General features: G+C 68.5%; 26 protein-coding genes and 1 pseudogene (2 of these 27 cut by a window edge). 23 read left to right on the forward strand and 4 right to left on the reverse strand.

Annotated elements, in window-relative coordinates:
* The 4 genes from UAJ10_RS08650 to UAJ10_RS08665 all read right to left on the reverse strand — a co-directional run.
* Window positions 1-452: the start of a type VI secretion system Vgr family protein gene (locus tag UAJ10_RS08650; RefSeq protein WP_322914979.1), read on the reverse strand. The gene continues 1,267 nt to the left of window position 1, outside the view; the window shows 452 of its 1,719 coding nt (coding positions 1-452); it begins with the start codon at window positions 450-452; its stop codon lies beyond the left edge, outside the window.
* Window positions 453-460: 8 nt separating this feature from the next.
* Window positions 461-772, reverse strand: coding sequence for a hypothetical protein (locus UAJ10_RS08655; RefSeq protein ID WP_322914980.1), 312 nt, complete (start codon window positions 770-772; stop codon window positions 461-463).
* 164 nt (window positions 773-936) lie between these two features.
* On the reverse strand, window positions 937-1,968 hold the full coding sequence (locus UAJ10_RS08660) for a DcrB/PsbP domain-containing protein (RefSeq protein ID WP_322914981.1): 1,032 nt from the start codon (window positions 1,966-1,968) through the stop codon (window positions 937-939).
* A 116-nt stretch (window positions 1,969-2,084) separates the two neighbouring features.
* Window positions 2,085-4,535 (reverse strand): type VI secretion system Vgr family protein, encoded by a 2,451-nt coding sequence (locus UAJ10_RS08665; protein WP_322914982.1) that lies wholly within the window; start codon window positions 4,533-4,535, stop codon window positions 2,085-2,087.
* A gap of 973 nt (window positions 4,536-5,508) precedes the next feature.
* Between UAJ10_RS08665 and UAJ10_RS08670 the strand changes: the two genes are divergently transcribed.
* The 23 genes and pseudogenes from UAJ10_RS08670 to UAJ10_RS08780 all read left to right on the forward strand — a co-directional run.
* Window positions 5,509-6,480 (forward strand): FHA domain-containing protein, encoded by a 972-nt coding sequence (locus UAJ10_RS08670; RefSeq protein ID WP_322914983.1) that lies wholly within the window; start codon window positions 5,509-5,511, stop codon window positions 6,478-6,480.
* A gap of 242 nt (window positions 6,481-6,722) precedes the next feature.
* Window positions 6,723-7,192, forward strand: a pseudogene (gene tagH / locus UAJ10_RS08675) (type VI secretion system-associated FHA domain protein TagH).
* Window positions 7,193-7,311: 119 nt separating this feature from the next.
* On the forward strand, window positions 7,312-7,908 hold the full coding sequence (gene tssJ / locus UAJ10_RS08680) for a type VI secretion system lipoprotein TssJ (RefSeq protein ID WP_322914984.1): 597 nt from the start codon (window positions 7,312-7,314) through the stop codon (window positions 7,906-7,908).
* Window positions 7,909-7,918: 10 nt separating this feature from the next.
* Window positions 7,919-9,262 carry a type VI secretion system baseplate subunit TssK gene (gene tssK, locus UAJ10_RS08685; protein WP_322914985.1) on the forward strand — a complete coding sequence of 448 codons (1,344 nt, stop codon included), beginning with the start codon at window positions 7,919-7,921 and terminating at the stop codon, window positions 9,260-9,262.
* Entirely contained in the window at window positions 9,262-10,653 is a 1,392-nt protein-coding gene (gene icmH / locus UAJ10_RS08690; RefSeq protein WP_322914986.1) for a type IVB secretion system protein IcmH/DotU, read from the forward strand. Before tssK ends, icmH begins: the two co-directional genes overlap by 1 nt.
* A complete protein-coding gene (gene tssM / locus UAJ10_RS08695; RefSeq protein WP_322914987.1) occupies window positions 10,650-14,243 on the forward strand; it encodes a type VI secretion system membrane subunit TssM in 3,594 nt (1,197 codons plus the stop codon). The genes icmH and tssM overlap by 4 nt, the downstream gene beginning before the upstream one ends.
* Complete coding sequence (gene tagF / locus UAJ10_RS08700; RefSeq protein ID WP_322914988.1) at window positions 14,225-15,799, forward strand: type VI secretion system-associated protein TagF; 1,575 nt, start codon at window positions 14,225-14,227, stop codon at window positions 15,797-15,799. The genes tssM and tagF overlap by 19 nt, the downstream gene beginning before the upstream one ends.
* A complete protein-coding gene (locus UAJ10_RS08705) occupies window positions 15,796-17,082 on the forward strand; it encodes a serine/threonine-protein kinase (RefSeq protein ID WP_322914989.1) in 1,287 nt (428 codons plus the stop codon). The genes tagF and UAJ10_RS08705 overlap by 4 nt, the downstream gene beginning before the upstream one ends.
* A 17-nt stretch (window positions 17,083-17,099) precedes the next feature.
* Window positions 17,100-18,224, forward strand: a complete 1,125-nt coding sequence (gene tssA, locus UAJ10_RS08710; protein WP_322914990.1) for a type VI secretion system protein TssA — start codon at window positions 17,100-17,102, stop codon at window positions 18,222-18,224.
* Between the two features lie 75 nt (window positions 18,225-18,299).
* Window positions 18,300-18,809 (forward strand): type VI secretion system contractile sheath small subunit, encoded by a 510-nt coding sequence (gene tssB, locus UAJ10_RS08715; RefSeq protein ID WP_040845788.1) that lies wholly within the window; start codon window positions 18,300-18,302, stop codon window positions 18,807-18,809.
* Entirely contained in the window at window positions 18,809-20,302 is a 1,494-nt protein-coding gene (gene tssC / locus UAJ10_RS08720) for a type VI secretion system contractile sheath large subunit (RefSeq protein WP_322914991.1), read from the forward strand. Before tssB ends, tssC (UAJ10_RS08720) begins: the two co-directional genes overlap by 1 nt.
* Window positions 20,302-21,753 carry a type VI secretion system contractile sheath large subunit gene (tssC, locus tag UAJ10_RS08725; protein WP_322914992.1) on the forward strand — a complete coding sequence of 484 codons (1,452 nt, stop codon included), beginning with the start codon at window positions 20,302-20,304 and terminating at the stop codon, window positions 21,751-21,753. Before tssC (UAJ10_RS08720) ends, tssC (UAJ10_RS08725) begins: the two co-directional genes overlap by 1 nt.
* A gap of 14 nt (window positions 21,754-21,767) precedes the next feature.
* On the forward strand, window positions 21,768-22,592 hold the full coding sequence (locus tag UAJ10_RS08730; protein ID WP_322914993.1) for a type VI secretion system accessory protein TagJ: 825 nt from the start codon (window positions 21,768-21,770) through the stop codon (window positions 22,590-22,592).
* Between the two features lie 3 nt (window positions 22,593-22,595).
* The gene (tssE, locus tag UAJ10_RS08735; RefSeq protein WP_004273669.1) at window positions 22,596-23,087 is read left to right on the forward strand and encodes a type VI secretion system baseplate subunit TssE; all 492 of its coding nucleotides are present in this window, start codon (window positions 22,596-22,598) and stop codon (window positions 23,085-23,087) included.
* Window positions 23,080-24,912 carry a type VI secretion system baseplate subunit TssF gene (tssF, locus tag UAJ10_RS08740; protein ID WP_322914994.1) on the forward strand — a complete coding sequence of 611 codons (1,833 nt, stop codon included), beginning with the start codon at window positions 23,080-23,082 and terminating at the stop codon, window positions 24,910-24,912. The genes tssE and tssF overlap by 8 nt, the downstream gene beginning before the upstream one ends.
* Window positions 24,909-25,991, forward strand: coding sequence for a type VI secretion system baseplate subunit TssG (gene tssG, locus UAJ10_RS08745; RefSeq protein WP_322914995.1), 1,083 nt, complete (start codon window positions 24,909-24,911; stop codon window positions 25,989-25,991). The genes tssF and tssG overlap by 4 nt, the downstream gene beginning before the upstream one ends.
* Before the next feature lie 218 nt (window positions 25,992-26,209).
* Entirely contained in the window at window positions 26,210-28,882 is a 2,673-nt protein-coding gene (tssH, locus tag UAJ10_RS08750; protein WP_322914996.1) for a type VI secretion system ATPase TssH, read from the forward strand.
* Between the two features lie 147 nt (window positions 28,883-29,029).
* Window positions 29,030-29,506, forward strand: coding sequence for an Hcp family type VI secretion system effector (locus UAJ10_RS08755; protein WP_040848882.1), 477 nt, complete (start codon window positions 29,030-29,032; stop codon window positions 29,504-29,506).
* An 89-nt stretch (window positions 29,507-29,595) separates the two neighbouring features.
* Entirely contained in the window at window positions 29,596-30,081 is a 486-nt protein-coding gene (locus tag UAJ10_RS08760; RefSeq protein WP_322914997.1) for a hypothetical protein, read from the forward strand.
* 50 nt (window positions 30,082-30,131) lie between these two features.
* The gene (locus UAJ10_RS08765) at window positions 30,132-31,103 is read left to right on the forward strand and encodes a hypothetical protein (protein WP_322914998.1); all 972 of its coding nucleotides are present in this window, start codon (window positions 30,132-30,134) and stop codon (window positions 31,101-31,103) included.
* Window positions 31,100-31,549: a hypothetical protein gene (locus UAJ10_RS08770; RefSeq protein WP_322914999.1), complete on the forward strand. Its 450-nt coding sequence runs from the start codon at window positions 31,100-31,102 to the stop codon at window positions 31,547-31,549. Before UAJ10_RS08765 ends, UAJ10_RS08770 begins: the two co-directional genes overlap by 4 nt.
* A 10-nt stretch (window positions 31,550-31,559) precedes the next feature.
* Window positions 31,560-32,024, forward strand: a complete 465-nt coding sequence (locus UAJ10_RS08775; protein WP_322915000.1) for a hypothetical protein — start codon at window positions 31,560-31,562, stop codon at window positions 32,022-32,024.
* 782 nt (window positions 32,025-32,806) lie between these two features.
* Window positions 32,807-57,671, forward strand: partial view of a hypothetical protein gene (locus UAJ10_RS08780; protein WP_322915001.1) — the 5' portion only. Its footprint extends 6,404 nt past the window's final position; only the first 24,865 of its 31,269 coding nucleotides appear in the window; its start codon is at window positions 32,807-32,809; its stop codon lies beyond the right edge, outside the window.

Below are 57,671 nucleotides of genomic sequence, written 5' to 3' on the forward strand. Positions count from 1 at the left end.
TGCACGCAGTACTCGCGCGGGGGCGGGGCGCTGACGCCGGAGAAGTCGTACTGGGTGACGCCCAGCTCGCCGAAGATGGTCTCCAGGATGTCGAGGGTGGTCTTGTTCTGGAAGATGCGGCAGTCGCTGGTGCGGGTCAGGAACCAGAGGCGGGGGACGACGCGCAGGACGTAGTGGCGCTGCCCGCGCGAGGCGGCGTGGCCGCCGGTGAGCGAGGCGACGACGCCGTTGAAGACGCGGTAGGTGCCCTCGTCCAGGCGCAGCTTCAGGTCCACGCTCTGCGCCACCAGGGCGGCGGGATCGACGTTGTCGTCCATGGCGCGCACGGTCGCGCGGAACTCGAAGGGCGTGGACACGCCCTCCGTCCCCTCCAGCGCCTCCAGCAACAGCTGGTCGGGCCCCAAGGGGCTCTCGATCCCCAGCAACCGTTCCGCTTGCGTGTAACCGTCCATGGGTGCCCTCACATAGGCTGGGCGCCGGCCGGTCGAACGCCGACAAGGGCGGCGATCACCAGGCCGGACACGATGATCATGATCATGGAAAAGGCCATCAACTCGGGCAGGCGGCCGGTCGCCGCCATGTGGTCGACGTCCGCCTTGGGGTAGGGTGCCAGGAACAGGCGCCACAGGCCGGGCAACGCGCCGGTCCCCCCGGTCCTGGCCACCCAGGCCTTGATGGTCGCACGCCACTGCAGCAGGCCGACCATCAGGAACAGCGACAGCGCCGCCACGCCGGCGGCGGCCAGCAGGGGGGCCGCCATCACCATGGACATGGACTTGCCGCCAAGGGCCAGCAGGGCCAGGCAGGCGCCCAGCAGTCCGAACAGGGCCAGGAACGCCCTGGGCGTCCGCTCCCGATCCGGCAGGCGCGCGGCCAGGGAGGCCAGCAGGCCCAGGGTCGGCGGTGGGGTGATGGGGGGGACAGGGACATGGCGGATCAGCCTGCCGGTGCCAAGGCGGTCAACAGGCTGGTGATGGCGATGTCGAAGGCGCGTTTGTTGATGGCCGTCACCAGGTAGGGATCGGAAGGGCCGGCAGGCGTGACCAGGGTGAAGACCGCCCAGCCCTTGGCCGTGGCGATCACCGTCTGCCGCACCAGGGCGGAGCGCTGGCCCAGCGTCGCGGGGCTGTCCGCCGTCCAGAAGGTAACCCCGGCGGTGCCCGTGGGCACCTCGCGCAGCGTGCCGTCGGCGAAACTGGCGCCCAGCTGCCGCATCCCGTCCGCCACCAGGTGGGCGATCTGGTCGGGCGCGCGAAAGCGGCCGCGCGGGGCGGTGTAGACGTTGATCATGCCGGCCCGGTCCGCGCCCGTGCCATTGGACAAGCCCCAGGACTGGCAATCGGCATCGACGCTTTCGTCCGCCCGCACCGTCCAGGATGCCGGCACCTTGAAGCCCAGCTGGAAGACCTTGTTCAGGGCGACGTCCTGAAGGATTTCCATGTAGGGCTGGGGCTTGGCCTCCGTCAGCTTGAAGGAGGCGACCGCCACCAGGAAGGTGTCCTCCGCCGTGGTATAGCGGCGTTCGGGGGCGAAGCTGTGCAGCAGGTAGATGAACTTGCCGTTCTTGAAGGTGCGCAGCCGGTAGAGATAGGGCTGGCCTTGCACGGTGCGCGAGGCGAGCACGTCGGCGTTGCGCCCCGCGTCCGAGGGAATGCTGCGGCGGGCCACCACGGTGTAGTGGTTCGCCGCCATCCAGGGATCCAGCCAATCCTCCGGCGCCACCTCGCGTTCGATCTGCTGGGCGTAGACCTCGATGATGGCGTCCTGGCTTTGCCCGCCGTACCGGGCCAGCAGTTGCAGGCCGCCGTCCGCCTTGGCGGGCCGCCCGTCCTTTTCGAACCACTGCCAATTCTTGGGAATCATCACTTCAAAGGCGAAGGCCGGAACCGGGCTGGGGAAAGCCTGGTGCAGATAGTCGCGCTCCACCTCCGCGCGGGTGGCTTGAACGGTGGTTCGCAGGTCTGCCATGGGTCGTTCCTTCGCGGTGATGGTCTCCGCGGCGTGGGTACGCGGTGTAAGGGCGGCAAGCAGGCCAGCCGCCAGGATGAAGAATAGGACGCCTCGGTCCTGTCGGACATGGGGCGTCATGGGGCACCTCCCTTGGGGGCGGGGCCTATGCTGGCATCCAGGCCGGTCTTGATGCCCAGGCCGGCTTCGATATCGCCGAAGATGCCGGCATGCGTCCGCTGGTCCACCCGGTCGTAGTAGCCGTAGCCACCGGCGCCGATGCCGGCGCTGCCGGCGGAAACGCCCTGTTCGCCCTTCACGGCGATGGTCCAGTCATCGGGCACGCCGGGCAGCCAGCCGATGGGGATGGTCACGTTCTCTTCCGCGCTGGCCTGGGCCACGCGGGCCCCGGCCTTGCCGCCCAGCGCGGCGCCCACATAGCGGCCGTCGTCCCCCAGCAGGGCTTGGCCCTTGGCATCGGCGGAGAACAGCTCGCCCGTGCCCTTCACCCCAAGGCCGCCCTTGTTCAGGTCGCCCGCGATGCCTTCGCCGGTGACGCGCTGCATGGCCGCCTTGGCTTCACCCTGGGCGCCCAGGCCGTTGGTGGTGACGCCGGCGTGGCCCGTGCCCTCCACGGCGAAGATGTCCATGCCGCCGGAAACTTCGCCCCAGCTGTTCTTGCCCTTTGCGGAAATGCGGGCCATGGCGATTTCGCCCTTGGCGTCCACCGTCGCCTTGGTCGGGTCGGCGTGGGCGGTGATCGATCCCTCCGCGCCCAGAACCTTTGCGGTGACGGGGCCGGTGGTCTTGTTGGCCGCCCAGGCGGAGCCCTCGGCCTTGAAGTCCTGGTCCGGCGGCTTGGCCGGTGCCGGCTCCTTCATGTTCAGCCAGATCTTGCCGCCCTTGTGGCGGATGCCGTCCTTGTCCAGCACGGCGGTGCTGCCGTTGCTGGACAGGATGATGTTGTCCGGCGTGAACTGGATGGAACTGTTGCCCACCTTGAAGGCCAGCACCTGCCCCGCCTGGCGCACCGACGCCTTGGTCACCGTCTCGAAAGCGTTGTTCTGGACGACCATGGAGAGGTCTTTTTGTGAGTGGAAGGCGATTTCCTCGGCGCCGGCCTTGTCCTCGAGTGTGAAGAGGTTGAATCCGCCGCCGCCTGGGCTGCTGGCGGTTCGGAAGGTTGTCTGGGTCTTCTGGGCGGGCAGGCCCAGGGGGGCGGTGGTTTCGGAATTGGGGACGGAGCCCAGGATGACGGGTCGGTCGGGGTTGCCCTCCAGGAAGGCGACGACGACCTCCATGCCCATGCGGGGGATGGTCTGGGCGCCGAAGCCGCGGCCGGCCCAGCCTTGCGCCACGCGGACCCAGCAGGAGCTGGCCTCGTTGGACTGGCCGCGCCGGTCCCAGAAGAACTGCACCTTCACGCGGCCGTGCTTGTCGGTGTGGATCTCCTGGCCCTTGGGGCCGACCACGACGGCGGTCTGCAGGCCGGAGATGGTGGGGCGGGGCGTGACGCGCCGGGGGACGAAGGGGGTGGCGGCCGGCAGGCAGGTGAAGTGGTTGGCGTAGCCGGAGTGGCTGGCGCCGCCGCCCTCGTAGCTGAGGTCGCTGGCCCGGTGGCTGGCGGAGAGCACGACATAGGCGCCGTTCTCGGCGGCGACGGGATGGTCGGTCAGCTGGAAGCGGCCGCAGGGGGTCATGGAACGGCAGTCGCTGGCGCCCTGCACGGTCTCGCGCTCCACCTCCTCCGCCTGCATGGCCAGCTTGGCGCGGCGCTCGCCATCGCCGGCGCTGTCGTGCAGGCCGGGATAGTCGAAGTGCTCGTGCTGGGGGTCCTGGCTGTAGGTGGAGACGGTGGGGACGGTCCGCTTCAGGTCCAGCTTGCTGGTCTGGAAGTTGTAGTCGGTCATGGCCCAGGCGCTGGCCTGGTAGGCGTGGCTGCGGTGCCACTCGGTGATGTGGTTGGAGCGGGAGGAGGTGGCGCTGAAGGGGATCAGCGGCTCATCGCCCGTCTGGTAGGCGGAGGTCTGGGAGCCCAGGACCAGGGTGTGCTTCCCCGCCTCGTGCCGGAAGAAGTAGTAGAGGCCATCCTCCTCCATCAGGCGGGAGACGAAGGCGAAGTCGGTCTCGCGGTACTGCACGCAGTACTCGCGCGGGGGCGGGGCGCTGACGCCGGAGAAGTCGTACTGGGTGACGCCCAGTTCGCCGAAGATGGTCTCCAGGATGTCGAGGGTGGTCTTGTTCTGGAAGATGCGGCAGTCGCTGGTGCGGGTCAGGAACCAGAGGCGGGGGACGACGCGCAGGACGTAGTGGCGCTGCCCGCGCGAGGCGGCGTGGCCGCCGGTCAGGGAAGCGACGACGCCGTTGAAGACGCGGTAGCTGCCTTCGTCCAGGCGCAGCTTCAGGTCCACGCTCTGCGCCACCAGGGCGGCGGGGTCGACGTTGTCGTCCATGGCGCGCACGGTCGCGCGGAACTCGAAGGGCGTCGACACGCCCTCCGTCCCCTCCAGCGCCTCCAGCAACAGCTGGTCGGGCCCCAAGGGGCTCTCGATCCCCAGCAACCGTTCCGCTTGCGTGTAACCGTCCATCAAATCCTCGTCTGCCCGGCGGACGGGCGCGCGCCGAACGTGCTCAGTCACGGCGTGCTCAGTCGCGGCGGGCTGGCCGCCTGGCCGCTACTACCACCACTTGTTGATGCACCGTTCACACGGTGCGATTTCAAAACTTCCCGGCCACTCCTATGACTTGACGCGACACAGAACTATGGGCCGGCGGCGGGGCGTCAAGGGCCGCGCGCGCTGGGCGTGTTTCCTATGCCGTCATGAATACGGCAAGAAAGTGACGCATTTTATTCTTTAACGATGGATGAACGGGAGAGCCATCCATGTTGAAGTGGCTTTAAAAATCAACTGTTACTACAGAAATGAACGCGCATGCTTTCAATGCTGACTTGATAGCGGCCCCTTCGCCACTACACGAATGGTTTACGCCCGTCCGATATAGTGAAGGTGATGGCGCATATCCTGATGGCATGGCCAGCGGCCTGCTGAAATGCCGCCTTTCCCCTCAAGGCAGACGAAACTCCAAGGATTTCCGGGCGCTTAACGGGGATTGGCACCTTCGTATTAACGCGTTATTGGGCTGGACCCATGGATGGAAAGCTGGTTCCAAGGGGAGCCGCGCCTCCTGTTTTCCAGGTCATATTACCTAGGTTGCGCAGGTATATATCCGCTTGATCCCGCAGGTTATAGAACCGCTGGATAAGGAATAGGCTTCCGGGTTTTTCTCAGCAATTACAAGGGTCGTTGCTTAAAATATCGATTAAAATTTCGTTCAAAATATACTTTGAAGCTATGCCCTATGACTGGGGGCAGGCGCAACCCATCCACGTCTCTACCTCTATCTGGATACGCCACCGAGAACCGTTTCTGGGGGGTCGACGGAACTATCTTCCGAATTATATCAGCGTGCATTGCTTGGTAAATTTATCGTTAAAAGATTGGACACATTGTCGACCTCTCGGTGACGTCGCCAATGCCGTCCTTGCCCAGCGAGGATCAGATGGCCCTTGTCTTACGGGTTCTTTCGGCCGGGGATTGCTCCATATCCGAAGGCGAAACCCGCGTCTGCGATGGCGCGAGCTTCAGCATCGGCCGTGGCGCCGAAAACGACTGGGTGGTCAACGACCCCCAGCGCCACCTGTCGAAGCAGCACTGCCGGATAGAGCTGCGCGGCCAGACCTATTTCGTGACGGACACCAGCACCAATGGTGTCTATGTCGGCGGGGCGGCCGCCCCCTTGGGCCGGGGCAACAGCCAGCCGGTGAACGACGGCGATGTCATCAACCTGGGCCCTTGCACCCTGCGCCTGGAAATCAGCGAGCACGCGGCGGCCTCGGTGTCCCCCATGGCGATGATGAACGGCATCGGCATGAACGGTGCCGGCCGGGGCGCCGGTATCGGCCATCCCCTGTCCGGATCGGACATGCCCGGCGGCGCCATGACCGACCCGGACATGCACTACGGCCTGGAGGGGCTGAACAGCGGCCACACCGGCTACGCCCCGTCGCTGACCCAGGTGCTGGCCGGCGACCGCGTCGCGGAGATGCAACTGACCGACATGCTGGGGGAAGGGGAGGCGGAGGTGGAGGCGCCGTTCGGTGGCGCGCTGGCCCCGTCGCTGGCCGCCCATTCCGGTACCGGCGCCTATTTCGAGGCGCCTGAGGTCAAGCATCCCGTCATCCCCATGGACTGGCAGGCCGAAGGCGTCGATGGTGTCGGCGCGCAGGATGAGCTGGAGTCCGTCAGCGCCGCCGCCCAGGTGATGGCGGAGGCCTTCGCCGGGACCCGCAACGGCCAGGCCGCGGCCCGCATCGCCAACCCGGCCGTTTCCAGCCCCGCCCCCGCTGGCCCGGTCAATGGCGCCGGCGCCACCATTCTGCCCATCAATCCCGCCGCCGCCCCGGTGCGCCCCCAGCCGGTGGTCCCCCCGTTTCCCCCGCTGTCGCCCCTGTCGTGGGTCTGGGCACCCTGAGCCCGGCGGCGCTGGCCACGCCGGCCATGCCCCCGGTGGCGCAGCCCGTCCCGGTCGCCCCGCCGCCGCCGACGGCGCAGGCGGCGCCGGCCGCCTCGTCCGCCCAGGCCCAGCCGGCCCCCACGCAAGCCCCGAGCCCGGGCCCCCAGATCCCGAATGACGTGTTCGAGGCCTTCCTGGCTGGCGTCGGCCTGCCGCTTGACGCGGTGGACGCGTCCGACGCGCCGGCGTTGATGCACAAGATGGGCGTCGCCCTGCGTGAGGCGGTCAACGGCCTGCGTGAGCTGCTGGAGCTGCGCGCCTTCCTGAAATCGGAGTTCCGCATCGAGCACACGCTGCTGCGCGCCAAGGAAACAACCCCCTGAAGTTCTCCGCCAACCTGGATGGCACGCTGTCCGTGCTGATCGGCCGGCGGGTCATGGGCTTCATGGACGCGCCGGAGGCCATCCGCGAAAGCCTGCGCGACATCAAGGCCCACGAGGTGGCCCTGATCGCCGGCATGAAGACGGTGGTGGGCGACGTGCTGGAACAGCTGTCGCCCGACACCATCAAGAACGACGTCAGCGCCTCCATGCTGCCGCAGGTGCACAAGGCCCGCTGCTGGGAACGGTACGAGCAGGTCCACCAGCGCATGATGGGGGAACAGTCGTCGGGACCACCCCTCGGCAGCAAGTTCTCCTCCGCCTACACCCAGCAATTCAGAAGCCTCTGAACCGCCTGGAATCCGCTTTCGTCCCCGCCTGGCACCCGCCTCACCTCCACCCGTCCGCCAGCCGCCCTGGGGATAACCCCAGCCCCGAGACTGCCCAGACTAACAGGGTCCTCTAGACGATGCCTTTCGCCACGACCACCGCCCGCCGTCCCATCCGGCACCCCATGGGCCGCATGGCCCTCGCCACCGTGCTCGCCGGCGCCGTCCTGCAGCTGGCGGCCTGCTCGCACGAGCCGCCGCCCCCGCCGCCGGTGCGCACCACCGTGCCGGTGTCGATCAACGTCGGGCCCGACGCCAATCCCGACACGCTGGGTCGTCCGTCGCCCATCGTCACGCGCGTCTACCAGCTGGCGTCCAAGGACAAGTTCACCATCGCCGCCCCCATCCAGCTGATCCAGCACGACGCCCAGGCCCTGGGCGCCGACCAGCTGGGCCGGGACGAGTTCGTGCTACAGCCCGGCGACAAGAAGCAGATGGTCCTGCCGCAGAACGACAAGGTGCACTACGTCGGCATCGTCGCCGCCTACCGCGCCATCGACCAGGCCAATTGGCGCGAGGTCGTGGCCCTGCCGGACACGGGCCCGGTGACGCTGAACGTCACCGTCGGCGCCAACGGCCTGGTGGTGAAGCGCGACACGGCCGACGCCGGCACCCCGCCCGGCGCCGCCGGCACCGCGGCGGCGGCCGACGCGTCCAAGCGCACCCCCACCAAGTGAGGCCCCGGCCATGATGTCCGCCAACCGCGTGGTCTGGACCGAGGGCATGTTCCTGCGGGTCCAGCATTTCCAGCAAGCCGACCGCCATGTGGAACGGCTGCTGCACGCGCGCACCGAGCCGCTGACCCCCTTCGCCTGGGGCCTGAGCGAGCTGACCATCAACCGGGAACTGCTGGGGATCGGCAAGTTCGCCATCGTTTCCGCCAAGGGCATCCTGCCCGACGGCACGCCCTTCTCCATCCCGGACGAGGCCGACCATCCGCCGCCGTTGGAACTCTTCGACACCACCAAGAACTGCGTCATCTACCTGACGCTGCCCGTGCGCCAGCCGGGCGGGGCGGAGGTGGGGCTGGCGAATTCCGAGGATGCCATCACCCGTTTCGTCCCCGCGCGGTATGAGGCGGAGGATGCCAATCTGGGCAGCGACCAGGCGGCGGCCATGGACGTCGCCCGCCTGCGCCTGCGCCTGGCGCCGGAGACGCAACCGCTGGCGGGGTACGAGAAGGTCGCCATCGCCCGGGTGGTGGAGGTGCGGTCCGACCGCGCCATCATCCTGGATGAGCAGTTCATCGCCCCGGTCACCTCGGTCGCGGCCCAGGCGCCGCTGGCCGCTTTCCTGACCGAGCTGCAGGCCCTGATCCAGCATCGGGCCGAGGCCCTGGCCGGCCGTTTGTCCGGACCCTCGGCCAAGGGGGCGGCGGAGATCGCGGACTTCCTGCTGCTGCAGACCGTGAACCGGTATGAGCCGCTGCTGCGCCATTACGCCGCCACGGCGCCCATGCTGCATCCCGAGCGGTTCTACCGCCTGTGCGTCGAGGTGGCGGGGGAGCTGGCCACCTTCACCACCGAAGCCAAGCGCGCCGCCGTGTTCCCCGAATACCGGCACGAGGATCTGCAGAACACCTTCCGGCCCGTCTTCTCCGACCTGCGCTCCTCCTTGAGCGCCGTGCTGGAGCAGACCGCCGTCGCCATCCCGCTTCAGGCCCGCCGCCATGGCATCAAGGTCGGCGTCATCGTCGACCGGTCGCTGCTGTTCAACGCCACCTTCGTGCTGGCGGTGACCGCGGACATGCCGGTGGAGCACCTGCGCCGCGTCTTCCCCAACCAGGTGAAGATCGGCCCGGTGGAACAGATCGCCCAGCTGGTGAACGTGGCGCTGCCCGGCATCAATGTCCGGCCCCTGCCGGTGGCGCCCCGCCAGCTGCCATACCGCAGCGGCCAGGTCTTCTTCGAGCTGGACCGCAGCAGCCAGCATTTCAAGCAGCTTCAGAAGTCCGGCGGCATCGCCCTGCACCTGGCGGGTGATTTCGCGCAGATCGAAATGGAGCTTTGGGCCATCAAGGGGGGTGCGTGATGTCCTATCCCAGCTACGGCCAGACGGCCCATGAGCCGACCATCATCAAGCCGACGCCCGGCGGCCGCCGTTCGGCGCCGGTGCAACTGGTGGCGCCGCCCACCGATTACGCGCCGGAAGACACGGTCGACCTGACGCTGGGCGGCCTGAACCCGCTGGTGGCCGCCGCCGGCCCTATCCTGACGCTGGCCCGCCGCCTGCGCACGTCCGCCGCCCAGTCCAACATCGAGGAACTGCGCGAGCGCGTCGCCGACGAGATCAAGACCTTCGAGAAGCGGGCGCAGGGCACCGGCGTCACCAACGAGGCGGCGCGCGCCGCCCATTACGCCCTGTGCGCCACCATCGACGACATCGTCCTGAACACCCCGTGGGGCGCCAGCAGCACCTGGGCGCGGGCCGGCATGGTCATCACCTTCCACATCGACGTGACCGGGGGTGAGCGCTTCTACGACCTGCTGAACCACCTGCTGAAGGATCCGGCCGCCAACTTCCAGGTGCTGGAGCTGATGTACCTGTGCCTGTCGCTGGGGTTCGAGGGTCGGCTGCGCATCCTGCCGCAGGGCTCGCTGGAACACGCCCGCATCCGTGACAACCTCTACCGCGTCCTGACCCAGCGGCGCGGCGAGGCGGAGCGCGAGCTGTCGGTGCACTGGCGCGGGGTGGAGGCGCCCTTCCGCCCACTGCTGCCCAGCATCGAGTTCTGGACCGTCATGGCGGCCACCCTGATCATCATCACGGTGATGGCCACGGGCTTCAGCTTCGCCCTCAATGGCAGCTCCGACGCCACGCTGGAAAAGATGGCCACCCTGCCGCCGGTGGGCCAGCCCAGCGTCGCCCTGGCCCAGCCCACGGCCCCGGTGCAACCCAAGTCCAAGGACCTGGACCAGTTCCGCGCCTTCCTGGCGCCGGAGATCGCCCAGGGCCTGGTGACCGTCGTGCCCCAGGGCACCGACACCGTCGTGCGCATCCGCAACGCCGGCATGTTCGCGTCCGGCAGCAGCGAGGTGAACGAGAGCTACACCGCCCTGCTGAACCGTATCGGCGAGGCCCTGAACACCCGGCCCGGCGCTGTGCTGATCACGGGACATACCGATAATATTCCCATCCGCACCATCCGGTTCCCATCGAACTGGCATTTGTCGCAGGCCCGCGCCGACGCGGTCGCCGCCGTCATCGCCACCCACCTGACCGACAAGTCCCGTCTGAAGGCCCAGGGCATGGCCGACACCCAGCCCATCGCCACCAATGACCAGGACGCCGGCCGGGAAGCCAACCGTCGCATCGATGTGATCCTGAGCTCGCCCGCGGCCGCCCAGCCGGCGCCGTCGGCCGCCTCGGCGACCCCGACCGCGACGCCCGCCCCGACTGCCAACCAGGGAACGGCCCAATGAACGTCCCCAGCAGCGTTTACTTCGCGCAGCCCCTGATTTCCGCCCTGGCGCAGCCCTTCCGCGCCCGCTGGGCCTGGTCCCTGGTGTGGGCCATCGGTTTCGCCCTGGTCATCTGGTTCTTCGGCGCCTTGGTGGCGGTGGGCAACCACCGCCCGCTGGAAGGCGACCTGGTGCGCCTGATCGCCTGTTGCGCCGTGTTCGCCACCTGGGCCGCCTTCAACCTTCAGGTCAACCTCAAGGCCCGGCAGACCGACCGGCGCATGGTCCACGACCTGACCGACCCCAGCGAGGAGGAGAAGCGCCGCGGCGCCGACGCCGCCTCCGCCGAGGAACTGCGCCTGCTGCGCGACCGCCTGCAAGAGGCGCTGAGCCAGCTGCGCAAGAAGGCCGGCCGCAAGGGCATGGGCCGGGGCTATCTCTACCAGCTGCCCTGGTACATCATGGTCGGGCCGCCGGGCTCGGGCAAAACCTCGGCCCTGCTGACCTCGGGCCTGAATTTCCCGCTGTCCACCACCATCGGCCGCGACCCCCTGAAGGGCATCGGCGGCACCCGCAACTGCGACTGGTGGTTCACGGACGAGGCCATCCTGCTGGACACGGCCGGCCGCTACACCACGCAGGACAGCGACCCGCACCAGGACCAGGCCGCCTGGCTGGGCTTCCTGGACCTGTTGAAGAGCTACCGCCCGCGCCAGCCGGTGAATGGCGCCATCGTGGTGATGAGCCTGGCCGACCTGATGGCCCCCGATCCCACCGAGCGCCTGAACCACGCCCGCGCCATCCGCCTGCGCCTGAATGAGCTGTACGACCGCTTCGGCCTGCGCTTCCCGGTCTACATGCTGTTCACCAAGGTCGACCTGGTGCCCGGCTTCGTCGAGTACTTCGACAACCTGGGCAAGTCGGAGCGCGAGCAGGTCTGGGGCATGACCTTCCCCCTGGACGACGGCGCCGCCGACAGCCCGGGCGTGGTCGACCAGTTCCCGCAGGAGCTGGAGGGCCTGGTCCTGCGCCTGAACGAGCGTCTGTTGGAGCGGGTGCAGCAGGAAGCGGACATCGAGCGCCGCGGCCTGGTGTTCAACTTCCCCAACCAGGTGGCCAGCCTCAGCGACGCGCTGCTGGAGATCCTCACGGAAATCTTCCGCGCCAGCCCCTATGAGACACGGCCCCTGCTGCGTGGCAGCTACTTCACCAGCAGCGTGCAGGTGGGCATGCCCATCGACCGCACCATGGCCACCATCGCCGCCACCTTCGGCCTGGACCCGGTGCGCATGCCGGCCAACAACCGACAGGGCCGCAGCTATTTCCTGACCCGGCTGTTCAACGAGGTGATCTTCGCCGAGGCCGCCGTCGTCAGCCTGAATCCCAAGGTGGAACAGCGCCGCCGGCGCCTGCGCATCGCGACCTACGCCTCCGCGGCCGTCATCCTCGCCGTGCTGGCCTACGCCTGGAGCACCGGCTACCAGGAGAACAAGCGCCAGGTGGCCCTGATCGACGACGGCCTGCAGGCCTATGACAAGGCCGCCGCCGGCATCCCCAGCCAGGGGGTGACGGACGCCGACCTGGCCCGCGTGGTCAAGCCGCTGAACATCCTGCGCAACCTGCCCACGGGCCTGGAGAACAACGAGGGTGTGGCCAGCCAGTGGCTGACCTTCGGCCTCTACCAGGGCGACAAGCTGAAGACCGTGCACGCCGCCGTCTATCACCGGGCGCTGAACGGCCTGATGCTGCCCCGCCTGCTGGTGCGGCTGCAGGACCAGATCCGGGCGCACGAGGATGACGACGACTTCGTGGCCGGCGCGCTCAAGATCTACCTGATGCTGGGCAGCCGCGGTCCCCTGGACGCCAACGCCGTGCGCCAGTGGATGGTGGCCGACTGGGCCGCCACCTGGCCGGGCGAGGCCAACAAGGGCCTGCGCGACGATCTGGCGCGCCACCTGGACAGCCTGCTGACCCGGGGCAGCCTGACGCCCATCCCCTTGGACGCCAACCTGATCACCCAGTCTCGCCGCAGCCTGGAAAAGCTGGCCCCGGCCGAGCGGGTCTACGCCCTGGTGCGCCAGCACGAAGGCATCAGCCAGCTGCCGCAGTGGCGCCCCATCGACCATGCCGGGGCCACTGCCGACCATGTCTTCACCCGCGTTTCGGGCAAGCCGCTGACCGAGGGCATCCCCGGCCTGTACACGCCGGAAGGCTACAAGGCCTTCCAGCCGGCGCTTTCCGCCGTCATCGCCGAGGTGCAGGGGCAGAGCTGGGTGCTGGGCGACAAGCCTGCCGGGGCCAATGCCCAGGCGCAGCAGGCCGCCCAGGCCGATGACCTGCGTGAGCGGGTGACGCAGCTGTACTACGCCGACTACATCCAGCAGTGGGACACCATGCTGGGCGACCTGCGCATCGTGCCGCTGGCCGACATGCAGCAGACCATCGCCGTGCTGAACCTGGTGTCTAGCCCAGACATGCCGATGCTGAAGCTGCTGAAGGACATCGCGGCGGAGACGCAGATCGTTCCCCTGCCGGGCCTGCCCAAGGCCGTCCCGGCCCCGGGCGGCGCCGCCGCGCCGGCGGCGCTGCCCACGCCGGACGCGCCGGTGGGCGCCGTGGCCGTGGCCCAGCACTTCCAGCCCATCGTCGACTTCGTCACGCCCAGCAACGGCGCGCCGGCGCGGGCGGAGGATCTGGTGCGCCTGCTGGGCGAGGCCTATCAGGAGCTGAGCAACGTCGCCAGCGGGCCTGGCAACGGCCGCATGGCCATGTACACCCGCGCCTCCCATGGTGGTGCCGGCGGCCCCATCCAGATGCTGAACACCCAGGCGGCGCAGATGCCCCGCCCGGTCAACGGCTGGATCGCCACCATCACCGGCAGCGCGTCGGAACAGTCGGTGGGCGGGGCCCGGGCCCAGTTGAGCAACCTCTGGGGCGGCGAGGTCGGCGGCTTCTGCACCCGCGCCGTCAATGGCCGCTATCCCTTCGCCAAGGACAGCGCCAAGGAAATCTCGGTGGGTGATTTCACCCGGCTGTTCGCCCCCAACGGCATGTTGGACAACTTCTTCAACAACCATCTGAAAACGCTGGTCGACACCTCGGGCGCCAAGTGGCGCTGGACCAAGGTGGGCGACACCGGCCTGGGCATTCCCGACAGCGTGCTGGCCTCCTTCCAGTATGCCGCCCAGATCCGCGACGCCTTCTTCCCCGACGGCGGCCAGCAGCCCCGTGTCGCCCTGCAGGTGACGCCGGTGACCCTGGATCCGAAGTCTACCGGCGTGCTGTTCGCCAGCGGCGGCCAGCAGATCGAATACCAGCACGGGCCGCAGTGGCCGGCCTCGCTCCAGTGGCCGGACAACGACCCCAACGGCGTCAGCCGCGTGGTGTTCGAGGTGACCGACGGCCTGCCGCAGAGCGTGCTGAAAAGCGGTCCCTGGTCGCTGTTCCACCTGGTGGACCAGGGCACGGTCACCCCCCTGGGCAGTGACAACTTCCGCGTCAACTTCACGTCCGGCACCCACAACGCCGGTTTCGAGGTGAAGTCCAGCACCTCGCTCAACCCCTTCATCCTCAAAGAACTGAGGGCGTTCCGTTGTCCAGTCTCTTTCTGAATGGCGCCGTCTCGGCTCACGAGCCGGGTTTCTTCGGCAAGATCCCGGCGCGGGGGGACTTCGTCTCCCGGCGGCTGGATCCCGCGATCGTCCGCCCGCTGGATGAATGGTTGCAGGCGTCGCTCGCCACCAGCCAGCGGCAGATGGGCGAGGCGTGGCTGCCCAGCTACCTGGACACGCCGGTCTGGCGCTTCGTCCTGGGGCCGGGGGTCTGCGGCGACACGGCCATGGCCGGCGTGCTGATGCCCAGCGTTGACCGGGTGGGGCGGTACTTCCCCCTGGTGCTGGCGACGCCGCTGCCCGGCTGCGTCGCCCCCATCCGCCTGATCGAAAGCGGCCGCGCCTGGTTCGACAAGGTGGAGGATCTGGCGCTGACCTCGCTGGACGACGACTTCAACTTCGACAGCTTCGACCAGGCCGCCCGCGTGCTGGGCGCGCCGCCTTACGACACGACGCGCGGCCCGGCGGAAAGCAGCGCCTTCCGGGTCGGGCTGGCCAACAACGGCGGCGCCAACGGCCGGGGCGCCCTGGGCAGTGCCTATGCCGAACTGCTGGACCAGGTGCTGATCGGCTTCAACAACCGCTTCAGCCTGTGGTGGACCACCGGGTCGGACAAGGTGGCGTCCTCGCTGCTGATCTCGCCCGGCCTGCCGGCGCCGCAGAACTACGCCGCTTTCCTGGACGGCCGGTGGGAGCGCTGGGGCTGGGAACGCCCGGCCGATACGGCGCTGCACCTCGCGGACGAGGAACTGCCCATCCTGCTGCTGCGTCCGGTGGTGGCGCTGCCCAGCCATGGCCGCACCCATCCGGGCACCCGCCGCACCATCAACCAGGACGCCCTGCTGCTGCGTCCGGACCTTGGCCTGTGGTGCGTCGCCGACGGCCTGGGCGGCCATTCGGCGGGTGAGGTGGCCAGCGCCCTGACTGTGAAGGCGCTGGACGCGGTGATGCCACCCCTGTCCTACGGCGGCTTCGTGGAAGAGGTGCGCGAGGCCCTGGTCGAGGCCAACGACAAGCTGCGCGCCCAGGCCGCCACCCTGGGCGACCAGGCGCTGATCGCCTCCACCGCCGTGGTGCTGCTGATCTACGCCAACCGCTTCAACTGCCTGTGGGTGGGTGACAGCCGCATCTACCTGCTGCGCGACGGCCGGCTGCGCCAGCTGACCACCGACCACGTGGCCGCCGGCATCAACCAGCAGCAGCGCGCCACCATGCTGGTCACCCGCGCCGTGGGCGCCGCCGACACGCTGGAGATCGACATGGTGCAGGACGTCGTCCAGCCCGGCGACCGCTTCCTGCTGTGCAGCGACGGCGTCACCAAGGTGCTGAGTGAGACGGAGATCGCCACGCTGATGCGGGGCATGCCCCCGCGCGAGACGGTGGACGCCCTGGTGGAGAACATCCTGGTCAGCGGCGCGCCGGACAACCTGACGGCCATCATCGTCGACGTGCCGGAAAGCGACCATCCGGTGGCCGAGGCCGCCCTGCAGGCGACGGCCGTGCCGGTGCCCCAGCCGTCGGCGCTAGAGGACGTGCGCCAAGGGGGTGCGGAATGAGCCAGGCCGCCGTCCTGACCAACCCCGGCGCCGCCGTGGCGGGCGAGGAGCCGCGGCAGCCGGACGAGATGACCTCGCTGCTGCTGAGCCCCGAGGCGCCGGATGAATTGACCCGCTTCGCCCCGGCCGAACTGACCGAGGTGATGGTCGCGCCGGATGTCGCCGCGCCGAACGCCGCCCCGGTGGTGCCGACGCGCGAGGTGGTGGAAAGCCAGGTGGCCGGCTTCATCGCCGGGGTCCGGGCGCAGGCGCACCGCGCCGGCCTGGACGAGGTCGCCTCCCTGGACCTGCTGAGCGGCGCCCGCGCCGCGCTGGACCGCCACATCCAGGCCGCCCAGCGCCCGTGGGAGGATGGGCCGGAACCGGCCGCCAGCGCCACGCCGGGGGCGCCCAAGGCCGATCCCACCGGCTGGTCGGTGGCGCCGGGCAGCACCATGCTGAACACCTTCATCGTGCGCACCCTGCTGGCGCGCGGCGGCATGGGGGAGATCTACCGGGTGCGCCATCGCGACCTGAAGACCGACCAGGCCATCAAGGTCATCATTCCGGAATACCGCGACGACGCCAAGATCGTCGGCCTGTTCCACGAGGAAGGCCGCCTGCTGCAGCGCATCCGCCATGACGCCGTGGTGAGCTGCGCCGGCCTGTACCGCGATGGCGACGGCCGGTCCATGCTGGTGCTGGAATACATCGACGGCCAGTCGCTGTCCTATTTCCTGCGGCGGGGCCCCGTGGGCTTGACGGCGCTGGAGGCCCTGCTGCGCCGCCTGGCAGCCGGGCTGACAGCGGTGCACGCCGCCGGCATCGTCCATCGCGACGTCAGTCCCGACAACATCCTGCTGCCCGGCGATAATCCGGCGGCGGCCAAGCTGATCGACTTCGGCGTGGCGCGGGAGATGCGCAACGGCGTCACCCCGCGCGACGGGCTGGATTTCGCCGGCAAGTTCTCCTTCGCCTCGCCCGAGCAGCTGGGCATGCATGGCGGCGCCATCGGCGTCGCGTCCGACATCTACAGCCTGGGCCTGGTCATCGTCGCCGCTGCGCGGGGCGAGAAGCTGCCCATGGGCCAGACGGTGGAGGAGGCGACGGCGGCCCGCCGCCAGGTGCCCGACATCAGCGCCGTGCCCGACCGCCTGCGCGGCGTGGTCGCCACGATGTTGCAGCCCGATCCCAAGCGCCGGCCCACGGACTTGGCCGCCCTGTTGCGTGCGCTGGATGCCAGCGCCGCCGCCGGGGGCGGCGGCTTCTGGAGCCGGCTTTGGCCGTCGCGGAAAGGTGCATGATGGATAACGGCGCTATCATGTCCCCTGGCGTGTCCCCGGGCGTCCTGGACCTTCCCGCCCTGCTGGCCCCCATCCCGGGTGATCAGCCGTGTGGGCCGGACCTGCGTGTGCACAACGGCGGGGATGCCACCTATTTCCAGCTGAAGGATCTGCGCGCCACCGCCCGCGCCATCGAGCGGCGGGCGGATTCCGAGGATGAGGCCCAGACGTCGCTGGCGGAGTGGCAGCGCATCCAGGATTTGGCGCGCACTGTTCTGGCCCAGCGCACCAAGGACATCGAGGTCGCCGTCTGGCTGACCGAGGCCGCCGTGCGGCTGGAGGGCTTCGCCGGCCTGGCCGACGGCTTCCGCCTGCTGGCCGGCCTGGTGGAGCGGTATTGGGACGGCGTCCATCCCCAGCCGGACGAGGATGGTATCGCGGTCCGCCTGGCGCCCATCGGCGGCCTCAACGGCCATGGGGCGGAGGGCACGCTGATCCAGCCCATCCGCAAGGTGCCGCTGCTGCGCGAGGACCAGCCCATCGCCTATTGGCACTACGCCCTGGCCCAGCGCGCCAGCCAGACGCCGGACACGCGCAGCCGCCCCGGCCGCACCCCGCCGCCCACGCTGGATGCCCTGTCCCAGCGCATGAGCCAGGTGCCGGCGGCCCGCAACCGGGCGCTGCTGGCCGATATCCGCGCCTGCCGCCAGGCCTTCCGCGACCTGGACCGGCTGCTGACCGAACGGGCGGGCGCCGACGCCCCGCCCACCTCCACCATTACCCACATCCTGGAGGAGGTGGAGGACGCGGTGGTGTTCCTGACCGGCCTGTCGGCCAAGGAAGAGGTGGAGGAGGCCGCCGTGCCCGACGTCATCCTGCATTCCGCCACCGGCGCCCCCGTCGTGGACGAGGCGGTAGCACCCCAGCGCCCGGCCAAGGGCATCACCAGCCGGGAGGAGGCGCTGACCCTGCTGGCGGAGATCGGCCAGTACTTCCGCCGCACCGAACCGCATTCACCCCTGTCCTACACCATTGAGGACCTGGTCCGGCGCGGCCGCATGCCGCTGCCCGAACTGTTGGCCGAGCTGTTGGCGGACGCGGGTGCCCGCAACACCCTGCTGACCACCGCCGGCATCCGGCCGGTGCAGGGCAACGGACAATAACCCCTGATGACCAATCAATTCTGTTTCGGGGCAACCCTAGACGACATGCAGCAACCCATGGGTAGGAGAAGGTAGATGGCCAGCGTTCATGACAAGCTCGAGCGGGTTCGCAAGCCGCGCGTGCACATCAAATACGAGGTCGAAACCGATGGGGCGATGGTCGAGAAGGAGCTGCCCTTCGTGGTGGGCGTGCTCGGCGATTTCTCCGGCGACCCGACGGACGACCTGAAGCCGCTGAAGGACCGCAAGTTCATCCAGATCGATCGCGACAACTTCAACGAGATCCTGGCGCGCATGAAGCCGTCGCTGTCGTTGCGCGTGCGGAACGAGCTGGAGGACGACGGCAGCGAGATGGCCGTGGAGCTGAAGTTCTCCTCGCTGGAGGACATGGAGCCCGGGCAGATCGTCCGCCAGGTGCCGGCGCTGCGCAAGCTGCTGGAGACGCGCAACCAGCTGCGCGATCTGCTGACCAAGGCCGACCGTTCGACCCAGCTGGAAGACCTGCTGGAATCCATTCTTCAGGATGACACCCAGCTGCGCAAGCTGTCGCAGCAGCTGGGCGCCACCGCCGAGGAGGTGAAGTGATGACCGACACCCTGACCGTTTCCCGCGAAGAGGCCGCGGCCGGCACCGTCGACGGCTTGTCCCTGCTGGACCAGGCCATCGGCGCCACCAAGCAGACCGAGCCGGCGCGCGTGCAGGAACTGCTGCGCACCCTGACGGAAGAGGCGCTGGGCGGCACCGTCACCTACAGCCGCAACCTGACCCAGACGCTGACCGCGGCGGTGAAGGCCATCGACGCCAAGCTGTCCAAGCAGCTGGCCGCCATCATGCACCATCCGGAATTCCTGAAGCTGGAAGGCAGCTGGCGCGGCCTGCACCACCTGGTCATGAACACCGAGACCAGCGCCAACCTGAAGATCCGCGTGCTGAACGTGCGCAAGCGCGAGCTGGCGAAGGATCTGGCCAAGGCGGTGGAGTTCGACCAGAGCGAGCTGTTCAAGAAGCTCTACGAGAACGAGTTCGGCACGCCGGGCGGTGAGCCCTACGGCATGCTGATCGGCGACTATGAGTTCACCAACCACCCCGAGGATGTGCAGATGCTGTCCAGCATCTCCAGCATCGCGGCGGCGGCCTTCGCCCCTTTCATCTCCGCCGCCAGCCCCAAGCTGTTCGGCTTCCAGGATTACCAGGAGCTGGCGAAGCCCCGCGACCTGGAGAAGATCTTCGAGACGGCGGAATACGCGCAGTGGCGCAGCTTCCGCGACAGCGAGGACAGCCGCTTCACCACCCTGACCCTGCCGCGCGTGCTGGCGCGCCTGCCCTATGGCGCCGCCACCCTCAGCGTCGACGACTTCAATTTCGAGGAGGCGCCCCTGGACCCCTCGGGCAAGTCGCTGGCGCTGGAGCATAACGAGTATTGCTGGATGAACGCGGCCTACGTGCTGGGCTCGCGCGCCACCGAGGCCTTCGCCAAGTACGGCTGGTGCACGGCCATCCGCGGCGCCGAGGGCGGCGGCAAGGTGGAAACCCTGCCCACCCACGTCTTCGTCAGCGATGACGGCGACCCCGACCAGAAGTGCCCGACGGAAATCGGCATCACCGACCGCCGCGATGCCGAGCTGGGCAAGCTGGGCTTCCTGCCGCTCTGCCATTACAAGAACACCGACTATGCCGTGTTCTTCGGCGCCCAGACGGTGCAGAAGCCCAAGAAGTACGACCGCCCGGACGCCACGGCCAACGCCGCCATCTCCGCGCGCCTGCCGTACATGATGGCCACGTCCCGCTTCGCCCATTACCTGAAAGTGATGGCGCGCGACAAGATCGGCTCCTTCCTGGAGGTCGAGGACTGCGAGGCCTGGCTGAACCGCTGGATCAACAACTACGTCAACGCCAACGAGGGCGCCGGCCAGGAAATGAAGGCCGCCTATCCGCTGCGCGAGGCCAAGATCACGGTGAAGGAAATCCCGGGCAAGCCCGGGTCCTATAACGCCATCGCCTGGTTGCGGCCCTGGTTGCAGATGGAGGAGCTGACGACCTCGCTGCGCATGGTGGCACGGATACCGAGCAAGCTCTGATGCAACAGACCCTTGAGGCGGCAGCCCCGGGGGTGGAACGACGCATCGACACGACGGAAGGCCGGGCCCCCCGGCCCGACGCGCCCCCGGCTTGGCGGCTGGACCTCAGCCGCCATCCCGACAAGCGCCTGGTCATCGACCAGCTGATCGCGGCGATCGACGCTCTGCTCACGGCCCAGGTCAACGCCATCCTGCACAATCCCCGCTTCCAGCAGCTGGAGGCGTCGTGGCGCGGGCTGCTTCAGCTCGTGGAGGCCTCGGCCTCCACCCGCGCCATCAAGATCCGCGTGCTGGATGTGTCCTGGCGCGAACTGTGCCGCGATTTCGAACGCGCCATCGAGTTCGACCAGAGCCAGCTGTTCACCAAGGTGTACAGCGATGAGTTCGGCACGCCCGGTGGGGAGCCTTTCGGCCTGCTGATCGGCGACTACGCCGTGCAGCACCAGCGCGACGCCGACCACCCCACCGACGACGTGGGCACCCTGAAGGCCATCGCCGCCGTGGCGGCCGCGGCCTTCTGCCCCTTCGTCACCAGTTGCTCGCCGGCGCTGTTCGGGCTGGACAGCTTCGGCGACATGGCCAGCGACGTGGACCTCGCCCGCTCCTTCGAGGGGCATGAGTTCATCCGCTGGCGGGCCCTGCGCGAGGCGGATGACGCCCGCTTCATCGGCATCGCCCTGCCCAAGGTGATGATGCGGCCGCCCTATCGCCACGACCCCAACCGCATCGACGGCTTCCGCTTCATGGAACGCACGGGCCGGCCGGGGGCGGGGGATTATCTCTGGGGCAACGCCGCTTTCGCTTTCGCCACCGTGGTCATGCGCGCCTTCCACCAGTACGGCTGGTTCGCCGACATCCGGGGCGCGCCGGACGACCTGAACGGCGGCGGCCTGGTCGACGGTTTCCCGGGCCATACCTTCCCGACCCTGGGCGGGGCGGCGGCACCGGCGGCGCCTTTGGACGTCTACCTGTCCGACCGGCAGGAGAAGCAGCTGAGCGATCTGGGCATCGTGCCGCTGTCGCGGGTCAGCTACGTCGACGCCTGCGTCTTCTACAGCTGCCAGTCGCTGCACCAGCCCAAGGTCTATGATCGGGCGACGGCCACATCCAACGCCCGGCTGTCGGCCATGCTGCAGTACGTGCTCTGCGCCTCGCGCTTCGCGCATTACATCAAGATGATCGGCCGGGACAAGATCGGCTCCTTCGCCACCGCGCATGATTTCGAGGAACACTTGCGCGACTGGCTCAGGGGCTATTGCCTGGCCAACGACGACGCCAGCACCTCGTTCAAGGCCCGCTATCCCCTGCGTGAGGCCGAGGTGCAGGTCCGCGACATCGCAGGCCGGCCGGGCGCCTTCGGCTGCGTCATCCACTTGAAACCGCATTTCCAGCTCGACGACGTCCAGACCAGCTTCCGCCTGGTCACGGAACTCGTCGGCCCGCAGGCCTGACGGGAGAGGACCCCATGAGCCAGACCGCCATCACCAACGCCCTGGAGGCCGGCGACCTGTCCGGCGCCTTGTCCGCCGCTACCGCGCATGTGCAGAAGGCGCCCACCGACACCGGCGCCCGCTACCTGCTGGCGGAGATCCTGTGCGTGGCGGGACAGCTGGAGCGGGCGGACAACCAGCTGTCCGTCGTGCTGAACCAGGACCCCGGTTCCATGGTGCCGGTCTCGCTGCTGCGCCAGCTGATCCGGGCGGAGACGGCGCGCCAGGATTGGTACCGCGAGGGGCGCCCGCCGGAATTCCTGACCGACATCTCCGCCGCCGCCCGCCTGCACCTGGAGGCGGGCGTGAAGGCCCGCGCCGGGGACGGGCGGGGGGCCTCCGCCACGCTGGTGGAGGCGGAAACGCTGCGCCGCGTCGCCACGGGCCAGCACAAGGGCGCGGCCTTCAGCGACTTCCGCGACCTGGACGACGCCTGCGGCGGGTTGCTGGAGGTGCTGAGCGCCGACGGCAAGTACTTCTGGGTCGGCGTGGACGAGGTGCTGGGCCTGGACTTCGCGCCGGCGAAGCGGCTGTCCGACCTGATCTGGCGGCCCCTGCGCCTGACCCTGCGCGACGGCACGGCCGGCAGCCTGTACATGCCCATGATCTATGCCGGCGCTGGTGCCGACGGCCTGACCGACCAGCACCGCCTGGGCCGCCTGACCGACTGGACGGAACGCGACGGCGCCATCCTGGGCCGGGGCCAGCGCTGCTTCCTGGTCGGCGATGATGCCGTGGGTGCCGCCGATCTCACCACCCTGCGCTTCGATGAAACCCAGGCCGATGTGGAGGCGGCGTAAGCCATGCCCGCGCAACAGCCCGCCACCATCGTGCCCTCCGTTCTCGACCGGCTGATCCAGCCGGTGGAAGGGCCGGCGGTGCGCAGCCTCGGCTGGAACGCGGCGTTGTCGCAGCTGAAGAACTCCATCCGTCGGGATCTGGAGGCCATGCTGAATACGCGGCGGCGGCCGGGCAAGCTGGGCAATGATGTGGGCGAGTTGCACCGCTCCCCGCTGCAGTACGGCATCCCCGACTTCACGGCTATGAGCATGGCGGCGCCCGAGCGCCAAGCCGCCTTCGGCCGGGCGCTGGAAGTGGCCATCCGCGAGTTCGAGCCGCGCCTCTCCTCTGTGGCGGTCACCCTGCTGAATGGCGGCCGCAACCTGGACCGCACGCTGCGCTTCCGGGTGGAGGCGGTGATCCGCCTGGATCCTTCGCCGGAGCCCATCGTCTTCGAATCCGTGCTGGACCCCGTCAGCCAGACCTTTCTGATCAAGGGCGACCCCCATGCCTGACACCTTCCTGTCCTTCTACAACCAGGAACTGGCGGCCATCCGGCGGGCGGCGACCCGCTTCGCGGGTGAGCACCCCAAGGTGGCGGGCAATCTGCGCATCAGCCCGACCACGGTGGACGATCCGCATGTCGCCCGCCTGATCGAATCCTTCGCCTACCTGACGGCGCGGGTGCGGCAGAAGCTGGACGACGATTTTCCCGAGCTGACCGACGCCCTGCTGGGGGTGCTCTATCCCCACTACGTGACGCCGCTGCCTTCCATGGCCATCGTGCAGATGAAGGCGGCGCCGGAGCTGACGGGCAGTTTCACCGTGCCGCGCGGCGCGCAGGTGGAGACGGAGGCGGTGCGAGGCGAGGCCTGCCGCTTCCAGACCACCATGCCGGCCGAGATCTGGCCGGTGGAGGTGACGGCCGCCAGCCTGGCCGCGCTGCCGGCGGCGGCCCCCCTGGTGGCGGCGACCCGGCAGGCCAAGTCGGTGCTGCGGCTGAAGATCAGCTCCACCGCCCAGGGCCAAGGCCTGACCGACCTGGGCGTGGACCGCCTGCGCCTGTTCCTCTCCGGCCCGCCGGAGGTGGCGTTCACCCTGCACGAGCTGCTGCTGAACAACGTCGTCGGCATGGCGGTGGTGGAGGATGTGAACGATCCCAATCCCGTCGAGCTGGGCCCCGACCACCTGGCCCCGGTGGGTTTTGAGCCCGAGGACGGCATGGTGCCCTATGGCGCCCAGTCCTTCCTGGGCTACCGCCTGCTGAGCGAGCTGTTCGCCTTCCCGGAAAAGTTCCTGTTCGTCGATCTGCACGGCCTCAGCGCGCGGTCCCTGCGCGGCGTGGGCCAGCACATGGAGGTCTACCTCTACCTCGACCGCGTGTGGACCGAGGGGGAACGGCTGGTGCGGCCGCAGGTATTCGCCCTGGGCTGCGCCCCCGTGGTCAATCTGTTCCGGCAGTCGGCCGAGCCCATCATCCTGGGCCATGATGCCACCGAATACCTGGTGCAGGCCGACGCCCGCCGGCCGGAGGCGCGCGAGATCTACGCCATCGAACGGGTCCGGGCCTCTTCCCCCCGAGGGGAGAAGGCGGAGTTCCTGCCCCTCTACGGCAATCACCACGGCACCGACCCCTCGCGCCACCAGCATTTCTGGCACGCCATGCGCCGCCCCCGGGGCGGGCGCGATGCCAGCAGCGAGATGTATCTGTCGCTGGTCGACCTGGGCCTGAACCCCAACGCGCCGCCCGACTGGACGGTCAGCGTGGAGACCCTATGCTTCAACCGCGACCTGCCGGCGCAGCTGCCCTTCGGCGGCGGCCATCCGCGCATGCACCTGACGGAGGGCGGACCCATCGCCGGCGTCACCTGCCTGACGCCGCCCACGGCGGTGGTGCGGCCGCAAACGGGCGACGGCGCGCGCTGGCGCCTGATCTCCCACCTCAACCTCAACCATCTGTCGCTGATGGACGGCCAAAAGGGGGACGGCCAGGGCGGCGCGGCGGCGTTGCGGGAGCTGCTGAAGCTCTACGACCTCAAGGACACGCCGGAGACGCGGGCCATCATCGACAGCGTCACCGGCATCGGCTACCGCCGCGCCACGGCCCGGGCGCCGCACGCCGACTTCGCCGCCCTGTGCCGGGGCGTGGACATCGACCTGGTGATGGATCCGGAACGGGCGGGCGCCATGGGCATCTATCTGCCTTCGGCGGTGCTGGAGCGTTTCTTCGCCCTCTACACCTCCATCAACTCCTTCACCCGGCTGACGGTGCGGGCGAAGGGCCGGAAGGAGGCGCTGGTCCGCTGGGGCGCCCGCATCGGCGCCAAGGTGACGGCATGAACGCCATCGCGCCGCTGCCGACGCGCGCCTCATCGGGGGGCGGTTCGCCCGCCCTGCTGGACATGCTGCGGCATGAACCCTTCCGCTTCGACCTGTTCCGCGCCATCCAGCTGCTGGAACGGCAGTTCGGCGCCTCCGCCGAAGAGGATGAACTGCCCATCCGTTTCGCCGCGCACCAGTCGCTGTGCTTCCCGGCGCATGAGATCCAGCGCCTGCACCTGCCCCACCCGGCTGAAGGCGGGGAAGAGGGCGCGGCGGCGGAGCCCGCCCGGCTTGACCTGAACGTCATGACCCTGACGGGGCCCGTCTCGGCCCTGCCGCAGGCTTATACCGAGACGGCCATTCGCAGCCTGCGCGACCGCACGCCGGGCTTCGCCGCCTTCCTCGACCTGTTCAACGACCGTATCGCCACCCTGCTGTTCCGCGCCTGGCGGCGCTATCGCCTGCCGGCCTTGTACGAGCATCGCGGGCTGGAGGGCGGGGACGCCGCCACGGCCGCCCTGTTCGGCATCGCCGGTTTCGGCACCGGCCACCTGCGGGGCCGCCTGTCGGTGCGGGACGAGGTGGCGGTTTATTACGCCGGCCTGTTCAGCCAGCAGCCGCGCGCGGCCATTTCGCTGGAGCGCATGCTGGCCGACGCCTGCGGCCTGCCCGTCAAGGTGCGGCAGTTCGCCGGCCGCTGGATCGCCATCCCGGCGGAGGAGCAGACCTGCCTGCGCCTTGGTGGTAAGGCGCCTGCCTACAACCGCCTGGGCGTGGATGCCGTGGCCGGCGCCCGCATGTGGGATGTGCAGGGCCAGTTCCGCATCATCCTGGGCCCCCTGACGCGGCGCCAGTTCATGGAACACCTGCCGGGCCGGCCGGGGCTGACGCGCCTGGTGGAACTGGCGCGTCTTTATGCCGGGCCTGAGCTGGGCTTCGACGTGCAACTGGTGCTGCACCGGGAGGAGGTGCCGCCCTGCCAGCTGGACGGGCGGGACGGCACGGGTCCGCGCCTGGGCTACGACAGCTGGCTGGCGTCGCTGCCCATGCTGCACGACCCGGACGATGCAATCATCAGTATCAATGACACAGATTAGTATCACCTGAAGCATATATCGGAAGTAATGCCATTCTATTAATGTAATGTTACATGAACGGCATAATAACAGATGGAAAATTCGATACTATAACCATCGGGTAAGTTCCAATCGCCGTTCGAGTTTTATTTTTGCAGTCGTGCCATCGGCGGACCTGGGTCGGACGATGGGGGTAGGGGAATACGTCAACCAAAAGCGCGGGTCTTGAAATGGATTCGATGGATCTAAGGACGCTGGTCGATGGGCTGGATGCCACGGCCCGCCGGGCGCTTGAAGCCGCCGCGGGCGGCGCCATGGCCAAAACCCACTATGAGATTGAGATCGAGCATTGGCTGCACGCCTTGCTTGACCGGCCGGACACCGGCCTGCGCCAGGCGCTGCCCAAGATGGGCCTGGGGCCAGAGGCGCTGGAGCGCGCGCTGGACCGAGGGCTTGCCCGCTGCCGCACCGGCAGCAGCCGCGCCCCGGCCTTCTCGCCGCGCGTCGTGTCGCTGATGCGCGAGGCCTGGTTCCTGGCCACCTTGCGCTTCAAGGCCGGGGCGGTGTCGCCCCTGCACCTGCTGGCGGCCCTGGTGGCTGACGACAAGGGCGCCTTGGCTTTCGGTGACCTGGCCGCCGCGCTGGAGGCCATCGACCCGCAGGCGCTGGACGCCCTGATCGAGGCCGAGGTTCCCGAGGGCGCCGCCGCCGCTGACGGCCAGGCCGCGCGCAAGCCTGGCGGGCGTACCCCCAACCTGGACGCCTACACCATCGACCTGACGGCGGAGGCGGCCCAGGGCCGCATCGACCCCATCACCGGCCGCGATGCCGAGGTGCGGCAGGTGATCGACATCCTGACCCGCCGCCGCCAGAACAACCCCATCCTGGTGGGTGAGGCCGGCGTGGGCAAGACGGCGGTGGTCGAGAGCTTGGCCCTGCGCATCGCCGCGGGCGAGGTGCCGGCGGCCCTGCGCGAGGTCAGCATCCGCACCCTGGACCTCGGCCTGCTGCAGGCCGGCGCCGGTGTGAAGGGCGAGTTCGAGAACCGCCTGAAGGGCGTGATCGATGAGGTCAAGGGTTCGATCAAGCCCATCATCCTGTTCGTGGACGAGGCGCACACCCTGATCGGCGCCGGTGGCCAGGCGGGGCAGGGCGACGCCGCCAACCTGCTGAAGCCGGATCTGGCCCGTGGCGCGCTGCGCATGGTGGCCGCCACCACCTGGGCGGAATACAAGCGCTATATCGAGCGCGACGCCGCCTTGGTCCGCCGCTTCCAGCCGGTGAAGGTGGACGAACCGGATGAGGCGACCGCCATCGCCATGATGCGCGGCCTGGTCCCGACGCTGGAGAAGCACCATGGCGTGCGCATCCTGGACGCGGCGGTGCGGGCGGCGGTGCACCTGTCCCACCGCTACATCACCGGCCGGCAGCTTCCCGACAAGTGCGTCAGCGTGCTGGACACGGCGGCGGCCATGGTGGCCATGAGCCAGGCCGGCCGGCCCGAGGCGCTGGACGCCGTGGCCCGCGAGACCGAGGGGCTGGAGGTGGAAAAGGCCTCCCTGCTGCGCGAGATGGCGCTGGGCGCCGACCACGCCGCCGCCGTCGCCGCCCTGGATGAGCGGTTGGCCGCCGCCCAGATTCGGCAGGCGGACCTGCACCAGCGCTGGACGGAGGAACGCCGGCTGATCGACGAGATCATCGGCGTGCGCAGCGCCCTGGAAACCAAGCTGGGCGGGGCGGCCGAGGGCAGCGCCACCGGGGGCGAGGTCGACGTGGCCGCCCTGCGCGGCCGCCATGCCCGCCTGCATCAGGATCTGACCGACCATCAGGGCGAGCAGCCGCTGGTGCACCACGACGTCACCGCGCAGGCGGTGGCCGAGGTGGTGGCGCGCTGGACCGGCATCCCCGTGGGCCGCATGCTGTCCAGCGAGATCGAGACGGTGCTGGGCCTGGAAGGACGCCTGGGCCAGCGGGTGGTGGGCCAGGACGACGCGCTGCACCTGATCGCCGACGTGCTGCACACCGCCCGCGCCGGCATCGCCGACCCGCGCAAGCCGCCGGCCATCTTCCTGCTGGCCGGCCCCAGCGGCGTGGGCAAGACCGAGACCGCCCTGGCGCTGGCCGACATGATGTACGGCGGGGAGCAAAGCCTGACCGTCATCAACATGTCGGAGTTCAAGGAGGAGCATAAGGTCTCCCTCCTCATGGGGTCGCCGCCCGGCTACGTCGGCTATGGCGAGGGCGGGATCCTGACGGAGGCGGTGCGCCGCCGGCCCTACGGCGTGCTGCTGCTGGATGAGATGGAGAAGGCGCACCCCGGCGTGCAGGACATCTTCTACCAGGTGTTCGACAAGGGCGTGCTGCGCGACGGCGAAGGTCGCGACATCGACTTCCGCAACACCACCATCCTGATGGCCTCCAATGCCGGTTCCGACCTGCTGGCCGCGTTGGCGGCGGACCGCGAGACCCTGCCGGATCTGGCGGGGCTGACGGCCGCGCTGCACCCGGAACTGCTGAAGCACTACAAGGCGGCCTTCCTGGGCCGGGTCACGGTGGTGCCCTACCTGCCGCTGACGGCGGAGCGCCTGCGCGACATCGTCGGCCTGCAACTGGGCCGCCTGCGTCAGCGGGTGGAGCAGACCTATGGTGCCGCCCTGTCGGTGTCGCCCGCCGTGGTCGAACGGCTGGTGGCCCGCTGCGGCGAAAGCGACGTCGGGGCCCGCGCCATCGACCATGTGCTGTCGCGCAGCCTGATGCCGGCGCTGTCCAAGCGCCTTCTGGAAACCCTGGCCGCCCGGCGCACCGTCGCCGCCGCGACCGTGGATTGGGATGACGAGGCCGGGGATTTCCGGATCGACATCCAGACGGTGCCACTGGCCGAAAGGCCGATGGTGGAGTCCGCGGCGGAATAAGGGCCGCCAAGGCCCTGCCCGGACCCAAGCCGCTTGGGGTCACCCGGCGCACCGTACCTACCGCACCGGCCGCTGGCCGCCCGCCAGTCCGGTGCATCGACGCAAACCCGCGTTCAACCAAAGTCCATGAAGTGAGGAGAACTACGAATGCCCATTTACCTGCAGATCGACGGCATCTCCGGCGACGCCACCCAGCAGAACCATCAGCAGTGGACCGACATCAAGACCCTGCAGTGGGGTGTCACCCGGTCCATGAACACCCTGGCCGGCGCCACCGCCAATCGCGAAGGTTCCGAGCCGTCGGTGCGTGAAGTCGTGCTGACCAAGACCAGCGACAGCTCCTCCGTGAAGCTGTTCTCCCAGGCCTGCAGCGGCCGTTCGGGCGTGACCGCCAAGATCCACATCGTCACCAGCGGCAACCCGGGCGACACCTATATCGAGTTCACCCTGACCAACACCCTGATCTCGTCCTACAACATCTCGGCCTCCAGCGACCGGCCGGAAGAGCAGATCGTGCTGAACTTCACCAAGGTGGAGATGAAGTACACCCCCTACGACAGCCAGCACAACCCGCAGTCCCCGATCATCGCCTCCTACGACCTGGCCACCACCAAGTCGGCTTGATCGGTTTACGGCAGCCACGCGGGCGTTTTCACGCCCGCGTGGCTCACGCCGCGTTCGATGTTGCCTGGAGTTCGGCCAGGATGACGAACATGACTGCCGCGAATGTTGGCCTCATTGGACAAGGACACGACCGGCCGTCCTTGAATACCTGGTATTTTTATTTTTTCGACTTGCTGCTTATATTTTGCATCTGGCTGATCTGGGCGTCCTACCCCGACCTACTGGTGTTCGACACGCATCCGGATCACGTACTGTTCGACAGGTACGTGTTCTGCTTCTTCGCCGGACCTTTCCTATATGGACTACGGATCGCGATGTACGTCGCGATGGCCCGGAAATACCGAGAGCCGATGACCCTTGAGATCCGGATTATTCAGATTTCGGCCATCGCCTTCGTGGCCTCACTGCTTATCGGCATCTTCGCCGGCGATCTCTGGGCGTCGGCGCATGGGTATAAGCGCTGCTTCAAACCGGCGGATCGGTCCAACGACTATTTGTATGTGCTTAAGGACATCGACTGTCCGGCGCGCCCCACCCCGGAAGAATACCTGCATCCCCCGCCGCGCCAGCCCTAATAGATTTGTTAGATATTTAAATCCAAACAAGTAAGATCGGGAGAAATGCCATGGCAATCGTCCTGGATAATGACTGGGGTCCTTATAAGAATGCGAACGAGGCGTCCGCCTATTTGATCCCGTACGTCAATCGCGTTTGCGGTCCCGAAGTGGGAATTACCTGGGCGACTGGAGGTTTCGTCTATCCTCTGCGTGCGCCAATCTGGGATGGTGGCGGATTCGGCGATAACGTCGTTTTTCAATGGAATCATATTCCCGCCAGTGTCCCCAACCATCCTCCCCCCTCTGACTTTTGGCACCGGGTAAAGGCGTTCATCGATCGCTGCATGGAGGCCGAGGGGCAAGCAGCGCTGGCGGAAAGCCAGGCTAACTTGGCCATGGCGCAGGCTGTAACCAACATGTTCAACAGCATCGCCCATAAGGACGACGCTTTGGCCGTCGCGCTGGATGTGATTTGCGTCGCAGCATCCATAGCCCTGATCCCCACGGGCCTAGGGGCCTTGGGTGTTCTAGCATTCATGGGGGGAACTTTCCTGTTGGGGGCCGATGGCGCCATTTATGGCCTTGAACTAGCTGGCAAAGATGGTACAGCGAATAGCTTGAGGGAACGCACCGAGACGATGCGGATCATCGCCACCGTTATGACATTGCCGGATATAGCGGTGGGCGGGGCTCGGGCGCTTCGGGAATTGAAAGAGGCGCGCGAACTGCTCAGGGCGGATATTGTCACGGCGAACGCCGCTGAGAAGCTTGGCAGCCGAACGGCGAATATGGCGCGCGTGGATCGATATGCGCAGGTGGCCGAACGTGCGCACTTACGCTCGCAACTCCGCGCTCAACAGATACGGGCTGCTGTCACTCTTGATATTATTCCCCGTGTCGCCGGTTCAGGGTCTGGTGGTCTCATGGTCCGCGAACAACTCTCATCAAACGAGGCTCAGGGGAAAGAGGCGGATGCCGTTCTTGTTCACCAAGTAGCCGAGCGTCTGGAAGTCCATAGCGTGGCGGTGCAACGGAAATGAACGAGCTTTATCGACATGCGAATCTTCGGCAGCCATCGCCTGGCTATTTATATAGCCTAGCCTTGGCTGGTGTTGGTTTAGCATTTCTTTCTGTTGGTTTGGGCGGAACCCTGGCTATTCTTAAACATGCTGACGTCCTGGCTGTTTATGGTTCTGTTACGCCCTTCGTCTTTACGTTCGCATTGTCGCTCGGCTTTCTGTATCGGCTAATATTTTCGGCTCGCGTTTCTGCATCGTTGCAGGCGCTGGTGCGGCAATTCATAACGCTGATCTTTATATTGGAAGTTATTGGGGCTGTGGTTGCCCTTGTTCTATTCTATGTTCAGTGGTCGGTCTCGCCGCCACCCGACGATGGTGATCGCGCCATTGTGTCCATCTTCATGGTTTTTACCTGCCTTTGCCAGATTCCGACGGTCATCTGGCTGCTGCGCTACCGCAAGGAGTGAGAGGGCAGGCATGGACGCTTCGACAATGACGAGCGCCGCGTCGCGTCCAACTTGGCGCCGCCCCTCCACCGGCTATTATCTCACCCTGGGTTTGGCCCTGCCGGGGATCGTCTTCGCCGCCACCAGCATTGCCGCCTCCTTGCAAATCCGGGCTCATGCCGATCCTTTTGGCATCCTTGATCCGGTGGGGCTGCCGGCGATGCTGTTCGTCTGGTTCCTGCTGTACGCTTTCCGTCTGATCTTCTGGGGAAAAGTACCGCCCCGGACTCAGGATATCGTTCGCACGCTACTGACGTTGGTATTGTGCGCCGAGGTGCTGGCGGGTGCCGCAGCGCTTGCGCTGGCCTTGACTACGCCAACAGAAGAGCCGGTGAGGGGAGGGGCGGGTTTGATCATGGTGGGGTCGTTCACCACCCTCGCCGTTCTAAGCCAACTCTCCACCATCACGTGGCTGTTGCGCTACCGCAAGGAATAGCCGGTCACAGCGGTTGCTCTCGCGGAGGGGCCAGCCTCTCATGGCAGGCGCTTGCTGCCAGGGCTCCCGTCGTATTCGGCCGCCCCAATTGAATCAGCCCGATCGCCCGATCCGCCCTACTCTTTTGGGCAGGTCGGCCTCGGCATGGTTCTGCCACCAACGGTTCCGCCGTATGTAAAAGGAAAAGGCCGGACCCATCTTCCGGCGGGCTGACTCGTGAGCCCTCGCGGAGCAATGGCGGCGGGCCGGGCCGGCCAGCCAGGCGCTTGCATGGCGCCAGAAATCCCAGGTGCGGGGCCGATTTAAGGACAGCTTTGCGGGCGGCGCATGGCGAGAGATCCGCGCGCTGGCCGCACCTCCCTTCCTGTTTCAAAACCGGTGTCTCCGCTGTCGGGGTACAGGACAGGAAACGCATGCTCAGGCATTCCGAATAAATCACTCCGTTCATCTACAGAGATAAAGCCAGGATGTCTTGCTGTAATCTGCTGCACAGATGCCGGCAAACTGTGCATTTTATAAAAACAACCGAAGAATGATCATGTTTTACGTCGCCAGTGCAAGCATCATAACCACATTCAATTTTCCCATATTGGCTGTTTATGTGCCGTACATGACCCTCGCGAATATGCCTGACGATTATGCCTCTACTATCTTGATGCAAATCTCCATCGAAGGGGTTACTCGGGTACTCAGAGGTGCTGGGGCCGCTGTCCCCCGCGCGCGTTCCGGCGCGTGGGGGTGGCGCTGGCGAAGGTCGGGTTGCTGGTTGAGGGGGAATGGGCATGGGCAAGATGATGCTGGACGCGCGCAAGGACCTGAAAAGGACGGGCCAGGCGTCGCGCACGCTGCTGCTGACAGGCACATCCCTTCTGGCCATGGGCGCCGCCCTGACCGCCTCCCGCCCGGCGTCGGCGCAAAACGCCGTCACCATCATCGGCGGAACCACGTCGCTGCAGATGACGTCGGCCTACACTAACCTTACCCTCACCAACAGCGGCGCCATCTCCGGCGGTGCGACCGCCGTCACGTTCACCAACGGCAGCCACGACCTTCTTCTCAACCAGGGCCTGATCTCCGGCAGTATCCGTGGCCTCTACCTGGCCGGCACGGCCGGCGTCGGCTACAGCACCCTGACCACGCTGATGAACACGGGCACCATCGTGTCCAGCGGCGGCAACGCCATTGAAATCGCCGCCGGCAACGTCCTGGTCTCCATCGTCAACAGCGGCCTGATCTCCGGCAATCTGCTGCTGGACGGCGACAGCGCCGTCACGATCTTCGGCGGTGTCGGTGCGGCCGTCGGCAGCTTCACCGGCGTGTCGGGCAACCAGGGCACCATCACCAGCACGCTGGCCAACCTGACCCTGGGCGGCGGCAGCCTGCTGCTGAACGACGCCATCAACGTCGGCGCCAGCGGCACCCTCATCAACAGCGGCGCTTCCGTCACCCTGGCCAGCGTCGTCAGCGTCACCGGCAACTATGGCCAGTCCGATGGCACCCTGGCGCTGGGCGCCGGGGCGGAGCTGGTGGTCAGCGGCGACGCCAATGTGACGGGCGGCACCGTCAATGCCACGCTGTCCGGCATCACCAGCGGCAATACCTATCTGGTGGGGCAGACGCTGGCCACCCTGGTCGCCGCCAGCAGCGGCACCTACACCGGGCTGACCACCAGCTTCGCGGGCGGAATTGGCGGTCTTTCCATCGGCGCCGGCACTGCGGGCGGCAATCTGGTCGCCCAGGCCAGCAACGATTACGTCGGCGGCACGGCCGGCAGCCTGACGCTGACCGGCACGGTGCACACCGGCGGCACCAACGCCTATGTCGCCGGCAGCGCCAGTATCGGCACGCTGGTCAACGCCGGCAGCTTGTCCGGCGGCGAGGTCGGGCTCCATGTCCAGTCCGGCGCCCATATCGGCACCTTGGTCAACACCGGGCTGATCGACGTCTCGGCCGGCGGTGGTTTCACACAGCTTGGCATCCGCGTGGACGGCGGTTCCGTCGCCACCCTGTCCAACACCGGCACCATCATCGGCCAGTTCGGCATCTTCAGTCAGGCCGTGGTCGGGCTTATGTCCAACAGCGGCGTGATCACGGTCACCGGCGCCGGCGGCGGCCTCGTCAGCGCCAACCCCGCCAGCATCGTCGAGAACAGCGGCACTATCGTCATCGCGAACTCCGGCACCGCCATCCGCGGCTATGCCACCATCAGCACGCTGATCAACAGCGGCCTCATCACCGTGGGTTCCTCCTCCGGCATCGGCATGCGGTTGAGTGCGCGGCAGAACACCGTCGTCAACAGCGGCACCGTTGCCGCCTCCCGCGCCCTGGTGATCAGCAACGGTGGCGGCATCAGCTACTTCGTCAATTCCGGTCTTGTCGCCGGTGACGTGATCAACGGCGACAATTTCTCCGTCTACGAGGACCTGTCCATCGTGGGCGGCACGGGCGGGACGGTCGGCACCTTCACCGGCTTTGCCGCGAACAGCCAGGGCACCATCACCAGCACCTTCAGCAACCTGGTCTTCGCCGGCGGCGACCTGCTGCTGAACGATAGCATCAACGCCATCGGCCACACCGTGGTGAACAGCGGCGCAAACCTCACCCTGGTCAGCATCGTCAGCGTCACCGGCGATTTCAGCCAGAGCGCCGGCGCCCTGAATCTGGGCGCCAATGGATTGGTGGTCAGCGGAACGGCCAGTATCGGCGGCGGGGTGGTCACGGCCTCTCTCGCCAGCCTGACCGTGGGCGGCAACTATGTGGCGGGCGACGCCCTGGCCACCCTGGTCGCCGCCGGCAGCGGCACCTACGGGGGCATGGCCTTCGCCGTCAGCAGCGGCGTCAGCCCCCTGGTGATCGTGCAGGGGACGGACGCGGGCAACCTGCTGGCCCTGGCGGGCAACGACTACATCGGCGGCACGCTGGCCAGCGTGGTCAACACCGGCACCATCGACAACCTGTACGTGGCCGCGACGGGCAGCCTGGGCAGCTTCCGCAACGAGGCCACCGGCCTCCTGGCCAACGGCGCCACCAACCTGGGCAGCATCGGCACCCTGGACAACGCCGGCACCATCGGCAATTTGTCCGTGGCCGCGACGGGCAGCCTGGGCAGCTTCCACAACGAGACCACCGGCACCCTGGCCAACGGCGTCACCAACCTGGGTGCCATCGGCACGCTGGACAACGCCGGCCTGGTCCTGGTCAGCGGCAGCAGCGGCTTCAACGCCAACGGCACCATCGGCACGCTCAGCAACAGCGGCACCATCAGCAACGGCGGCGGCTTTGGCCTGGGCATGCTGGTGCGGGGCACGGTCGGCCTGCTGCAGAACCAGGTGGGCGGCAGCGTCGGCGGCCCCATAGCCATCGTGGTCGTCGGCCCCAGTTCCAACAACGGCACGGCCGCCACGGTCGGTACGCTCAGCAACGCCGGCACCATTGCTGGCGCCTATCTGGCGATCGAGACCGACGGCACCGTCGGCCTGCTGCAAAACCGGACCGGGGGCACCATCACCGGCGGGAACAGCGGCGTCATCAAGGTCTACGGCGGCATCAACACCCTCACGAACGGTGGTCTCATCCAGGGCGCCTACACCGGCGTCATCGTCGACAACGCCCAGTTCATCAACGGCACCATCGGCTTGCTGCAAAACCTGGCCGAAGGCAGCATCGTCGTGTCCAGCGGCACCAACCTGTTCAATGGTGCTGCCATCATCAACCACAGCCGCATCGACACCCTGTTGAACAGTGGCTACATCGGCGCCGTCGTCAGCGGCATCCTCAGCGATGGCACCATTGGCACCCTGGCCAACCAGGTGGGCGGCACCATAGCCGTGTCGGGTGCCTTCGGGGTGACCTGGGCGGGCGTCCAGGCCGGCGGCAGCATCGGCACCCTGAGCAACGCCGGCCTGATCACCATCGGCGCCTACGCGGGCAGCCACACCGGCGTGGGCGTCAACGCCACCGGCACCCTCGGCCAGTTGAGCAACAGCGGCACCATCCTGGGGCCGAACGGCATCTTCGTGCGGTCGGGCACCGTCGATACCCTGACCAACCAGGCGGGCGGCACCATAGCCGCCACCCGTAGGGGCATCACCAACGTCGGCATCATCGGCCGGCTGGACACCCAGACCCTCAGCACCATCACCGGCGGCACCACCGGCGTCTTCAACGCCCTGGGCGGCAGCATCGGCACCCTGGCCAACGCCGGCGTGATCGCCGGTGGCGCATCCAACGATGGGCTGGCGAACCAGGGCCAGATCGACCTGCTGGACAACAGCGGCACCATCACCGGCTCGATCGGCATCCACAACCTGGCCCAGAATTCCTCCGCCCTCAGCACCATCGGCACCCTGATCAACAGCGGCCTGATCCGGGGCGCCATCGGCATCTATGAGCAATTCGGCGGCGGCACGCTGGTCAGCAACAGCGGCACCATCCTGGGCGCCAACTATGGCATCGTGGCGAACGCAAGCACGCTGGGCACCATCGCGAACAGCGGCACCCTGGCCTCCAGCGGCACCGGCGCGGCTCTCGCTGGCATCTACAGCAACGCCAGCACCATCAGCCTGATCACCAACAGCGGCACCGTCACCGGCTGGGCGAACGGCATCTACGCCGACCAGGCGGGCGCCACCATCGGCGCCGTGGTCAACAGCGGCGTCATCGCCGCCACCGCGCGCGGCGTCCAGATCAGCGGCCAGGCCACCATCGGCACCCTGGAGAACCAGACCCTCGGCACCATCACCGCCGGCGCCACCGCCGTCCTCAACACCGTGGGCGCCAGCATCGGCACCCTGGCCAACGCCGGCCTGATCGCCGGTGGCGCATCCAGCGACGGGCTGCGGAACAAGGGCCAGATCGACCTGCTGGACAACAGTGGCACCATCACCGGCTCGATCGGCATCCACGACCAGAGTCAGAACTTCCCCACCCCTGGCACCATCGGAACCCTGGTCAACAGCGGCCTGATCAGGGGCACCATCGGTATCTATGAGGAGTTCGGCGGCGGCACGCAGATCAGCAACAGCGGCACCATCCTGGGCGGCGTCTATGGCATCGGGGCGTATTGGGGCACGCTGGGCACCATCGCCAACGGCGGCACCCTGGCCTTCGCCGGCGCCGGCACGCCTGTGGCCGGCATCTATGGCGCCTACAGCACCATCGGCCTGATCACCAACACCGGCACCATCACCGGCTGGGCGGCCGGCATCCGTGCCGACCAAGCGGGCGCCACCATCGGCACGGTGGTCAACAGCGGCGTCATCGCCGCCACCCGGGACGGCATCCAGGCCAACGGCGGGGCCACCATCGGCGCCCTGCTGAACAGCGGCACCATCACCGCCCCCACCGCCATCCAGCTGACCGGCGACGCGCGCATCGGCACCCTGGTCAACAGCGGGCTGATCGCCGGTACCGTCCAGAACGGCAATCCCTCCTTTGGCGACACCATCGCCGGCGACCTGACCATCGCGGGCGGCACCGGCGGCACGGTGGGCACCTTCACCGGCCAGACCCTGGCCAACAAGGGCCTGATCGACAATCGGCTGAGCAACCTGACCGTCACCGGCGGCAGCCTGCTGCTGAACGACGACATCGACGCCGGCAGCCATCTGGTCAGCAACCAGGCGGCCATCATCGCGCTGAACAGCATTGTCACCATCACCGGCGACTACAGCCAGTCGGCGGCTGGGACCCTGGTGCTGAACGGCGGCGGGCTGACGGTCAGTGGCGGCGCCACGGTGGCGGGCGTGATCCAGGCCACCGCCGGGGGGAGCGCCACCGCCAACTATCTGGCGGGGGACACCGTTGCCACCCTGCTGGCGGCCGGCACCCTCAGCGACACCGCCGACCTGACGCTGAACGCCGCCGCGCTGGGCGGCCATTTGGCCGTGACCAGCGGCACCGCCACCAACGCCCTGCTGGCGCTGGCCACCAGCGATTACATCGGCGCCAGCTTCGGCACGCTGAGCATCGGCAACGGCACGCTGCTGTCGGCGCCCACCGCCCTGTACATCGCCGGCAGCGGCAGCCTGGGCGCCCTGGCCAACAGCGGTACCATCGCCGGCAACGTCACCAACGCCAGCGCCAACGCCCTGACCATCCTGGGCGGCACCGGTGCCGCGACCGGCACCCTGACGGGCGGCAGCCTGACCAACCAGGGCACCCTCACCAGCACGCTCGCCAACGTCGTGCTTGGCGGCGGCAACCTGGCTTTGAACGACACCGTCAATGTCGGCACCGGCACGCTGGTCAACAGCGGCGCCAACCTGACGCTGGCCACCCTGGGCAACGTCACCGGCAACTACAGCCAGGTGACCGGCAGCCTGTACCTGGGCGGCGGCGGCACGCTGGCGGTCAGCGGCGCCGCCAGCCTCACCGGCGGCAACCTGGTGGCGGGGCGCACGCTGTCGGCCACCGGCAACTACCTGGCCGGCACCATCCTGGACACCCTGGTGACGGGCGGCGCCGGGTCCCGCTATGACGGCGTCACGGTCACCAACGACAGCGCGGTGATCGGGGGCGTTGGCGGCATCGTCGCCGGCGACGACCTGCTGCTGGGCGCCACCGGCAACTACATCGGCGGCACCTATGGCAGCCTGGCCAACACCGGCACCCTGACGGGCACCTTCGGTGTGCTGGTGGGCAGCCTCGGCACCCTGGACACCTTCAGCAACAGCGGGCTGATGTCCCTGACGGGCAGCACCCGCATCGGCGTCTACGACCGTAGCGGCACCATCGGCGTGGTGGACAACAGCGGCACCATCGTCGCCAGGAACGGCGTCCAGGTCGACACGGGCGGAACCGTGGGCACCATCGCCAACAGCGGCACCATCACCGCCTCCGTCTCAGGCATCGAGCTGTACAACGCCCAGGCTGGGCTGATCACCAACACCGGCACCATCGCCGGCACCGCCGTCTTCGGCGGGGGCATCAACTTGCTGCAAGGGGCCTCGGTAGCGACCATCAGCAACGCCGGCTTGATCACTGAAACCGCCTATGGCGGCGACGGTATCGTCAACAATTCGGCCAGCACCATCGGCACCCTGCTCAACAGCGGCACCATCACCGCTGGCGGCCTCGGGATCGGGAATTTCAGCAGCAGCGCCAGCATCGGCACCCTGGTCAACAGCGGCCTGATCAGCGGCGGCACGGGCGCCATCCTGAACGGGGACACCGCCACCATCGGCATGCTGATCAACACCGGCACCCTGCGCGCCGCCAACGGTGGCGGCTACGCGCTGGCCAGCCACAACGGCGCCGTCCTCGGCACCCTGGTCAACGCCGGAGTGATCGCGGGCATGGTATCAGGCGCCCTCTACAACAGCGATACCATCGGCGGCGACTTCACCATCCAGGGCGGCGACAGCGGCACGGTGGGCACCTTCACCGCCTGGGACATGTCCAGTAAGGGCATGATCTACAACCCGCTGGGCAACGTCACCTTCACCTCGGGCGCCCTGCTGCTGCACGACGACATCTACGTCCCCGGCTATTCCGTCACCAACATCGCCGCCGCCCTGACCTTGGATACCCTGGTCACCATCACCGGCACCTATAGCCAACTGGGCGGCACCCTGGCCATGGGCACGGCCGGCGGGCTGTCGGTCACCGGCAGCGCCGGGCTGGCGGGCCTGTACCAGGTCACACTCAGCGGCGATGTCGCCGCCAACTATGTGGTGGGCGACGCCGTCGGGACTGTGGTGCAGGCCGACGGCGGCGTGTCCTACAGCGGCAGCCTGACGGGCACCGCGCTGGACGGCCACATGGTCCTGACCAACGGCACCACCACCAACCAGTTGCTGGCCCTGGCGGTCAACGACTATATCGGCGCCAGCTATGGCACGATCAGCGTCACCGGCCTGCTGACCGGCCCCACCGCCCTATACATCGCCGGCACCGGCAGCCTGGGCGCCCTGGTCAACAGCGGCACCATCGCCGGCGACATCATCAATCTCGGCACCGCCGACCTCACCATCAGCGGCGGCACGGGCGGCGTGGTCGGCACCCTGACGGGCGCCAGCCTGACCAGCCAGGGCACCATCACCAGCACTCTCGCCAACGTCGTGCTGGCCGGCGGCAGCCTGCTGTTGAACGACGCCGTGAACGTCGGCACGGGTACGCTGGCCAACGCCGGGGCCGCCGTGTCCCTATCCACCATCGTCAACGTCACCGGCAACTACAGCCAGACGGGCGGCACGCTGGCCCTGGCCAGGGCGGCGGAACTGGTGATCAGTGGGACCGCCAGCATCAGCGGCGGCACCGTTTCCATCGCGCGCCAGTCCACCTTAGGCAACTATGTGGCCGGCGGCGTCTACGCCACCCTGGTGGCTGCCGGTACCGGGTCCAGCTACACCAACGTCGCCGTCACCACCGGCAGCCATGCCCTGGGCCTGGCCGGCACCGTGTCCAACAACGGCCTGCTGCTGGGCGCCACCGGCGACTATATCGGCGGCAGCCTGGGCAGCCTGGCCAACAGCGGCACGCTGGCGGGCCATGTCGGCCTCAGCATCGTCCAAGGTGGCCAGCTCGGCACCTTCGCCAACGACGGCCTGATCAGCATCGGCGGCGGCCGGGCCGCCGACAACCGCGGCAGCATCGGCCTGCTGGAAAACACCAGCATCGGCACCATCACCGGCACGATGGGCCTCTACAGCGGCAACAACAGCACCATCAGTACGCTGGCCAACGCCGGCCTGATCAGCGGCACCTACGGCGTCTACCTGGAATACGCCCAGGTCACGCTGCTGACCAACAGCGGCACGCTGGAGGCGCTGGCCGGCGCCGGCGTACCGGTGGCGCTGAACCTGTCGAACAGCACCATCAACACCCTGGTGAACAGCGGCCTGGTCAGCACCGACGGCTATGGCTATGGCGTCAATCTCCACTTCGCCACCATCAGCACGCTGGTCAACCAGGGCGCCATCGCCTCGGGTATCGGCATCAGGATGGCCTACGCCAGCATCGCCGCGCTGGAGAACAGCGGCACCCTCAGCGGTACGAGCGCCCTCCAGAACAGCTATGGCGCCGGCATCGGGACCCTGGTCAACAGCGGCACCATCATTGGCGTCAGGGCGTATATGGGCTTTGCGAACGCCAACCTGGGCACCCTGGTGAACAGCGGTCTGATCAGGGGTGGCATCTACAACGGCAGCACCGACTATGGCGACACCGTCGCCGGCGACCTGACCATCCAGGGCGGTACCGGCGGCGCGGTGGGCACCTTCACCGGCCAGGACGGCGTGTCCACGGGCGTGATCTACAACAGCCTGAGCAACCTGGTGTTCGCCAGCGGCGCCCTGCTGCTGAACGACGACGTCCGGGCCAACGCCCATACCGTGTCCAACACCGGCGCGGCCCTGACCCTGGTCAACACCATCAACCTCACCGGCGCCTACAACCAGTCCGCCGGCACCCTGGTGCTGGACGGCGCGGCGCAATTGAACGTCATCGGCGTGGCCAGCATCGCCGGCCAGGTGGCGGCTTCGGTCACAGGAGACAGCACCGCCAATTACCTGGTGGGCGACACGGTGGGCACCCTGGCGCAGGCCACGGGCGGCCTGATCTACGCCGGCACCTTCGTCAACGGCGGCGCGCTGGGTGGCCATGCGCAGCTGACCGTGGGCACCAGCGGCAGCGAACTGCTGGCGCTCGCCACCACCGATTACATCGGCGCCGGCTACGGCACCATCACCGTCGGCGACGGCACCCTGCTGTCCGGGCCCACGGCCCTGTACATCGCCGGCAGCGGCAGCCTGGGCGCCCTGGCCAACAGCGGCACCATCGCCGGCGCCATCACCAACCTCAGCGCCAACGCCCTGACCATCCTGGGCGGCACGGGCGGCGTGGTCGGCACCCTGACGGGCGCCAGCCTGAACAACCAGGGCACCATCATCAGCACTCTCGCCAACGTCGTGCTGGCCGGCGGCAGCCTGCTGTTGAACGACGCCGTGAATGTCGGCACGGGTACACTGGCCAACGCCGGGGCCGCCGTGTCCCTATCCACCATCGTCAATGTCACCGGCAATTACAGCCAGACAGGCGGCACGCTGGCCCTGGCCACGGGGGCGGAACTAGTGGTCGGCGGTGCCGCCACCATCAGCGGCGGCACCATCGCGGCGGCCGCCCTGTCCGACACCGGCAACTACCTGGCCGGCAGCGTCTACGGCACCTTGGTCGCGGGCGGCGCCGGGTCCGACTACACCGGCGCCCTGGTGACCGGCAGCGGCATCCCGGGCATGGGCAGCACGGCGACGGGCAACAACCTGGCCCTGTTCGCCACCGGAAACTACATCGGCGGCAACTACGGCAGCCTGTCCAACAGCGGTACGCTGGCGGGCGCCGTGGCCCTGCAGGTCGGGGGCACCGGCAGCCTGGGCACCTTCAGCAACAGCGGCGTGGTCACGGGCGCCTATCGCCCCATCATGAACTACAACACCCTGGGCTTGCTGGAGAACCAGGCCGGCGGCACCATCACCGTGACCGCCGCCGGCACCCTGCACCAGGACACGGCGGCCATCTACAACGGCCAGCTCGCCTCCATCGGCACCATCACCAACGCCGGGGTGATCGCCGTCGCCAACGACCCCGGTGATTTCAGCGTCTACGGCATCTACGCCATCGTCAACAATGGCGGCACCGTTGGCCAGATCACCAACACCGGCACCATAACCGGCCGCGCCGGTATCGTCAGCGCCAACAATGGCGCCACCTCGAACGTCATCGGCACTATCGACAACCAGGGGCTGATCGGCGGTAAAACCGACATCAGCCTGCTGTTCACGCGCGCCGCCCTGGTGACCAACAGCGGCACCCTCACCGGCGTGGGTACTGCCAGTGTCAGCCTGTTGACGGCCTACTTCGCCACCATCGGCACTGTCGTCAACAGCGGCCTGATGGCGGCAGACCATGGCGGCGGTGGCATCGGCAACAGCTACGGCAGCATCGGCACGGTGCTGAACCAGGGCACCATCCGTATCAGCGGCACCGGCACGGCCATCTCCAGCTATAACGCGACGATCGGCACCGTCGCCAATTCCGGGGCCATCCTGACCGGTAGCCAAGCCGTCGCCATCGTGGGCCAATACGGCGCCGTTCTCGGCACGCTGGTCAACACCGGCACCATCAGCGCGCGTACGGCCCTCCGCTTCTATGGCAATTCCAGCCTGGGCGGCATTGTGAACAGCGGCCTGATCCAGGGCACCATCATGAACGGGGACGCCACCGGCATATGGACCGGGCAGGTGGACACCGTCGTCAGCAACCTGACCCTGCGGGGCGGCACCGGCACCACGGTGGGCACCTTCACCGGCCTGAGTGGCAAGGGCCTGATCGACAACAGGACGGGCGACCTGACCTTCGCCAGCGGCAACCTGCTGCTGAACGACGACATCTGGGCCACAGGCCACAGCGTGACCAACAGCGGTGCCGCCCTAACCCTGGGCAACGCCATCACCGTCACCGGCACCTATGTGCAGGGCGGCGGCACGTTGGTGATCGGCAACGCCAACACCCTGCAGGCCGACAGCGCTACGGTGACCGGTGGCCAGATCCGCCTGGACGGCCTGGGCAATTATGTCGTCGGCCAGGCGCAGACGGTGATCGGCGCCGCCAGCGGCGCCTACAGCGGCGCCACCCTGAACGGCACCATCGGCACGGGCAGCGCCATCGTCCTGGGCACCCTGGTCCAGAGCGGCGGCGCGCTGCTGGCGCAGTTCAGCAGCGACTATGTCGGCGGCAGCCTGGTCACCCTGACCAACAGCGGCACCATCACCAGCGTTTTCCCGGGCATCGCCGTCGCCACGACCGGCAGCGTCGGCACCCTGACCAACGCCGGCGTGGTGACTGCCACCTATCAGGCCGTGGCCCTCAGCGGCGTCGTCGATACCCTGGTCAACACCGGAAGCATCAGCGGCCTCAGCGCCATCGGGCTTTCCGGCACTGTGGGCAGCGTGCTCAACACCGGCGTCGTCCGGGGTGCTATCGCCCTGTTCGGCGACAGCACCACACGCTTTGCCAACACCGGCACCATCACCGGTGCCTATAACTCCATCTCCGGCGCGTCATACGCCGGCCTCCTGGTGGCATCCACCCTGGGCACACTGGCCAACAGCGGCACCATCGACGCCCAGTACGCCCTGCTGATGATCGGCAACAGCAGCCAGGGCCTTGCCAACAGCATCGGCACCCTGGTCAACAGCGGCGTCATCGCCGGCACGGTGGCCAACGGCAACACCGGCCTCATCGGCATCATCCCCAACAACACCATCGCCACCGACCTGACCATCCAGGGTGGGGCGAACGGGACGGCGGGCACCTTCACCGGCCGTTCCGGCGGCAAGGGCATGATCCTGAACCGCCTGAGTGAGCTGGTGTTCAGCGGCGGCAATCTGCTGCTGAACGATGACATCGACGCCACCGGGCACACGGTGACCAACGCCGGCGCCGCCCTGACCCTGGGCAACACCATCACCGTCACCGGCGCCTATGCCCAGGATGCCGCCGGCACGCTGGTGGTGGGGAAGGCGGGCCAGGCCACCGTCACCGGCCAGGCCACCGTCGGCGGGCGGTTGCTGGCCGGCCTGGCGACTGACAATTTCCTGCTGGGCAGCCAGGCCACGCTGCTCCGCGCCGCCGCCGGGTCCGACTACGGCGGCCTCACCGTCGCCAGCAACCTGGCGCACCTGGCGCTGACCAACACCATCGCGAACAACGCCGTGGTGGTCACGGCGCAGAACTACTACATCGGCGGCAGTCTGGGCGCCGACATCACCAACAGCGGCACCGTCAGCGCCGCCACCGCCGTCTACATCGCCGGCGGCGCCACGGCCGTGGGCACCCTGGTCAACAGCGGCGTGATCGCCGGCGACATCATCGACGACCGCGCCGGCGCCAGCCTGCTGCTGGCCGGCGGCGCCAGCATCGGCACCTTCACCGGCGGCACCATCACCCACACCCAGGGCGACATCCACATCACCCAGGGCACCATCCGCCTGAACGATTCCGTGAACGCCGGCAGCGGCGCGCTCTACATCGACAGCCCCGCCCTGGTGACGCTGGGCGGCGCCGTCGCCGTCACCGGTACCCTGCGCATGGCCGGCGGCCTGTTGATCGGCACCACCACCGGCCTGCTGATGGCCGACAGCGCCACCGTCACCGGCCGGGTGCTGACGGACGCCCAGGGCAATTACATGGCGGGCGACACGCCCACCCTGGTCCACGCCACCGCCGCCGACTACAGCGCCGCCACGCTGGCCAGCCTTTTCGGCCTGAGCGGCAGCGTGGCGCAGGACGGCGGCAACCTGGTCATCCGTTACCTGAACGACTATGTCGGCGGCGGGCTGGCCACCCTGAACAACACCGGCACCCTTGGCGGTAGCGGCTACGGCGTGTACGTGGCCGCCACCGGCAGCATCGGCACGCTCAGCAACAGCGGCGCGCTGGGCGGCGTGGCGGCCGGCGTGGCCAACGCCGGCGGCACCATCGGCACCCTGGTCAACACCGGCACCATCAATGCCGCCTACGCCCTGGGCCTGGGCGGCGGCGGTACCATCGGCACCCTGGTCAACAGCGGCGTGATCGCCGGCACCCTGGTCAACGGCGACAACAACCTGGTCGGGTTGGGCGTCGACACGGTGGCCACCAACCTGTCCATCCAGGGCGGCGCCGGCAGCCTGGTCGGCACCTTCACCGGCCAGAACCTGACCGGCAAGGGCAGCATCCTCAACCGCCTGAGCGACTTGGCGTTCACCGGTGGCAAGCTATGGCTGAACGACGACATCAACGTCGGCGGTCATACGGTCAGCAACCTGGGCGCCGATGTCACGCTGACCAACGCCCTCACCGTCACCGGCGCCTACACCCAGGCGGCGGGCGGCATCCTGCGCGTGGGCGGCGGGGCCCACCTCACCGTCACCGGTGCGGGGACCGTCGGCGGCACCGTGTTCGCGGGCCTGGCCACCGACACCGCCACCCTGGGCCAGGTCGAGACCCTGATCGCCGGCGGCAGCGGCAGCGACTTCGGCGCGGCCCAGGTCACCGGCGTCACTGGTATGGCGGTGGCCAGCGCCATCATCAGCAACGCCTTCGGCGACACCGCCCTGCTGGGTCTCCATACCAACTATTACATCGGCGGCAGCCTCGGCACGCTGTCCAACAGCGGCAACATCGGCGCCGGCACCATCGTCTACATCGCCGGGACCGGCACGCTGGGCCTGCTGTCCAACAGCGGCACAATCGCCGGCAACATCGTCAACCGCAGCGCCCGCACCCTGTCCATCAGCGGCGGCACCGGCGGCGCCGTGGGCAGCTTCACCGGTGGCACCATCACCAACACGGCCAGCGACCTGGCGCTGGCCGGCGGTGACCTGTCGATGGTGGACGCCATCGATGTAACCGGCCACACCCTGGTCAATAGCGGTGCCAACGTCACGCTGGGCGGCACCATCGCCGTCAGCGGCGACTACAGCCAGACCGCCGGTTCCCTGGTGATACAGCCGGCCAGCGGCGAACTGAACGTCAGCGGCAACGCCCGCCTGACCGGCGGCACCGTGGCCATGGCGGGTTTCAGCGCCACTGGCGACTATTTCGCCGGCACCCTGGGCACCCTGGTGCATGCCGGCGGCACGCTGACCGGCGGGGCGGCCATCGCCGCCGCCGGCGTGGGCAACCTGAACATCGCCAGCAGCATCATCGGCGGCGACCTGCTGGCCCTGATCGGCAACGACTATATCGGCGGCACCCTGGGCAGCCTGACCAACATCGATACCATCAGCAGCCGCACCGCGCTTTACGTGGCCGCGACGGGCAGCATCGGCAGCCTGGCCAACAGCGGCGCGCTGACCGGCCAGTACGCCGGCCTCAGCAACGACGGCACGATCGGCACCTTGGTGAACGCCGCCACCATCAACCAGCGCGGCGGCACCTTCAGCAACGCCATCGGCGCCTCGGTCGGTCTGCGCAACACCGGCGTCATCGGCAGCCTCAGCAACAGCGGCATGATCAGCGCCGCCAATACCGGCCTGTACAACATCGCCAGCATCGGTACGCTGGCCAACAGCGGCAGCCTCACCGCCGGCAACTTCGCTTTCCGCAACAGCAGCAGCCAAGGTGTCGGTGGCACCATCGACACGCTGGTCAATGCCGGGCTGGTCAATGGCCGGGTGGGAGCGGTCATCGTCAATGCGGGTGTCATCGGCCTGCTGGACAACGGCGGCACCGTTTCGGCTTTCGTTTCCGCCGTTGGCGTGAACGGCGGCACCATTGGCACCCTGCGCAACAGCGGCACGATTACCGGTGATGTGAGGGCCGTCGCTGTCAGCAACCTGGGCAGCATCGCCACCATCCTGAACAGCGGCCTGATCAGCAGCACCAGCAACGCCATCACCATCCGCAACAATGCCGCCCTGGGCCTGCTGATCAACAGCGGTGTCATTGCCGGCAGCATCCGGAACGACAGCGCGAACACCCTCAGCATCCAGGGCGGTGATACCCTGGCCGGCACCTTCACCGGCGCCAACGGCGGCCGGGGCCAGATCGTCAACACCGCCAGCGACGTGGTGTTCTCGGCCGGCACCCTGCTGCTGAACGACGACGTCGACGCCACCGGCCACGCCGTCCGCAACGCCGGCGCCACCATCACCTTGGCCGCCGCCACCAGCATCTCGGGCGATTACGGCCAGAGTGCCGGCACCCTGGCGCTGAACGCCACCAGCACCCTGGGCGCCAGCGGCACCATCAGCATCAGCGGCGGTGCCGTGCAGGTGAACAACCTCTCGGCCACGGCCAATTACCTGCATCCCACCCTGGGTGTGCTGATGACGGGCGCCGCCGTGTCCGACTACAGCGGCGCGCAGTACCTCAGCGGTGTCGACGGCTTGGCCGTGGAGGGCGTGGCGGCCAACGGCACCCTGACCGGCGTGGTGCTGAACGACTATATCGGCACCACCTATGCCACGCTGGGCAACAGCGGCACCGTCCAGGTCGCGGGCGGCATGGCCCAGCTGTACGTGGCGGCGTCGGGCAGCCTGGGCGGCTACACCAACACCGGCAGCCTGTCCGGTGGCGGCAGCGACCTGATACATGTCGCCGGCACCATCGGCACGATCAGCAACAGCGGCGTGCTCACCGCCGCCAGCCAGGCGCTGCATGTGGCCGGCGGCGGCCTCGTCGGCAGCTTGTCCAACACCGGCACGCTGTCGAGCCAGCGCATCGCCCTTTATAACCTGGGCGGCATCGCCACCCTGGCCAATGCCGGCACCATCCATGGCCGGCAGGGGGGCATCAACAACAACACGACCGGTTCCATCGGCACCCTGATGAACACCGGCATGATCAGCGCCGCCTCGGCCGGCGCCGGCATCGCGAACTATGGCGGCACCATCGCCACGCTGGTGAACAGCGGCACCATCGGGGTCGCTGGCTCCGGCGCCACGGCCGTCAGCAATCTGGGCGGCACCATCGGCACCCTGGTGAACAGTGGCCTCATCAATGCGGTTGGCCCTTTCGGCACTGGCATCAGCGGCGGCAGCATCGGTGTGCTGTCCATCACCGGCGGCGGCCAGGTCATCGCCCCTTACGCCGTCTTTGCCACCATCATGAACACCCTGGCGAACAGCGGCCTTATCCAGGGCGGTACCATCGGCATTTATGTCGATGGCAGTTTGGACACACTGGTCAATGGGGGCACCATCCAGGGCGGCACCCTGGCCGTCGGCATGACCGCCGGCCAAGGCGTTTACTACAACAACGCCGTCGGCCTGCTGCGCAACAGTGGCACCATCAGTGGCGGCGATACCGGTGTCCGCGTCAACGGCATGGGCGGCACGATCGACAATAGCGGCAGCATTCTCAGCCGCCTCGTCGCCGTGGGTGTCAATGGCCTGGACCTGCTGTCCAACAGCGGCCTGGTCAGCGGCGGTACCGGTGTTTTCAGCAACAGCGGCATCGGCAGCCTGATCAACACCGGCACTGTGGTGGGCGGCACCGTGGCCCTGTTCGGTGCCTTCGGGGTCATCGACAACACTGGCCTGATCCAGGGCCCCATCGCAGCGCAACTCAGCAACCAACTCACCGGCTTCGGCAACAGCGGCGTCGTGGCCGGCGACATCGTCGCCACCATCGGCGACCTCAGCATCACCGGCGGCAGCGGCACGGCGGTCGGCACCTTCACCGGCTATGTCGCCAACACCATGGGCACCATCACCGTCACCGGTGGCAACCTGGTGCTGGCGTCGGGCAACCTGCTGCTGAACGATCAGGCGCAGGCCAGCGTCGTCAATGCCGGCGCCGATCTGACCATCGCGTCGGCGGTGACCGTCACCGGCGCCTACACCCAGGCGGCCGGCGGCACGCTGCAGCTCAACACCGCCACCCCGCTGCAGGTCACCGGCCAGGCCACCATCGATGGTGGCGTGCTGGTGGGGCAGGGTGCCGCCAACTTCACCGTCAGCCAGGCCACCACCCTGGTCAGCGCCGCGGCGGGCTCGAACTACGGCGCCGCCACGGTCGGCGGGCTGGCGGGCATGAATGTCGCTGGCACGGTGGACGGCAACGGCCGCCTGACCGCCACCTTCCAGAACGACTATATCGGCGCCAGCCTGCCGACCCTGACCAATACCGGCAGCATCAGCGCCAACACGGCCGTTTATGTGGCGGGCACGGGCAGCCTGGGCACCCTGGTCAACAGTGGGCGCCTGTCCGGCGTCCTGGCCGCCGTCTCCATCGCCGCCGGCGGCGTCCTGGACGTGCTGGACAATGAACAGACGGTGGATGGCAACGTCATCAACGCCGGCAGCCATGTGCTGACCATCGTGGGGAACGCCAGCCAGGCCAGCGCCTTCCAGAATGGCACCATCCGCAGCCGCGCCGCCGACGTGGTCCTGGCCGGCGGCCGCCTGTCCCTGGGCGATGTCGTCGACGTGGGCACCCAGACGCTGCGTAACACCGGCGCCACCATCCTGTCCAGCGCGCCGCTGAACGTGCTGGGCAACTATCGCCAGACGGCGGGCGAACTGGACGTCATCGCCACCAGCGGTGCCGCGCGGGCCAGCGGTAACATCGACCTGGCGGGCGGCCAGGTGCTGGTCTACGCCGGCAACGCCAACATCCTGGCCGGCGACGTCAGCACCATCGCCCAGGCGGGCGGTACCCTGGGCATCAGTGGCGCCACCATCCAGGGGTGGAATTTGTCCATCACCAGCGCCGTCAGCGGCGGCAGCCTGCTGGCGACGGCGCATACCGACTACCTGGGCGCCTCGACGGGCAGTGTGGTCAGCAGCGCCGCCATCGACGGCACCGCCGTCGCGGCCTATGTGGCCACCTCCGCCACCATCGGCACCGTCACCAACCAGGGCACCTTGTCCGCCCGGTCCAACACGGCGGTGCAACTGAACGGCACCATCGGCACCCTGGTCAACACCGGCCTGATCGCCGGTCAGAATGGCGCGCTGTCCATTAGCGGCCGGTTGGGCACCCTGGCCAACGGCGGCGTCATCGCGGGCGACGTCACCAACGCCACCGGCCACGCGCTGGTCATCGCCGGCGGCGGCACCGGAACCGTCGGCACCGTCACCGGCTATGCCGGCGGCACGCGCGGCACCATCAACAACACGCTCGGCAGCCTGACCTTCGCGGCCGGCAGCCTGCTGGTGAATGACGACATCAATGCCGCCGGGCAGACGGTGACCAACAGCGGCGCCACCCTGACGCTGGGTAACGGCACCATCACCGGCGCCTTCGTCCAGACGGGCGGCACCTTGTCCATCATGAGCCTGGCGGTCAGCGACGCGGTCAGCCTGAACGGCGGCGTTCTGGTAGCGCAGGGCGTCACCGCCACCGGCAACTACCTGGCCAGCACCCTGGGCACCCTGGTCGCGGCCGGTGCCGCCTCCAGCTACAGCGGCGTCACGCTGGCGTCCGACCTGACCGGCCTGAACGTTGTTGGCCAGACCGTGGGCAACGACCTGCTGGTGGTCGCCAACAACGACTACATCGGCGGCACGCTGGCGACGCTGACCAACAGCGGCAGCCTCACCGCCGTCACCGCCGTCTACATCGCCGGCACGGGCAGCCTGGGCACCCTGGTCAACAGCGGCACGCTCAGCGGCGGCATCACCAACGCCTCGGCCCACGCGCTGGCCATCGCCGGCAACACCGCCGGTGGTCTGGGCCTGCTGACCGGCGGCACCATCCGCAACACCCAGGCCGACCTGACCTTCACGGAAGGCGCGCTGCGGCTGGAGGACGCCATCGACGTCACCGGCCATACGGTGGTGAACAGCGGTGCCAACCTGGTCATCGGCGGTACCGTTGCCGTGGCCGGCAACTTCAGCCAGACCGGCGGTAGCCTGCTGCTGGACCTCTACGGCAGCCAGCTGACCGTGTCCGGCAGCGTGGCCCTGACCGGTGGCGACCTGACCATCACCGGCGCCAGCAACCTGGCCAACTACACCGTGGGGTCCGCCCTCTCCACCCTGGTTTCCGGTGGTGCCGGCGCCAACTACACCGGCCTGTCCATCACCACCGACCTTACCGGCTTCAACATCGGCAGCAGCATCGCCGGCAACGCCCTGGTCGCCGTGGCCTTCAGCGACTATATCGGCGGCACGCTGGGCACCCTGAACAACACCGGCACCATCACCGGTGTCACGACCGGCCTGTATGTCGCCGGCACCGGCAGCCTGGGCACCTTCACCAACACCGGCGCCATCGCCGTCAGCGGCCGCGCCGTGGCCATCAGCCCTAACGGCGCGGCCGGCCGGGTGGATACCCTGCTCAACCAGGGCGACATCACCGGCCGAACCGCCGTCTTCGTCGGCATCGGCGGCCGGGTGGGCACCCTGGTCAACAGCGGCACCCTGGTTGGCACCGGCTATGCCGCCATCAACAACTTCGCCGGATCCATCGGCCTGATCCAGAACAGCGGCACCATCGCGTCCTCCTACCCCTATTCGGCCCTGGCCAACAACTGGGGGGCCGTGATCGGCACCGTGTCCAATACCGGCGTGCTGCAAGGCCTGTACAACGGCGGCACCATCGGCCTGGTCAGCATCGGCACAGCCGGCACCATGCATGGCTGGTTCAGGGGGCTGGCCGATGCCGGCACGCTGGCAACGGTGATCAACGACGGCCAGATCTCCGGCCCCACGGGCGTACAGGTCGGCGGCAGCAACGGCAACGCCGGCGGCGGCAGCATGGGCACGCTGACCAACGCCGGGACCATCAGCGGCACCTCGCGCGGCATCGACAACATGGTCAGCGGCGCGCTCAGCCCCACCATCGCCCGGGTGGACAACAGCGGCCTGATCACCAGCGCCAACGGCCCCGCGATCTTCAACGAAGGCTCGGCGGGCGCGCTGGGCACCCTCGGCACCCTGGTCAACAGCGGCACCATCCAGGGCGCCATCGGCCTCGCCAACGACGGCACCATGGGCGCCCTGCTGAACACCGGCACCCTGGCCGGCAGCGCCGCGGCCCTGACCATAGGCACGCTGGGCACCCTGGGCTATTTCCAGAACGACGGCCTGGTGGCGGGCGACGTCGTCAACCTGGCCGCCCGGGACCTGACCATCAACAACGCGGGGGCCATAGGTACGTTCAGTGGCGGCACCTTCACCGGCCACGGCGCCGGCACCCAGGGCACCATCCGCAACACCGGCGGCAACGTCGTGTTCGCGTCCGGCGCCCTGACGCTGAACGATGCCATCGACGTGGGCGGCCACACGGTGGTCAACAGCGGCATCGGCCTGACGTTGGCCAGCAGTGTCAGCATCACCGGCAACTACGCCCAGTCGGGCGGCGCAGTGACCATGGCCGTGGGCGACCAGCTGGCCGTCAGCGGCACGGCCAGCGTCAGCGGGGCCGCCTTCGCTCTGACCGGCCAGACGGCCACCGGCAACTACCTGGCCGGCACCCTGGGCACGGTCATCGCCGGTGGCGGCGGCTCCAGCTACAGCGGCACGTCCTTCACCGCCGGCTACCAGGGCGTGGCTGGCGTCACGGCCGGCGGCAACCTGGTCGCCGTGGCCGTCAGCGACTACATCGGTGGCAGCCTGGCCAGCGCCAGCAACAGCGACACCATCGTCAGCGGCCTGGCATCCAGTTTCCTCACCGTGGCCGGCACCGGCACCCTGGGCAGCTTCACCAACAGCGGCATGCTGACGGGCGGCGTTTTCCAGGTGGATGTGGCGGGGGCCCTCGGCACCTTCGTCAACACCGGCAGCCTCAGCGGCAACAGCCTGGCCTTCCATGTCGGCACCGTCGGCCGCGTCGGCACCCTGTCCAACAGCGGCGTGATCGATCCCACCCGCGACCAGGTGGGCATCGATGGCAGCGTGGGCCTGCTGTCCAACACCGGCACCCTGGGCGGCGTGTCCGTGGGCGGCACGGGGACCCTGGGCACCGTGGACAACAGCGGCCGCCTCAGCCGCGTGCTGGTCGCGCTGGGCGGCCAGCTGGACAGCCTGACCAACACCGGCTGGATGGGCAGCCTGGTCGCCCGCGGCGCCGTCGCCGCCATCGGCAATGGCGGCACCATCGGCGGTGGTGCCACCGCGATCAGCCTGTCCCAGGCCAGCATCGGCGCCCTGTCCAATGGCGGCACCATCAGTGCCGGCGTGGGCGTCATGGTCGACGGCAGCAGCACCATCGGCACGCTGATCAACGGCGGCACCCTGGCCGGCGCCACCTGGGGGCTGTCCAACCAGGGCGCAATCGGCAGCCTGTCCAACACCGGCCGGATCAGCGGGCTGACCGACAGCGGCAGCATCGGCATCCTGAACAACGCCGGTTCCATCACCGAGGTGGACGTCAGCGGCCAGGTGCGGTCCCTGCTGAACAGCGGGTCCATCGGCGGCAACGCCAACGGCATCTACCTGGCGCAGGGCGGCACCATCGCCGCCCTGTCCATCACCGCCGCCGGCGTCCTGGCCGGCACCCGGCTGGGCATCCAGAGTGAGGAGCGGATCGGCACCCTGGTGAACGCCGGCCTGATCCAGGGCGTCGACGCGGGCATCAACAACCGCCGCGGCACCAGCACCATCGACCTGCTGAACAACCAGGGCACCATCTGGGCCACCGGCAGCAGCGGCATCGCCATCAACAACCAGGGCACCATCGGCACGCTGGTGAACAGCGGCGCCATCACGGCCGCGTTCCCGCTGGGCACCGGTATCGGCGGCGGCAGCATCGGCCTGGTGACCATCACCGGCAGCGGCCGGCTCACCGGCGCGCGCGGCATCGTGGCGGAGGCCATGAACACGCTGGCGAACAGCGGCACCATCGTCGGCTACACCATCGGCGTGCTGGCCGACGGCGTGCTGGATACGCTGCTGAACGACGGCACCATCGCGGGTGGCACCTTCGGCGGCACGCTCATCGGCGGCCAGGGCGTCGTCTTCAACAACGACTTCACCCTGCTGCGCAACATCGGCACCATCACCGGCGGCTACGTCGGCGTGGGCGCCTTGGGGACCCACGGCACCGTCGACAACCAGGGCAGCATCGTCAGCGCCCATGCGGCCCTAAGCGTAAACGGCCTGGACCTGCTGTCCAACAGTGGCCTGGTCAGCGGCGGCACCGGCGTCTTCAGCAACAGCGGCACCGGCAGCCTGATCAACACCGGCACCCTGGTGGGCGGCACGGTGGCCCTGTCCGGTGCCTTCGGGCTCATCGATAACTCGGGCCTGATCCAGGGCCCGGTGGCGGCGCGGTTCGGCAACCAGGTCACCGGCTTCACCAACAGCGGCGTCGTGGCCGGCGACATCGTCGCCACCATCGGCGACCTCAGCATCACCGGCGGCAGCGGCACCCATGCCGGCACCTTCACTGGCTATGCCGCCAACACCATGGGCACCATCACCGTCACCGGCGGCAACCTGGTGTTCGGCGGTGGCGGCCTGTGGCTGAACGACCAAGTGGCGGGCAGCGTGGTCAACGCCGGGGCCGACCTCGTCCTGACCAGCATCGTCAGCATCAGCGGCGCCTACAGCCAGTCCAGCGGCACGCTGGACCTCAGCCAGGGATCGGGCCGGCTGGTGGTGGCGAGCGCCGCCAGCATCACCGGCGGTTCCATCGTGGCCAGCGTCAGCGCCGGCGCGAACTACCTGGCCGGCACGCTGGGCACCCTGGTGGCCGGCGGGACGGGTTCCAATTATGCCGGCGCCACCATCGTCACCTCCGTCACCGGGCTGGCGGCCAGCGGCGCCACCGCCGGTGGCGACCTGCTGCTGACGGTCAACAACGACTATATCGGCGGCACCCTGGCCACGCTGACCAACAGCGGCACCGTCACCTCCGCCACCGCGCTTTACATCGCCGCCAGCGGCAGCCTGGGCGCGCTGGTCAACAGCGGCACCCTCACCGGCAACATCCGCAACCTGACGGCTCATGACCTGGCGATTTCCGGTGGCAGCGGCGGCACGGTGGGTGTGCTGACCGGCGGCACCATCGTCAACAGCCTGTCGGGCGTGTCCTTCGTCGCCGGTGACCTGCTGCTGGCCGACGCCATCGTGGTCGGCACCGGCAACACCGTGGTGAACAGTGGCGCCAACCTCACCGTCGGCGGCACCGTCGCCATCACCGGCAACTACAGCCAGACCGGCGGCGGGCTGGTGCTGTCCCTGGGCGGCAGCCAGCTGGCGGTCAGCGGCAACGCCGCCCTGACCGGCGGCGTGCTGACCATCACCGGCGCCAGCAGCCTGGCCAACTACACCGTGGGATCCGCCCTGGCCACCCTGGTGTCCGGCGGCGCCGGGTCCAGCTACACCCTGTCCATCACCAACGACCTGACCGGCTTCGACATCGGCAGCACGGTGGTGGGCAACGCCCTGCTGGCCGTGGCCCACAGCGATTACATCGGCGGCAGCCTGGGCAGCCTGGCCAACACCGGCACCGTCAGCGCCGCCACGGCCCTGCGGGTCGCCGGCAGCGGCTCGCTGGGCAGCTTCACCAACAGCGGCGTGCTGCTGGGCGGCGTCGATGCCGTGTCCAACACCGGAACCCTGGGCACGCTGTACAACGCCGGCCTGGTCGCCGGCACCACCGCCGGCGTGGCCAACGGCGGCGTGCTGGCTCTCCTGCTCAACGACACGGCCGGGACCGTGGCGGGGGGCGTGGCCAACCACGGCCGGCTGGGCCGCCTGGCCAATGCCGGCCTCATCACCGGTGCCACGGCCGTCGCCAACACCGCCGGCGGCACCATCGCCACCATCGCCAACACCGGCCTGATCCAGAGCGGCCAGGTGGGCCTGCTGAACGCCGCCGCCATCGGCCTGCTGGACAACAGCGGCACGCTGGCCGGCGTCACCGCCCTACGCGTCGCGGCCGGCGGCAGCTTCGGCAGAATCGTCAACACCGGCTTGATCCTGGGCGACATCGTCAACCTGGCGGCCGGCGGCCTGACCATCAGCGGCGGCGGCACCCTGGCGGGCACGCTGGCCGGGGGCACCATCACCAGCGGCGGCGCCGACGTGGCGTTCAACGCCGGCACGCTGCTGCTGGCCGACGCCGTCAACGTCGGCAACCATACCCTGGTCAACAGCGGCGCCACGCTGGCGCTGACCAGCGTCGTCACCATCACCGGCAACTACAGCCAGACGGGCGGCGTCCTGGGACTCTCCGCCGGCAGCAGCGGCCTGGCGGTCAGCGGGGCGGCCGCCCTGACGGGCGGCGTCGTGGCGGTGGCCTATGACGCGGGCGCCAACTACTTCGGCGGCTCCATCGCCACCCTGGTATCGGCGGCGGGCGGCCTCAGCGTCTCGGCCTCCATCGCCAACACGGTGACGGGCCTGGCCATGGTGACGCAGGTGTCGGGTACGAACCTGACGGCCAGCATCGCCAACGACTATATCGGCGGCACCCTGGGCAGCCTGACCAACACGACCGCCCTGGGCGGGGCCACCGCCTTCTACGTGGCGGCGGCGGGCAGCGTCGGCACCCTGGCCAACAGCGGCACCCTGGCGGGCGCCCTCAGCGGCCTGGCCGTGGCCGGCGGGCGTATCGACCAAGTTACCAACACCAACCTGATCCATGGCTTCTCCACCGCCGGTGTGCAGGTGGGCACGGGCGGCCGCCTGGGCACGCTCAGCAACAACGGCACCATCGCCTCCGACCTGGGGGCGGGCGCGCTGGTGCGGGGCAGCGTGGGCAGCCTGGCCAACAGCGGCCAGGTCAGCGGCGGGGCCGCGGCCCTGGACATCGCCGGCGGCGGCACCATCGGCGCGGTCGGTAACCTGGCCGGCGGCACGATGGCCGGCGGCACCGCCGCCGTGCTGGTGTCGCAGGGCGGCGTCCTGGGCAGCTTCGGCAACGCCGGCGTGCTGACCGGCGCGCATCTGGTCGACGTCGCCGGCCGCGCCGCGCTGATCAGCAACAGCGGCACGCTCACCGGCGGCATCTCCACCGCTTTCCGCGTCAGCGGCACGCTGGGCACCTTGGTCAACAGCGGCCTGATCACCGCCACCCATGGCGTGCTCAGCATCAGCGGCACCGGCGTGCTGGGCCTGCTGGCCAACAGCGGCACCATCGTCGGCGACATCACCAACGCCGGCGCCCAGGATCTGACCATCACCGGCGCCACTGGCGGCACGCCGGCGGGCACCTTCACCGGTGGCACCCTCACCAACCTGGCCAGCAACGTGGTGCTGGCGGCGGGTG

It is taken from the genome of Nitrospirillum guaranorum, from assembly GCF_034653275.1.
GTDB lineage: Bacteria > Pseudomonadota > Alphaproteobacteria > Azospirillales > Azospirillaceae > Nitrospirillum.

Excerpts from the sequence above, each read along its gene's own strand:
- UAJ10_RS08655 (WP_322914980.1), bottom strand. The coding sequence starts at position 772 with ATGTCCATGGTGATGGCGGCCCCCCTGCTGGCCGCCGCCGGCGTGGCG.
- UAJ10_RS08660 (WP_322914981.1), bottom strand. The coding sequence starts at position 1,968 with ATGGCAGACCTGCGAACCACCGTTCAAGCCACCCGCGCGGAGGTGGAG.
- UAJ10_RS08665 (WP_322914982.1), bottom strand. The coding sequence starts at position 4,535 with ATGGACGGTTACACGCAAGCGGAACGGTTGCTGGGGATCGAGAGCCCC.
- UAJ10_RS08670 (WP_322914983.1), top strand. The coding sequence starts at position 5,509 with ATGGCCCTTGTCTTACGGGTTCTTTCGGCCGGGGATTGCTCCATATCC.
- tssJ (WP_322914984.1), top strand. The coding sequence starts at position 7,312 with ATGCCTTTCGCCACGACCACCGCCCGCCGTCCCATCCGGCACCCCATG.
- tssK (WP_322914985.1), top strand. The coding sequence starts at position 7,919 with ATGATGTCCGCCAACCGCGTGGTCTGGACCGAGGGCATGTTCCTGCGG.
- icmH (WP_322914986.1), top strand. The coding sequence starts at position 9,262 with ATGTCCTATCCCAGCTACGGCCAGACGGCCCATGAGCCGACCATCATC.
- tssM (WP_322914987.1), top strand. The coding sequence starts at position 10,650 with ATGAACGTCCCCAGCAGCGTTTACTTCGCGCAGCCCCTGATTTCCGCC.
- UAJ10_RS08705 (WP_322914989.1), top strand. The coding sequence starts at position 15,796 with ATGAGCCAGGCCGCCGTCCTGACCAACCCCGGCGCCGCCGTGGCGGGC.
- tssA (WP_322914990.1), top strand. The coding sequence starts at position 17,100 with ATGTCCCCTGGCGTGTCCCCGGGCGTCCTGGACCTTCCCGCCCTGCTG.
- tssB (WP_040845788.1), top strand. The coding sequence starts at position 18,300 with ATGGCCAGCGTTCATGACAAGCTCGAGCGGGTTCGCAAGCCGCGCGTG.
- tssC (WP_322914991.1), top strand. The coding sequence starts at position 18,809 with ATGACCGACACCCTGACCGTTTCCCGCGAAGAGGCCGCGGCCGGCACC.
- tssC (WP_322914992.1), top strand. The coding sequence starts at position 20,302 with ATGCAACAGACCCTTGAGGCGGCAGCCCCGGGGGTGGAACGACGCATC.
- UAJ10_RS08730 (WP_322914993.1), top strand. The coding sequence starts at position 21,768 with ATGAGCCAGACCGCCATCACCAACGCCCTGGAGGCCGGCGACCTGTCC.
- tssE (WP_004273669.1), top strand. The coding sequence starts at position 22,596 with ATGCCCGCGCAACAGCCCGCCACCATCGTGCCCTCCGTTCTCGACCGG.
- tssF (WP_322914994.1), top strand. The coding sequence starts at position 23,080 with ATGCCTGACACCTTCCTGTCCTTCTACAACCAGGAACTGGCGGCCATC.
- tssG (WP_322914995.1), top strand. The coding sequence starts at position 24,909 with ATGAACGCCATCGCGCCGCTGCCGACGCGCGCCTCATCGGGGGGCGGT.
- tssH (WP_322914996.1), top strand. The coding sequence starts at position 26,210 with ATGGATCTAAGGACGCTGGTCGATGGGCTGGATGCCACGGCCCGCCGG.
- UAJ10_RS08755 (WP_040848882.1), top strand. The coding sequence starts at position 29,030 with ATGCCCATTTACCTGCAGATCGACGGCATCTCCGGCGACGCCACCCAG.
- UAJ10_RS08760 (WP_322914997.1), top strand. The coding sequence starts at position 29,596 with ATGACTGCCGCGAATGTTGGCCTCATTGGACAAGGACACGACCGGCCG.
- UAJ10_RS08765 (WP_322914998.1), top strand. The coding sequence starts at position 30,132 with ATGGCAATCGTCCTGGATAATGACTGGGGTCCTTATAAGAATGCGAAC.
- UAJ10_RS08770 (WP_322914999.1), top strand. The coding sequence starts at position 31,100 with ATGAACGAGCTTTATCGACATGCGAATCTTCGGCAGCCATCGCCTGGC.
- UAJ10_RS08775 (WP_322915000.1), top strand. The coding sequence starts at position 31,560 with ATGGACGCTTCGACAATGACGAGCGCCGCGTCGCGTCCAACTTGGCGC.